This is a genomic window from Streptomyces sp. NPDC048370 (assembly GCF_043200825.1).
Taxonomy (GTDB): Bacteria; Actinomycetota; Actinomycetes; order Streptomycetales; family Streptomycetaceae; genus Streptomyces.
On the sequence record NZ_JBICYI010000021.1, the window covers coordinates 55,805 to 108,337 of the forward strand.

69 protein-coding genes (2 of these 69 only partly in view) are annotated in these 52,533 nt (G+C 69.1%); 50 read left to right on the forward strand and 19 right to left on the reverse strand.

Annotated features, from left to right (window positions below; all coding sequences use genetic code 11):
* From ACGFYP_RS32405 to ACGFYP_RS32415, 3 genes are all read right to left on the reverse strand, one after another.
* Positions 1-838, reverse strand: the 5' portion of a protein-coding gene (locus tag ACGFYP_RS32405; protein WP_393501272.1) for a phage tail protein. Its footprint begins 365 nt before the window's first position; the window shows 838 of its 1,203 coding nt (coding positions 1-838); the start codon lies at positions 836-838; its stop codon lies beyond the left edge, outside the window.
* A gap of 63 nt (positions 839-901) precedes the next feature.
* A complete protein-coding gene (locus ACGFYP_RS32410; RefSeq protein WP_393501275.1) occupies positions 902-1,678 on the reverse strand; it encodes a hypothetical protein in 777 nt (258 codons plus the stop codon).
* A gap of 143 nt (positions 1,679-1,821) precedes the next feature.
* Positions 1,822-2,013 carry a hypothetical protein gene (locus ACGFYP_RS32415; protein WP_361761353.1) on the reverse strand — a complete coding sequence of 64 codons (192 nt, stop codon included), beginning with the start codon at positions 2,011-2,013 and terminating at the stop codon, positions 1,822-1,824.
* A gap of 249 nt (positions 2,014-2,262) precedes the next feature.
* Between ACGFYP_RS32415 and ACGFYP_RS32420 the strand changes: the two genes are divergently transcribed.
* Positions 2,263-3,081 carry a hypothetical protein gene (locus ACGFYP_RS32420; RefSeq protein WP_393501278.1) on the forward strand — a complete coding sequence of 273 codons (819 nt, stop codon included), beginning with the start codon at positions 2,263-2,265 and terminating at the stop codon, positions 3,079-3,081.
* 140 nt (positions 3,082-3,221) lie between these two features.
* Here the strand turns inward: ACGFYP_RS32420 and ACGFYP_RS32425 are convergent, their stop codons facing one another.
* The 8 genes from ACGFYP_RS32425 to ACGFYP_RS32460 all read right to left on the reverse strand — a co-directional run bounded on the left by ACGFYP_RS32425 (position 3,222) and on the right by ACGFYP_RS32460 (position 7,342).
* The gene (locus ACGFYP_RS32425; RefSeq protein WP_361761474.1) at positions 3,222-3,578 is read right to left on the reverse strand and encodes a hypothetical protein; all 357 of its coding nucleotides are present in this window, start codon (positions 3,576-3,578) and stop codon (positions 3,222-3,224) included.
* A gap of 74 nt (positions 3,579-3,652) precedes the next feature.
* Positions 3,653-3,943: a hypothetical protein gene (locus ACGFYP_RS32430; RefSeq protein ID WP_361761348.1), complete on the reverse strand. Its 291-nt coding sequence runs from the start codon at positions 3,941-3,943 to the stop codon at positions 3,653-3,655.
* Between the two features lie 88 nt (positions 3,944-4,031).
* A complete protein-coding gene (locus tag ACGFYP_RS32435) occupies positions 4,032-4,634 on the reverse strand; it encodes a phage tail protein (RefSeq protein ID WP_361965499.1) in 603 nt (200 codons plus the stop codon).
* 130 nt (positions 4,635-4,764) lie between these two features.
* Complete coding sequence (locus ACGFYP_RS32440; protein ID WP_361761342.1) at positions 4,765-5,172, reverse strand: hypothetical protein; 408 nt, start codon at positions 5,170-5,172, stop codon at positions 4,765-4,767.
* A gap of 285 nt (positions 5,173-5,457) precedes the next feature.
* Positions 5,458-5,802, reverse strand: a complete 345-nt coding sequence (locus tag ACGFYP_RS32445; RefSeq protein WP_393501283.1) for a hypothetical protein — start codon at positions 5,800-5,802, stop codon at positions 5,458-5,460.
* 181 nt (positions 5,803-5,983) lie between these two features.
* Positions 5,984-6,187 (reverse strand): hypothetical protein, encoded by a 204-nt coding sequence (locus ACGFYP_RS32450; RefSeq protein WP_385145114.1) that lies wholly within the window; start codon positions 6,185-6,187, stop codon positions 5,984-5,986.
* Positions 6,181-7,071, reverse strand: coding sequence for a hypothetical protein (locus ACGFYP_RS32455; RefSeq protein WP_393501287.1), 891 nt, complete (start codon positions 7,069-7,071; stop codon positions 6,181-6,183). Before ACGFYP_RS32455 ends, ACGFYP_RS32450 begins: the two co-directional genes overlap by 7 nt.
* A complete protein-coding gene (locus ACGFYP_RS32460) occupies positions 7,064-7,342 on the reverse strand; it encodes a WhiB family transcriptional regulator (protein WP_361761334.1) in 279 nt (92 codons plus the stop codon). The genes ACGFYP_RS32455 and ACGFYP_RS32460 overlap by 8 nt, the downstream gene beginning before the upstream one ends.
* 248 nt (positions 7,343-7,590) lie before the next feature.
* Here ACGFYP_RS32460 and ACGFYP_RS32465 point away from each other — a divergent pair, with 248 nt between their 5' ends.
* The 5 genes from ACGFYP_RS32465 to tuf all read left to right on the forward strand — a co-directional run bounded on the left by ACGFYP_RS32465 (position 7,591) and on the right by tuf (position 12,761).
* Positions 7,591-8,040: a helix-turn-helix transcriptional regulator gene (locus ACGFYP_RS32465; protein WP_361965491.1), complete on the forward strand. Its 450-nt coding sequence runs from the start codon at positions 7,591-7,593 to the stop codon at positions 8,038-8,040.
* Positions 8,041-8,403: 363 nt separating this feature from the next.
* Positions 8,404-8,775, forward strand: a complete 372-nt coding sequence (gene rpsL, locus ACGFYP_RS32470) for a 30S ribosomal protein S12 (RefSeq protein WP_003948652.1) — start codon at positions 8,404-8,406, stop codon at positions 8,773-8,775.
* 2 nt (positions 8,776-8,777) lie between these two features.
* Positions 8,778-9,248, forward strand: coding sequence for a 30S ribosomal protein S7 (rpsG, locus tag ACGFYP_RS32475; RefSeq protein WP_003966970.1), 471 nt, complete (start codon positions 8,778-8,780; stop codon positions 9,246-9,248).
* 39 nt (positions 9,249-9,287) lie between these two features.
* Complete coding sequence (gene fusA, locus ACGFYP_RS32480; RefSeq protein ID WP_361965489.1) at positions 9,288-11,417, forward strand: elongation factor G; 2,130 nt, start codon at positions 9,288-9,290, stop codon at positions 11,415-11,417.
* Positions 11,418-11,567: 150 nt separating this feature from the next.
* Positions 11,568-12,761, forward strand: a complete 1,194-nt coding sequence (gene tuf, locus ACGFYP_RS32485; protein WP_361965487.1) for an elongation factor Tu — start codon at positions 11,568-11,570, stop codon at positions 12,759-12,761.
* A 132-nt stretch (positions 12,762-12,893) separates the two neighbouring features.
* Here the strand turns inward: tuf and ACGFYP_RS32490 are convergent, their stop codons facing one another.
* Positions 12,894-14,960 carry a PIG-L family deacetylase gene (locus ACGFYP_RS32490; protein WP_393501294.1) on the reverse strand — a complete coding sequence of 689 codons (2,067 nt, stop codon included), beginning with the start codon at positions 14,958-14,960 and terminating at the stop codon, positions 12,894-12,896.
* Between the two features lie 249 nt (positions 14,961-15,209).
* On the opposite strand from ACGFYP_RS32490, the gene ACGFYP_RS32495 reads away from it, so the two are divergent.
* Positions 15,210-16,352, forward strand: a complete 1,143-nt coding sequence (locus ACGFYP_RS32495) for a hypothetical protein (RefSeq protein WP_393501297.1) — start codon at positions 15,210-15,212, stop codon at positions 16,350-16,352.
* A 1-nt stretch (position 16,353) separates the two neighbouring features.
* Here ACGFYP_RS32495 and ACGFYP_RS32500 read toward each other — a convergent pair whose 3' ends face one another.
* Complete coding sequence (locus tag ACGFYP_RS32500) at positions 16,354-17,178, reverse strand: RNA repair domain-containing protein (protein WP_393501300.1); 825 nt, start codon at positions 17,176-17,178, stop codon at positions 16,354-16,356.
* 96 nt (positions 17,179-17,274) lie between these two features.
* On the opposite strand from ACGFYP_RS32500, the gene ACGFYP_RS32505 reads away from it, so the two are divergent.
* The 22 genes from ACGFYP_RS32505 to rplO all read left to right on the forward strand — a co-directional run bounded on the left by ACGFYP_RS32505 (position 17,275) and on the right by rplO (position 28,064).
* A complete protein-coding gene (locus ACGFYP_RS32505; RefSeq protein ID WP_393501303.1) occupies positions 17,275-17,991 on the forward strand; it encodes a YoaK family protein in 717 nt (238 codons plus the stop codon).
* Positions 17,992-18,405: 414 nt separating this feature from the next.
* Positions 18,406-18,714, forward strand: coding sequence for a 30S ribosomal protein S10 (gene rpsJ, locus ACGFYP_RS32510; RefSeq protein WP_003948644.1), 309 nt, complete (start codon positions 18,406-18,408; stop codon positions 18,712-18,714).
* Positions 18,715-18,727: 13 nt separating this feature from the next.
* Positions 18,728-19,372, forward strand: coding sequence for a 50S ribosomal protein L3 (gene rplC, locus ACGFYP_RS32515; protein WP_260229398.1), 645 nt, complete (start codon positions 18,728-18,730; stop codon positions 19,370-19,372).
* Between the two features lie 4 nt (positions 19,373-19,376).
* Complete coding sequence (gene rplD, locus ACGFYP_RS32520) at positions 19,377-20,027, forward strand: 50S ribosomal protein L4 (protein WP_315891595.1); 651 nt, start codon at positions 19,377-19,379, stop codon at positions 20,025-20,027.
* Positions 20,027-20,350: a 50S ribosomal protein L23 gene (gene rplW, locus ACGFYP_RS32525; protein WP_352188385.1), complete on the forward strand. Its 324-nt coding sequence runs from the start codon at positions 20,027-20,029 to the stop codon at positions 20,348-20,350. The genes rplD and rplW overlap by 1 nt, the downstream gene beginning before the upstream one ends.
* 39 nt (positions 20,351-20,389) lie before the next feature.
* On the forward strand, positions 20,390-21,226 hold the full coding sequence (rplB, locus tag ACGFYP_RS32530; protein WP_383223104.1) for a 50S ribosomal protein L2: 837 nt from the start codon (positions 20,390-20,392) through the stop codon (positions 21,224-21,226).
* A 12-nt stretch (positions 21,227-21,238) separates the two neighbouring features.
* Positions 21,239-21,520 carry a 30S ribosomal protein S19 gene (gene rpsS / locus ACGFYP_RS32535; protein WP_361965477.1) on the forward strand — a complete coding sequence of 94 codons (282 nt, stop codon included), beginning with the start codon at positions 21,239-21,241 and terminating at the stop codon, positions 21,518-21,520.
* Positions 21,521-21,562: 42 nt separating this feature from the next.
* Positions 21,563-21,910, forward strand: coding sequence for a 50S ribosomal protein L22 (gene rplV, locus ACGFYP_RS32540; RefSeq protein WP_135332555.1), 348 nt, complete (start codon positions 21,563-21,565; stop codon positions 21,908-21,910).
* Complete coding sequence (rpsC, locus tag ACGFYP_RS32545; protein WP_017239578.1) at positions 21,910-22,758, forward strand: 30S ribosomal protein S3; 849 nt, start codon at positions 21,910-21,912, stop codon at positions 22,756-22,758. Before rplV ends, rpsC begins: the two co-directional genes overlap by 1 nt.
* A gap of 5 nt (positions 22,759-22,763) precedes the next feature.
* Complete coding sequence (gene rplP, locus ACGFYP_RS32550) at positions 22,764-23,183, forward strand: 50S ribosomal protein L16 (RefSeq protein WP_015035580.1); 420 nt, start codon at positions 22,764-22,766, stop codon at positions 23,181-23,183.
* On the forward strand, positions 23,183-23,407 hold the full coding sequence (gene rpmC, locus ACGFYP_RS32555) for a 50S ribosomal protein L29 (protein ID WP_028797851.1): 225 nt from the start codon (positions 23,183-23,185) through the stop codon (positions 23,405-23,407). The genes rplP and rpmC overlap by 1 nt, the downstream gene beginning before the upstream one ends.
* On the forward strand, positions 23,407-23,691 hold the full coding sequence (gene rpsQ / locus ACGFYP_RS32560; protein WP_361761317.1) for a 30S ribosomal protein S17: 285 nt from the start codon (positions 23,407-23,409) through the stop codon (positions 23,689-23,691). The genes rpmC and rpsQ overlap by 1 nt, the downstream gene beginning before the upstream one ends.
* A gap of 97 nt (positions 23,692-23,788) precedes the next feature.
* A complete protein-coding gene (gene rplN, locus ACGFYP_RS32565) occupies positions 23,789-24,157 on the forward strand; it encodes a 50S ribosomal protein L14 (protein WP_003956455.1) in 369 nt (122 codons plus the stop codon).
* 2 nt (positions 24,158-24,159) lie between these two features.
* A complete protein-coding gene (gene rplX / locus ACGFYP_RS32570) occupies positions 24,160-24,471 on the forward strand; it encodes a 50S ribosomal protein L24 (RefSeq protein ID WP_015035583.1) in 312 nt (103 codons plus the stop codon).
* Positions 24,471-25,028 (forward strand): 50S ribosomal protein L5, encoded by a 558-nt coding sequence (rplE, locus tag ACGFYP_RS32575; RefSeq protein ID WP_260229393.1) that lies wholly within the window; start codon positions 24,471-24,473, stop codon positions 25,026-25,028. Before rplX ends, rplE begins: the two co-directional genes overlap by 1 nt.
* A 5-nt stretch (positions 25,029-25,033) precedes the next feature.
* On the forward strand, positions 25,034-25,219 hold the full coding sequence (locus tag ACGFYP_RS32580) for a type Z 30S ribosomal protein S14 (RefSeq protein WP_003948630.1): 186 nt from the start codon (positions 25,034-25,036) through the stop codon (positions 25,217-25,219).
* A 211-nt stretch (positions 25,220-25,430) separates the two neighbouring features.
* Positions 25,431-25,829 carry a 30S ribosomal protein S8 gene (gene rpsH, locus ACGFYP_RS32585; RefSeq protein WP_158989430.1) on the forward strand — a complete coding sequence of 133 codons (399 nt, stop codon included), beginning with the start codon at positions 25,431-25,433 and terminating at the stop codon, positions 25,827-25,829.
* A 21-nt stretch (positions 25,830-25,850) separates the two neighbouring features.
* Positions 25,851-26,390 (forward strand): 50S ribosomal protein L6, encoded by a 540-nt coding sequence (gene rplF / locus ACGFYP_RS32590; protein WP_361965471.1) that lies wholly within the window; start codon positions 25,851-25,853, stop codon positions 26,388-26,390.
* A 3-nt stretch (positions 26,391-26,393) separates the two neighbouring features.
* Entirely contained in the window at positions 26,394-26,777 is a 384-nt protein-coding gene (gene rplR, locus ACGFYP_RS32595; protein WP_361761314.1) for a 50S ribosomal protein L18, read from the forward strand.
* A 45-nt stretch (positions 26,778-26,822) separates the two neighbouring features.
* Entirely contained in the window at positions 26,823-27,425 is a 603-nt protein-coding gene (gene rpsE / locus ACGFYP_RS32600) for a 30S ribosomal protein S5 (protein WP_015035588.1), read from the forward strand.
* Entirely contained in the window at positions 27,425-27,607 is a 183-nt protein-coding gene (gene rpmD, locus ACGFYP_RS32605; RefSeq protein ID WP_005313525.1) for a 50S ribosomal protein L30, read from the forward strand. Before rpsE ends, rpmD begins: the two co-directional genes overlap by 1 nt.
* A gap of 1 nt (position 27,608) precedes the next feature.
* Positions 27,609-28,064 carry a 50S ribosomal protein L15 gene (rplO, locus tag ACGFYP_RS32610; protein WP_361965469.1) on the forward strand — a complete coding sequence of 152 codons (456 nt, stop codon included), beginning with the start codon at positions 27,609-27,611 and terminating at the stop codon, positions 28,062-28,064.
* A 78-nt stretch (positions 28,065-28,142) separates the two neighbouring features.
* Here the strand turns inward: rplO and ACGFYP_RS32615 are convergent, their stop codons facing one another.
* The 3 genes from ACGFYP_RS32615 to ACGFYP_RS32625 form a co-directional block, all read right to left on the reverse strand.
* The gene (locus ACGFYP_RS32615; protein WP_393501325.1) at positions 28,143-28,775 is read right to left on the reverse strand and encodes a LuxR C-terminal-related transcriptional regulator; all 633 of its coding nucleotides are present in this window, start codon (positions 28,773-28,775) and stop codon (positions 28,143-28,145) included.
* Positions 28,776-28,905: 130 nt separating this feature from the next.
* Positions 28,906-29,559, reverse strand: coding sequence for a hypothetical protein (locus ACGFYP_RS32620; RefSeq protein ID WP_393501328.1), 654 nt, complete (start codon positions 29,557-29,559; stop codon positions 28,906-28,908).
* 1 nt (position 29,560) lies between these two features.
* Positions 29,561-30,037, reverse strand: coding sequence for a hypothetical protein (locus tag ACGFYP_RS32625; protein ID WP_361965463.1), 477 nt, complete (start codon positions 30,035-30,037; stop codon positions 29,561-29,563).
* A gap of 347 nt (positions 30,038-30,384) precedes the next feature.
* On the opposite strand from ACGFYP_RS32625, the gene secY reads away from it, so the two are divergent.
* From secY to truA, 10 genes are all read left to right on the forward strand, one after another.
* The gene (gene secY, locus ACGFYP_RS32630; protein ID WP_260229390.1) at positions 30,385-31,704 is read left to right on the forward strand and encodes a preprotein translocase subunit SecY; all 1,320 of its coding nucleotides are present in this window, start codon (positions 30,385-30,387) and stop codon (positions 31,702-31,704) included.
* Complete coding sequence (locus tag ACGFYP_RS32635) at positions 31,704-32,351, forward strand: adenylate kinase (RefSeq protein WP_393501333.1); 648 nt, start codon at positions 31,704-31,706, stop codon at positions 32,349-32,351. Before secY ends, ACGFYP_RS32635 begins: the two co-directional genes overlap by 1 nt.
* Before the next feature lie 96 nt (positions 32,352-32,447).
* Positions 32,448-33,284 (forward strand): type I methionyl aminopeptidase, encoded by an 837-nt coding sequence (gene map / locus ACGFYP_RS32640; protein WP_361965457.1) that lies wholly within the window; start codon positions 32,448-32,450, stop codon positions 33,282-33,284.
* A gap of 198 nt (positions 33,285-33,482) precedes the next feature.
* Complete coding sequence (gene infA / locus ACGFYP_RS32645; protein WP_003956442.1) at positions 33,483-33,704, forward strand: translation initiation factor IF-1; 222 nt, start codon at positions 33,483-33,485, stop codon at positions 33,702-33,704.
* A 62-nt stretch (positions 33,705-33,766) separates the two neighbouring features.
* Positions 33,767-33,880, forward strand: coding sequence for a 50S ribosomal protein L36 (rpmJ, locus tag ACGFYP_RS32650; protein WP_003956441.1), 114 nt, complete (start codon positions 33,767-33,769; stop codon positions 33,878-33,880).
* Between the two features lie 186 nt (positions 33,881-34,066).
* Entirely contained in the window at positions 34,067-34,447 is a 381-nt protein-coding gene (rpsM, locus tag ACGFYP_RS32655) for a 30S ribosomal protein S13 (protein WP_005313488.1), read from the forward strand.
* A 66-nt stretch (positions 34,448-34,513) separates the two neighbouring features.
* On the forward strand, positions 34,514-34,918 hold the full coding sequence (rpsK, locus tag ACGFYP_RS32660; RefSeq protein WP_003956432.1) for a 30S ribosomal protein S11: 405 nt from the start codon (positions 34,514-34,516) through the stop codon (positions 34,916-34,918).
* A 147-nt stretch (positions 34,919-35,065) separates the two neighbouring features.
* Positions 35,066-36,088, forward strand: a complete 1,023-nt coding sequence (locus tag ACGFYP_RS32665) for a DNA-directed RNA polymerase subunit alpha (RefSeq protein WP_003966937.1) — start codon at positions 35,066-35,068, stop codon at positions 36,086-36,088.
* 205 nt (positions 36,089-36,293) lie between these two features.
* The gene (gene rplQ, locus ACGFYP_RS32670; protein ID WP_361965454.1) at positions 36,294-36,791 is read left to right on the forward strand and encodes a 50S ribosomal protein L17; all 498 of its coding nucleotides are present in this window, start codon (positions 36,294-36,296) and stop codon (positions 36,789-36,791) included.
* Positions 36,792-36,869: 78 nt separating this feature from the next.
* The gene (gene truA, locus ACGFYP_RS32675; protein ID WP_393501346.1) at positions 36,870-37,724 is read left to right on the forward strand and encodes a tRNA pseudouridine(38-40) synthase TruA; all 855 of its coding nucleotides are present in this window, start codon (positions 36,870-36,872) and stop codon (positions 37,722-37,724) included.
* Positions 37,725-37,749: 25 nt separating this feature from the next.
* Here truA and ACGFYP_RS32680 read toward each other — a convergent pair whose 3' ends face one another.
* The gene (locus ACGFYP_RS32680; protein ID WP_393501349.1) at positions 37,750-38,751 is read right to left on the reverse strand and encodes a hypothetical protein; all 1,002 of its coding nucleotides are present in this window, start codon (positions 38,749-38,751) and stop codon (positions 37,750-37,752) included.
* Positions 38,752-38,807: 56 nt separating this feature from the next.
* On the opposite strand from ACGFYP_RS32680, the gene ACGFYP_RS32685 reads away from it, so the two are divergent.
* The 4 genes from ACGFYP_RS32685 (at position 38,808) to glmM (ending at position 43,202) form a co-directional block, all read left to right on the forward strand.
* Positions 38,808-40,430, forward strand: a complete 1,623-nt coding sequence (locus tag ACGFYP_RS32685) for an ABC-F family ATP-binding cassette domain-containing protein (RefSeq protein ID WP_393501352.1) — start codon at positions 38,808-38,810, stop codon at positions 40,428-40,430.
* 233 nt (positions 40,431-40,663) lie between these two features.
* Positions 40,664-41,107: a 50S ribosomal protein L13 gene (rplM, locus tag ACGFYP_RS32690; RefSeq protein WP_361965446.1), complete on the forward strand. Its 444-nt coding sequence runs from the start codon at positions 40,664-40,666 to the stop codon at positions 41,105-41,107.
* Positions 41,108-41,151: 44 nt separating this feature from the next.
* The gene (rpsI, locus tag ACGFYP_RS32695; RefSeq protein WP_361965444.1) at positions 41,152-41,679 is read left to right on the forward strand and encodes a 30S ribosomal protein S9; all 528 of its coding nucleotides are present in this window, start codon (positions 41,152-41,154) and stop codon (positions 41,677-41,679) included.
* A gap of 164 nt (positions 41,680-41,843) precedes the next feature.
* Entirely contained in the window at positions 41,844-43,202 is a 1,359-nt protein-coding gene (gene glmM, locus ACGFYP_RS32700) for a phosphoglucosamine mutase (protein WP_393501357.1), read from the forward strand.
* Between the two features lie 48 nt (positions 43,203-43,250).
* Here glmM and ACGFYP_RS32705 read toward each other — a convergent pair whose 3' ends face one another.
* Together ACGFYP_RS32705 and coaA are read right to left on the reverse strand one after the other, a co-directional pair.
* Positions 43,251-44,210 (reverse strand): DUF389 domain-containing protein, encoded by a 960-nt coding sequence (locus ACGFYP_RS32705; protein ID WP_393501360.1) that lies wholly within the window; start codon positions 44,208-44,210, stop codon positions 43,251-43,253.
* 87 nt (positions 44,211-44,297) lie between these two features.
* Positions 44,298-45,275, reverse strand: a complete 978-nt coding sequence (gene coaA / locus ACGFYP_RS32710; protein WP_361965438.1) for a type I pantothenate kinase — start codon at positions 45,273-45,275, stop codon at positions 44,298-44,300.
* A 198-nt stretch (positions 45,276-45,473) separates the two neighbouring features.
* On the opposite strand from coaA, the gene glmS reads away from it, so the two are divergent.
* From glmS to alr, 7 genes are all read left to right on the forward strand, one after another.
* Complete coding sequence (glmS, locus tag ACGFYP_RS32715; RefSeq protein WP_393501364.1) at positions 45,474-47,321, forward strand: glutamine--fructose-6-phosphate transaminase (isomerizing); 1,848 nt, start codon at positions 45,474-45,476, stop codon at positions 47,319-47,321.
* Positions 47,322-47,325: 4 nt separating this feature from the next.
* Positions 47,326-47,694: a holo-ACP synthase gene (locus tag ACGFYP_RS32720; protein WP_361965434.1), complete on the forward strand. Its 369-nt coding sequence runs from the start codon at positions 47,326-47,328 to the stop codon at positions 47,692-47,694.
* A gap of 250 nt (positions 47,695-47,944) precedes the next feature.
* Positions 47,945-48,643 carry a hypothetical protein gene (locus ACGFYP_RS32725; RefSeq protein WP_393501367.1) on the forward strand — a complete coding sequence of 233 codons (699 nt, stop codon included), beginning with the start codon at positions 47,945-47,947 and terminating at the stop codon, positions 48,641-48,643.
* Between the two features lie 2 nt (positions 48,644-48,645).
* On the forward strand, positions 48,646-49,332 hold the full coding sequence (locus tag ACGFYP_RS32730; protein ID WP_393501370.1) for a TetR/AcrR family transcriptional regulator: 687 nt from the start codon (positions 48,646-48,648) through the stop codon (positions 49,330-49,332).
* Between the two features lie 229 nt (positions 49,333-49,561).
* The gene (locus ACGFYP_RS32735) at positions 49,562-51,004 is read left to right on the forward strand and encodes an NAD(P)H-hydrate dehydratase (RefSeq protein WP_393501373.1); all 1,443 of its coding nucleotides are present in this window, start codon (positions 49,562-49,564) and stop codon (positions 51,002-51,004) included.
* Positions 51,005-51,291: 287 nt separating this feature from the next.
* The gene (locus ACGFYP_RS32740; RefSeq protein ID WP_393501375.1) at positions 51,292-52,320 is read left to right on the forward strand and encodes a L,D-transpeptidase family protein; all 1,029 of its coding nucleotides are present in this window, start codon (positions 51,292-51,294) and stop codon (positions 52,318-52,320) included.
* Between the two features lie 20 nt (positions 52,321-52,340).
* A protein-coding gene (gene alr / locus ACGFYP_RS32745) for an alanine racemase (RefSeq protein ID WP_393501377.1) crosses the window boundary here: on the forward strand, positions 52,341-52,533 show its 5' portion. It continues 956 nt past the right edge of the window; 193 of the gene's 1,149 nt are visible here — the first part of the coding sequence; the start codon lies at positions 52,341-52,343; its stop codon lies beyond the right edge, outside the window.

Consider the following 52,533-nt stretch of genomic DNA (forward strand, 5'->3'; position numbering starts at 1 on the left):
TCCGGTTGATCAGCCCGATCACGGAGTTGATCGGGCCCGAGACACCGCTCTTGATGCCGTTGAACGCCCGGGACGCGATGTCCTTGAGGCCGTTCCAGATGGACGACATCTTGTCCTTGACGGCCCGGAAGGCGTTCGGGATCGCGGTCTTGATCCAGTTGACGACCGGGCTGATGACGGCCTTGATGCCGTTCCAGACGGTGCGGATGACCGTCCGGATCGCGTTCATGACCGTCGTGATGACCGTCTTCCAGATCTTCACGTAGGTCTTGATGACGGTGGCGACCGCCTTGACCACCGTGGAGATGGCCGACTTGATGCCGTTCCAGACCGTCTTGATCAGCTGGCCGGCCTTCTTCATGATCGGGCCGATGGCCTTCATGACCGAGCTGATCACGGTCTTGATGGCGGCGAAGGCCTTCTTCATGATCGTCTGCATCGTCTTCGAGCGCGTCGCCATCTCGACGACCTTCTCGATGAGCGGCATGAACAGCTCGATCAGGCGGGCGAGGAAGTTGCCCTTCATGGACTTGTTGAGCTTGTCCTGACCCTTGGCGGCCTTGCCGGCGCCGGACTCGTACTTGCCGAGCTTGGTTCCGGCGGACTGACCGGTCTGGCCGGCCTTGGCCATGGAACGCTCGGCCTGATCCGAGGCGGTCTTGAGGCTCTTGAGCTGGGAGGACGATGACTGTGCGGAGGATTTGAGCTGCTTGACCTTGCTCGATGCGGAGTTCGAGCCGTTGCCGACGCGGGTGACGGCCTGGGCGCTCTGTTCGGCGTTGGTCTTGAGGTTCCTGAGGGCCGACGAGGTGCCGGCCAGTGCTCTGCTGAGGGACATGGTCACCTGATTTCAGTGTGGGGACGGGAGGCGAGGGGGCCGCCGGCCGGAACGCGTGGGCGGTCAGGCCTGGATCGCGGCCTCACCGAGTGCTGTCCTCAGGCGGTTGAGGTCGTCCGTCACGGCCTTGGCGCCGGCCTTCGCCCACGCCTTCTTCGCCTCGTCTTCCGCCGCGATGAACCGCTTGGCGTCGGCGAAGCGTTGCGCGGCGCTGTCGGAGAGCTTCTTCGCCTTCCGGCCGGCCCGGTCGAGTTCCTTCTCGGCCTTGTCGGCTGCCTTCTTGGCCTTCTGGTAGTTCTTCTCCGCCTCGAGGAAGGCTTGGAGCGAAGCCGCGGTGCCCTCGGTGCGGTATCGGCGCCGCGCGTCGTCGCGGGTCGTCCCGGCCCGGGCCAGCTCATCGCGCCTGTCGGTCGCGCGGTCCTGTGCGGCGGTGAGCCGGCGCAGCTGTTCCTTGATGTCCTTCTGCTCGGCGACGAGCTTGCGGTTCTGCTGCTCGGCCTTGACGTTGAAGTGCTTGGCCTGGTCGGCCCACGGCCATCCGTACCGCTGGCGGCCGTTGATGGTTACACCCTTTTCGTCCATTTTGAACCAGGTGTAATCGAACTTGAAGATGCTGGCGCCGAGCGAGAAGACGGCGAGGCCGGAGATCTCCGCCTTGATGAGGGTGATGTCGGCCTTGACGGCGGTGACCGTACTCGTCCAGCCGAAGGCCGCTTCCTTGGTGCTCTTGTAGTCGGCCTCGTTGATCCAGGGGGCGTACCAGAGCGAACCGGATTGCTGGGGGGCGCCGGGGGCGTTGGGGGCGTTGGGGTTCGGCGGGGGTGGCGTGGGAGCTGCCATTGCAGTCCTCGATTCGAGATGTCGTGCCGAAGCGCAGCCGGAAACGCCGAAGCCGCCCTGCCCTCGAGGGGCGCAGGCGGCTCATGTGCGTGGCCGGCGGGCGTTCCCGCGCGGCGAGGCGTGGCGTGTGGGGCGTACGGATGTCAGCGGCGGCGTAGTTCGGCGAGGGCGTCGTTCCACCCCGCCGTGTACGCGCGGATCTCGCGAGCCGCGACCTCTGCGTCGAGGGTGGCGAGCAGTGCGCGCTTGTCGAGGGGACCGGGGCCCTGGAGCAACGCGTTGAGGCGATCGTGGAGCGTGCTCCCGGTACGGCTTCCCCCGGTCTGAGACGTCATGGTGCCCTGCCTTCCGGCGATCGAACGTGCGTACGAAGCATTGTCGAACAGAGGTTCGAGCTTGTCGAGTCTGAAACCTCTGACGGCGTGTCTTCCGGCCAGGATTCCCGGGGGTTTGGTCCTCGATCGGAGCTTGTGTTCGACCGGGGTACTCTGGTGGGCGCGTTCCCCGGAACTGACACACCCGGGGGGCGAAGGGGCGCGAGGGGCGCGTGGGGACCCCGGGGGGTTGGAAGGCAGTGCGGACGCATGGACACGGAGCCGGGCGCTAACCGGCGGGAGCGGGTCAACGACTGGCTCGAGTCCCACCCGGATCTGCCGCACCTCTTCGCACGGCTCTCCGAACTGGTCCACGTCCACGGGTACGCACCGGAGGACCTGGTCGTGATGCCGCGGTCCGTGGTCGACCGCCGCGAGGCCGCCGCGTTCACCGCCGGCTGGGGCGAGGCGATGGCGGAGGAACTCCCGCGCATACGACGCGAGTACGAGAAGCGCGTGGCCGACGCCTACGCGCAGGGTCAGAGTGACGCGCGTGGAATCCGCCGCCCCCAGCGACGCATGGACGTCGGTGAGGGGAACGGTGCCCGCGTCATCCCGCTGCCTTTCGCGCGGCTGCTCGAACCGCCCGCCGTCGTCCTCCAGACCGAGGCGCGGATGCGCACGGAGCGCGAACTCCTCGACCGCAGACCGGAGCAGGACCTTCCGCAGGACGACGAGCCGCAGCACGCGAACGCGGGCCCCCCGCAGCACGACGAGGACACCCGTCCGCACGCGGAGGAACCGGCCACCGAACCCGACGTCCTGCTGACCGCCCAGGAGAGCCGTACCCGCAGGACCGCGCAGTCGGTTCGGAAGGTCGTACGCGGCAAGGGCGGCCGCCCGATAGTGCCGCCGCTCGCAGGGGTCCCCGGACAGACGGGATCCGGGAGCGACCGCGCGGCCTCCGAGTCTGCGGAACCGGACGGACGCGCCCGCAAGGGGCGCAGGCTGTCGGAGCGGGCCAGGGCCCTGGAGCAGGAGCTGACCGCCGAGCGAGCACAGGAAGCGCCCCCGGACCCCGCTCCCTGACGGGAACGGGCTCCGGGGGCCGGGGGATGCGGCATCGCGGAATGCGGCATCGGGCTGTGGCATCAGGGCGCGGGGCCAGGATGCGGGGCCAGGGCGAGGTGCCAGGGCGAGGTGCCAGGACGCGGGCTCAGGACGCCGGATCAGCCGAAGAACCGGGCGAGCGCTCCGGGGGAGACCGCCTCGCGGTTGCTCGCCTCCGTGGAGCCCTCGTCCCGTTCCCCGTACTCATCCTCATCGTCCTCGTACTCGTCCTGGACGTCCGGACGCGGGACGGGCGTCGGGTACTCGGGCTGATCGCCGTCCTCGCCGGTGTTGACGGCTTGGAACATCCAGTTGGCGACGGCCAGATGGTCCACCACCGCCGCGAGGAGATGGTCCGTGACCGACCACTCCGCGGCCTCGCCGTGCAGCTCTTGCTGTACGGCGCTGTCCCGCGGCAGATGCGTGATCAGCGTCCTGAGCCGCCGGCTGGACAGCTCGCCCCGGTGCCAGTCCAGGAGATCGGTGCCGTAGTAGCGGAGGAGATCCGCCTCAAGGGCCTCGGCGTGTTCGTCTACGAACTCGACGAGGCTCAGTCTTCCCCCAGGCCGAGCCCGGTCTCCTTGCCGTAGGCCTCCAGGATGGCGGCGATGTCCTGCATGGTGATGTCGTGCTGCTCGAAGCGGCTGAACTGCTTCTCACCCATCAGGAGCGCGAGCAGGCCGTCCACGTCGTTGTCGTCGAGCTTGCGCAGTGCCTTGGCGGTCGCGCGGGAGAGCTCGGTGGGGAGTGTGTAGGGCTCGCCGTCCAGCTCGAAGGACCAGCTGTGGCCGGCGACCTCCAGGCGCTGGGCGCGAGCGGCGTTGACGTCGAAACGGGCCATGGTGTGCGTACTCCTTGTTCGAGTGGGTGAAAGAGGAGAGGGGTGGGGCGAGGCGGCCGTGGACCGCCCCGCCCCGGGTGGAGCGGGATCAGACGGTCGCGCTGTACTGACTGTCCTTCATGAGGAAGGAGGCCAGCGGCTTGCCGTTGCCGTTCGACATGGCCGTGAAGGTGATGCCCAGCTGCGACGCCGCCTTGCGGGCCAGCTTGATGTCGTCGGACGCGGTGACCTGGCCGCGCGGGATGATGAAGCGGTACGTGACCGCGGTGGTGCCACCGGCCTTGACGTCGGTGAACTCCAGGCCGAGGGCGCGCACGTCCGCGAACGGACGCTCGGCGATCTCGTACTTGTAGGTGTCGGTCGCCGGGGCGCCCACCGCCTCGACCTTGCCGCCGCCCATGAAGAACGGCAGCGTGGACTCGTTGAACTGGAGCATGGAGAACTTCAGCGAGAGGTCACGGGCCGAGTAGACGTAGTGCACCGGGGAGACCGACTGCCACGAGTCGATGGCCTCCAGCTTGTCCTTCTTCGAGAAGGTGACGCCGTCACCGGTGGTGAAGCCGAGGTCCGTCCAGGACGCCCAGTCGGTGGCGGAGTCGGCGCCGAAGGCCGGGATGTCGGTGCCGGCATTGGCCACGTAGAGCTTGCCGACGCCTGCGACGCGGATCTCGGCGGAGTTGTTTCCAGCCATGGTGGGTTTCTCCTTGTGTAGAGAGGGGTGGGGGCGCCGCACCGGGCGGAGTGCCCGGGTACGACAAAGGCCCCGCCGGACGGCGAGGCCTGGTCTGTGGGGTGGGCGTCGGTCAGGGAGCCGTACGGGCTCAGAAGACGCTCAGGGAGAGCTGGATCACGCAGAGGTAGCGGTTGGCGCCCCGGTAGAGGTAGTCGGGCAGCCAGCGCGGCCCGTCCATCTCCTCCACGTCGTGGACGAAGTTGACGCCGATCTGCTTGCCGATGGTGGCGAGCAGCGCGCGCCGGGCGCCGTTGGCGAGCACGTGGGCCGCGTTCTTGGTCGGCCCGTACACCTCGAACTCGATCAGCGGCTTGTCGACGTGCAGGTCGCCGATCCAGGCGCCGCCGCGGCGGTTGACCAGGACGGCGCTCTGCGTGCCGTCGAAGCCGGCCGGCGCCTGGACGGCGATCGTGGCGCCGGCCAGGGCCGGGTCGGCCTTGAGGACGTCGACGACCAGCTTCTCGACGTCCGGGAACGCACTCGGGGGAGTGGTCATGACGGTTCTCCTCGGTGGAAGGGGAGGCGGGACGGGGCGGTGCGGGGCGGTGCGGGGGCCGTCCGGGGCGCTCGACGCGGGGAAGGGGGCGGGGGCGCGGAGCGCTCCCGGACGGCGAACGGCGAAGCCGTCACCCGTTGTTCGGGCACAGCTCCGCCGCTGCACCAACTGTGACAGAGAGCGTGCGCGCACGCAACTAATTCGTCGATCGGGTGGAATCTCCCGGCCGGGAGGGCCGGTGAAGGCCGTCGAGGCCCCTCACCGGCCCGATCGGGCCACCGGCGGCTACCGCCGCAGCCAGCCCTTCTTCGGGGGATCGAGGGGAGCCGGCTCCCGCGCCATCACCAACTCGGCGACGCAGATGCGCATGTGCTCGGTGATCGTCTGCGGGTCGGCGGAGCGCTCGATCTGCATCAAGCGGGACTGCTCCACGAGCCAGCTCGTCGGGGACGTGCGGAACACGAGGCGGCCCTGCTGATCGGGGAAGGCGCCGCGCGCATAGGTCCGGCTCATCTCCTCGGCGCGGGCGACGGCCGCTTCCCTCCCGCCTTCGACGGGGACCTTCGCCACCAGTTCCCATCTGCTGTCGCCGTACGAATCGTTGGCCTCCACCAGCACGTACCAGCTCATGACCCCGTACCCCCTGGGTTTCCGTGTGCGCGTATCCGGCTGTCCGACCCCGCACCGGACTGTAGGTGACGCTCGACGACCGGGACCGGTGAATCCCGGCGCACACGACGAAGCGCCCCGTGTCTCTCAGGGAGACAGGGGGCGCTTCGTCATGCGGTGCTTATGGGCTACGGGCTACGGGCTATGCGGTACGAGGACGCCGGCGGGCGGTCCGTTCCGCGGCGAAGACGTCCTCCAGGCGGAACAGTTGGGCCCTGCCCGCCTTGCCGGCCGCTCGCAGGTGGCCCAGTTGGACCCACTTGCGGATCGTCGCCGGGGCGACCCCGGCCTCCTCGGCGGCCAACGGGCCGGGGATCAGGGCCGGCAGGGGCAGGGGCTTCAGCACGGGCTCTCCTCGGTGTCCTCGGAATCGGGTGTCGTCGCGGACGTGGTGCCGCTCGTGGTGTTCGACGCGGTGCTGCTCGTCGTGTTCGACGCCGTGGTGCTCGTCGTGTTCGACGCCGTGGTGCTCGCCGCGATCCTGGTCGCGGACGCGGTGGTGCTCGCGGTGGTGTCCAGCGCCGCTTCGAGCTCCTCCGTACGGGCGCCCGACGCGTCGGCCAGTTCGCCCCAGCGCTCCTCCGGCCAGAGGTGCCGGTACGCCGGGTCGTCCTGGCAGCCGCACACCTCGTCCGTGCAGACGCACGCCGGGTTCACGCACAGCACCGCCCGCCGGTCCGGGAAGACCCGCAGCGAGACCGAGTCGCACCACGGGCAGCGGCCCGCCACGCGGACGACCGTCTCCGTGTCCCCCAGCGTGCGCGCGCAGCGCCGTGCCATCCGGCGTATCTCGTCGCGCACGTGCCGGGCCAGGTCCGGGTGGGGCGCCAGGTCGTCGAGCAGGCCGACGACGCGCCGGAGCCGTTCGATCACCCCGGCCCGGCGGGGGCGCGGCAGGCCGAGGCGGGCGCAGACGGCCTCCTCCAGCTCCACCACGCCGTCGCTGATGTCCCGGATGGCGTCGGAGACGTGCAAGCGGATCGGGGCGGCCCCGTGGCCCGGCACGGCGAGCCCGTGCCGCTGCTGGAGGAGCAGGGCCTCGCGGCGCTCCTCGCGGATGAGTTCGTCGCGGCCGGGGTGCGGCGCGGTGGGCGGGGTCCCCGCGGGGGAGCGGCGGCCGGGCGCCAGCTCCTCGGCGAGCTCGGGGAACTGCCGTACCAGGGAGGCGGCCCAGAGCGCGATGTCCCGTACGACCCGGTCGGCGGAGTGGACGGTGTCGTCGTCAGCCACGCGGACCTCCGGAGTGCGCGACGCCCGCCGAACTCCGGCCGCGGCGTGGGACGACGGGGCGGCCGTTGCGCCAGAGGCGGCCCGCGCAGACGCCGTCGAACCAGCTCTCGGCGGGGGCCACGGCCGCCTCGCACTCGCGGCGGACGGGACAGGAGGCGCAGGCGCGCAGCGCCGGGGCCGCCTGCTGGGGGCGGCGGGCGAAGACGACGGACGGGGAGAGGCCGGCGCACGCGGCGGCGGCCTGCCATGAGGACGAGTCGGGCAGGAGCATGGTTCTTCTCCACGGTCCGGGCCACCGAGCCCTGGGGCCGGTGCGACTCCTGGGACTCATGAGGCCGACGAGTGCGACGGCGAGTCAGAGAGTGACATGTTGCGTGCGGGCGCGCAACAAGTTTGTGGAGCGGCGTGGAGCGGCCTTCACCGATTCGACACGATTGCGTGCTCAAAAGCACGTAATTCTTTGCGCGCAAGCACGCTAGAGTGTGGTCCCCGGAGGGTGGGGGAGTTAGGGAGCGGTACATGAGCACTCAAGGGCTCGACGAGTTCGCAGGCTGGGTGGAAGGCCTGATGAGAGCGCGCGGCTACGACATCGACAGTCCGCGCGGTGGAGGAAAGTCCCGGATCGCCGACGAGGCCGGCGTGCACCGCGCTGCCGTGACCCGGCTGCTGCAGCGGCAGAGCATGCCCGACCTGGAGACCATGCGCAGGATCGCCCCCCTCCTCGGGGTCTCCGTACGCGACATGCTGATCCGGTCCGGCCGGGTCACCCCGGACGAGCTGCCCCTGGCTGCGGATCTGCTGCCGCCGGGCGACTGGCAGCCCACCATGGAGGACTTCGCCCGCTGGCTCGGCGTACCCGACGAGCGGATGGGCGTGTTCGTCAAGGTCGTCAACCAGTTCCTGGAGCCCGGCGAGGAGGAGAGCGAGCCGCGAACCCCTGGTGAGCAGCGCCGCGCCACCCGGGAATGACCCCCGCGCGCACCCGGCCCGCGGGCCCGTCGGGAGGAGGACTCCGACGGGTCGGCGGGCTCTGGGTCACGGCCCACGCACCGACCGTCCCCGGATTCGTCGTCCCACGTCCGGCGGGCCCTGGTACGCGTGGGCATTTGTTTTGACCGGAGTGCATGCGATAGGTACGCTCAGACCTTGTGCCTGGGGTGTGCCTGGGCTCGCGTGCGTGTCCTCAACCGCATGGCGAGTCCGTCAACGGCCACCGCAATCTGCGCCTTTTCCGCCCTCGGCGGAGGTCCGCAGTATTCGACACACCCGACCGCGTGGGTCGGACAGTGTTCCAGGTTAGTTTTACGACGGCACACAGAAACCGGAGAAGTAGTGCCTACGATCCAGCAGCTGGTCCGGAAGGGCCGGCAGGACAAGGTCGAGAAGAACAAGACGCCCGCACTCGAGGGTTCCCCTCAGCGTCGCGGCGTCTGCACGCGTGTGTTCACGACCACCCCGAAGAAGCCGAACTCGGCCCTCCGTAAGGTCGCGCGTGTGCGTCTGACCTCGGGCATCGAGGTCACGGCCTACATCCCGGGTGAGGGTCACAACCTGCAGGAGCACTCCATCGTGCTCGTGCGTGGTGGCCGTGTGAAGGACCTGCCGGGTGTTCGTTACAAGATCATCCGCGGTTCCCTCGACACGCAGGGCGTCAAGAACCGTAAGCAGGCTCGCAGCCGCTACGGCGCCAAGAAGGAGAAGTAAGAATGCCTCGTAAGGGCCCCGCCCCGAAGCGCCCGGTCATCATCGACCCGGTCTACAGCTCTCCTCTTGTCACCTCGCTGATCAACAAGATCCTGCTGGACGGCAAGCGTTCCACCGCCGAGCGCATCGTCTACGGCGCCATGGAAGGCCTCCGCGAGAAGACCGGCAACGACCCGGTCATCACGCTGAAGCGCGCCCTCGAGAACGTGAAGCCGTCCCTCGAGGTCAAGTCCCGCCGTGTCGGTGGCGCCACCTACCAGGTGCCGATCGAGGTCAAGCCCGGTCGCGCCTCCACCCTCGCTCTGCGCTGGCTCGTGGGCTACTCCCGCGCCCGCCGCGAGAAGACCATGACCGAGCGCCTCATGAACGAGCTCCTCGACGCCTCCAACGGCCTCGGTGCTTCGGTCAAGAAGCGTGAGGACACGCACAAGATGGCCGAGTCCAACAAGGCCTTCGCGCACTACCGCTGGTAGTCGCAACCCACATCGAGACCGAGAGAAGACTGAGCCGATATGGCTACCACTTCGCTTGACCTTGCCAAGGTGCGCAACATCGGCATCATGGCTCACATCGACGCGGGCAAGACGACCACCACCGAGCGGATCCTGTTCTACACCGGCGTTTCGTACAAGATCGGTGAAGTCCACGACGGCGCTGCCACGATGGACTGGATGGAGCAGGAGCAGGAGCGCGGCATCACGATCACGTCCGCCGCGACGACCTGCCACTGGCCGCTCGAGGACGTCGACCACACCATCAACATCATCGACACCCCGGGCCACGTCGACTTCACCGTCGAGGTGGAGCGTTCGCTGCGCGTGCTCGACGGTGCCGTGACGGTGTTCGACGGCGTCGCCGGTGTCGAGCCCCAGTCCGAGACTGTCTGGCGTCAGGCGGACCGCTACGGCGTTCCGCGTATCTGCTTCGTCAACAAGCTCGACCGTACGGGTGCCGAGTTCCACCGCTGCGTCGACATGATCGTGGAGCGCCTCGGCGCCGTCCCGATCGTCATGCAGCTCCCCATCGGTTCCGAGATGGACTTCCAGGGTGTTGTGGACCTCGTCCGCATGAAGGCTCTGGTCTGGTCCGCCGAGGCGACCAAGGGCGAGATGTACGACGTCGTCGACATCCCGGCCACGCACACCGAGGCTGCTGAAGAGTGGCGCGGCAAGCTGGTCGAGACCGTCGCCGAGAACGACGAAGAGATCATGGAGCTCTTCCTCGAGGGCCAGGAGCCCACCGAGGAGCAGCTGTACGCCGCGATCCGTCGTATCACCATTGCCTCCGGCAAGGGTGGCGGCGAGAAGACGATCACCCCCGTCTTCTGTGGCACCGCGTTCAAGAACAAGGGTGTTCAGCCCCTGCTCGACGCGGTCGTCCGCTACCTCCCCTCCCCCCTGGACGTCGAGGCCATCGAGGGCCACGACGTCAAGGACGCCGAGGTTGTCGTCAAGCGCAAGCCTTCCGAGGACGAGCCGCTCTCCGCGCTCGCCTTCAAGATCGCGAGCGACCCGCACCTCGGCAAGCTCACCTTCGTCCGGATCTACTCCGGTCGCCTTGAGGCCGGCACCTCGGTGCTGAACTCCGTCAAGGGCAAGCGTGAGCGCATCGGCAAGATCTACCGCATGCACGCGAACAAGCGTGAGGAGATCGACTCGGTGGGCGCCGGCGACATCGTCGCCGTCATGGGCCTGAAGCAGACCACCACCGGTGAGACGCTGTGCGACGAGAAGAACCCGGTCATCCTGGAGTCCATGGACTTCCCGGCGCCGGTCATTCAGGTCGCGATCGAGCCCAAGTCCAAGGGTGACCAGGAGAAGCTGGGTGTCGCCATCCAGCGTCTCGCGGAGGAGGACCCCTCCTTCCAGGTCCACTCGGACGAGGAGACCGGCCAGACCATCATCGGTGGTATGGGCGAGCTTCACCTCGACATCCTCGTCGACCGTATGCGTCGCGAGTTCAAGGTCGAGGCGAACGTCGGCAAGCCGCAGGTCGCGTACCGCGAGACGATCCGCAAGGCCGTCGAGCGCGTGGACTTCACCCACAAGAAGCAGACCGGTGGTACCGGTCAGTTCGCCAAGGTGCAGATCGCGATCGAGCCCATCGAGGGCGGCGACGCCTCGTACGAGTTCGTGAACAAGGTCACCGGTGGCCGCATCCCGAAGGAGTACATCCCTTCGGTCGACGCCGGTGCGCAGGAGGCCATGCAGTTCGGCATCCTGGCCGGCTACGAGATGACTGGCGTCCGCGTCATCCTTCTCGACGGTGGCTACCACGAGGTCGACTCCTCCGAACTCGCGTTCAAGATCGCCGGTTCGCAGGCCTTCAAGGAGGCCGCGCGCAAGGCTTCGCCGGTCATCCTCGAGCCGATGATGTCCGTCGAGGTCACCACGCCCGAGGACTACATGGGCGAGGTCATCGGTGACATCAACTCCCGCCGTGGTCAGATTCAGGCCATGGAGGAGCGCAGCGGCGCTCGCGTCGTGAAGGGCCTCGTGCCCCTCTCGGAGATGTTCGGCTACGTCGGAGACCTCCGCAGCAAGACCTCGGGTCGCGCAAGCTACTCGATGCAGTTCGACTCCTACGCCGAGGTTCCCCGGAACGTCGCCGAGGAGATCATCGCGAAGGCCAAGGGCGAGTAACTCACCCGAGTGCACGCTTTAGGCTTGACACCAGTCGCCGGGGTTCAGACCCCGAAACCCGAGGAACGGGCCCCGGCGGATGGCATCCCAGCAAAGATCACCTGGCGCCGATGAGTAAGGCGTACAGAACCACTCTCCAGGAGGACCCCCGTGGCGAAGGCGAAGTTCGAGCGGACTAAGCCGCACGTCAACATCGGCACCATCGGTCACATCGACCACGGTAAGACGACCCTCACGGCCGCCATTACCAAGGTGCTGCACGACGCGTACCCGGACCTGAACGAGGCCTCGGCCTTCGACCAGATCGACAAGGCTCCTGAGGAGCGCCAGCGCGGTATCACCATCTCCATCGCGCACGTCGAGTACCAGACGGAGTCGCGTCACTACGCGCACGTCGACTGCCCCGGTCACGCTGACTACATCAAGAACATGATCACGGGTGCGGCGCAGATGGACGGCGCCATCCTCGTGGTCGCCGCCACCGACGGCCCGATGCCGCAGACCAAGGAGCACGTGCTCCTGGCCCGCCAGGTCGGCGTTCCGTACATCGTCGTCGCCCTGAACAAGGCCGACATGGTGGACGACGAGGAGATCCTGGAGCTCGTCGAGCTCGAGGTCCGTGAGCTCCTCTCCGAGTACGAGTTCCCGGGCGACGACCTGCCGGTCGTCAAGGTCTCGGCGCTCAAGGCGCTCGAGGGCGACAAGGAGTGGGGCCAGTCGGTCCTGAACCTGATGGCCGCCGTCGACGAGGCGATCCCGCAGCCCGAGCGTGACGTCGACAAGCCGTTCCTGATGCCGATCGAGGACGTCTTCACGATCACCGGTCGTGGCACCGTCGTCACCGGCCGTATCGAGCGTGGTGTCCTCAAGGTCAACGAGACCGTCGACATCGTCGGTATCAAGACCGAGAAGGTCACCACCACGGTCACCGGCATCGAGATGTTCCGCAAGCTGCTCGACGAGGGCCAGGCCGGTGAGAACGTCGGTCTGCTCCTCCGTGGCATCAAGCGCGAGGATGTCGAGCGCGGCCAGGTCATCATCAAGCCCGGTTCGGTCACGCCGCACACCGAGTTCGAGGCCCAGGCCTACATCCTGTCGAAGGACGAGGGTGGCCGTCACACCCCGTTCTTCAACAACTACCGCCCGCAGTTCTACTTCCGTACCACGGACGTGACCGGCGTCGTGACCCTCCCCGAGGGCACCGAGATGGTCATGCCGGGCGACAACACCTCCATGACCGTCGAGCTGATCCAGCCCGTCGCCATGGAGGAGGGCCTGAAGTTCGCCATCCGTGAGGGTGGCCGGACCGTGGGCGCCGGCCAGGTCGTCAAGATCAACAAGTAATTGTTGACCGTCTGACCTGTGCCGCTCCTGACGGAGCGTCATGAGAGGGCCCCCGGCCCGCCGTTCGCGGCGGTCCGGGGGCCCTCTTCTTTGTGTCGTACGGGGTTGTCCTGCGGGTCGTCCCGCGCGGTCCTACGAGTGCGAGGTCGCCCCGGACCGGTTCACCGGCCGCCACACCCACGGGTGGGCGTCCGCGCCCAGGCCGACGGCGACCGGGCCGCCCGGGGCCAGCCGCAGGGTCGGGGCCTGCACGGCCGCCGCCCCCTGCGTACGGGTCCAGAGCCGGCCGCCCTTGCGCAGCTGGATGCGGCCGCGCAGGTCCCGGCCGAGCAGAACCGTTCCGCCTCCGTCGGCGGCCGCGGCCACGGAGCCGTACCCGTCGAAGGACGCGTTCCCGCGCCGCGACAGCAGCTCCTTGGCGGCCGGCTTGCGGTAGTACACGTCGACCCCGGCGCGGCCCTGGGCCGGTACGGCGGCGACCGGGTCGCCCGCGAGGGGGAGCGGGGCGGCGGGGACGGAGTCGATCCAGTGCTGTACGGCCGTCCGGCCGGCGGCGAGGACGTGGACGCGTCCTTCGGCGTCGACCACGGCGTCCAGACCGTCCTGGATCTCCTGGGTTCGGGGGAGGTCCCGCCACGGGGACCAGGTGCCGCCGGTGGACCGCACCCGCGTCGACACGCCCTTGTCCGCGTTGCGTATGAAGAGGTGGACCCGGCCGTCGGGGGTGGTGACCGCCACCGGGACGCCTATGCGGCGGCCCCGGTCGTCCTTGCGCTCGGGATTGCCCAGGCCCCGCCAGGCGAGGAACGGGCCGTCGGGGGAGCGCTGCTCAAGCAGGACGACCTCCCGCTTGTTGGCGCCGCCGCGGCCTGCGAGGGCGGCGATGCGCACCCCGAAGAGCAGGACCCGGCCGTCGGGCAGGGTGGCCGAGCCGAGCGCGGGCGCGAGCGGCCCGCCGCCCAGGTCCTTGGGGTCGCCCCACTGCCCGGAGCCCCGCTCGGTCTCCCGCCAGTGGACCGCGCGCAGTCCGAGCACGCCGTAGGCGTCGAGCCGCCCGTCGGGCCGGGCGACGACGGCCGGGCCCGCGCCGGGCCAGCGGTGGTGGGTGGCCCGTACCCAGCCCTTGCTGTTCTTGAGGGGGCGGCCGCCGCCGACGCCGTAGTCGCCGCAGCCGGAGGGGTTGCCGCACTCCCAGGAGGGGTCGCCGCCGTACGGGAGGAGGTGGCCGGCCTTCTCCTTGAGGACCTGCGGCGGGAGGTTCTTGGGCCAGTGCCGGTTGTAGTACCCGCGGAAGGCTGTCGCCACGAACGCGGGTATCTGCCCGGGGCCCTTCTGGTCCTCGGCGACCCAGCGTATGAGCGCGGCCCAGGAGAAGCAGGCGACGGCGGTGTGGGCGCCGTGATCGGAGTAGCCGGGCTGCTCTGCGTCCCGCTTGCGGGTCGCCGCGTTGCTGATCTGGATGTCCGGGTCGGGGTCGAGGGTCTGGACGACGGTCGGCCGGTAGCGGTCGAGGAGCCCGACGAGGACGTCGATCAGCTGGTCGTGGTCGTAGGTGTCGGAGCGGTCGACGGGGGAGTCGGCGGATATGTGCGTGCGCAGTTCGAGCGCGCGGTCGCTCCAGAGGTCGGGCAGGGCCATGTAGCGCCGGGGGGCGTGCTCGGGCAGGTTGAGGAAGATCAGCTCGACCCGGCGGCCGCGGTGCACCAGCGTGTTGATCTCGGCGCGCCGCCCGCCGTGCAGGGTGACGACGCCCTTCTGCCAGGGGGTGAACTTGTCGAGCCCGAGGAGCGTCGCGTACGCCTGGCGCAGGCCCTGGTGCCGTGACGAGGAGTAGGCGGCCCGGTCGGGCTTGGCGGGGGCCATGCCCTTGATCTGGTTCATGCCCTCGTGCTCGCCCGCGGTGACGTACACGGAGACCAGCGGGACACCGGCGTCGAGCATGCGCTGGGTGTCCGGGTTCATGAAGTACAGGTCGTCGTCCGGGTGCGCGGCTATCTGCATGAGCTGCTCGCGGCGGGTGCTGACGATCGGGACCCCGGGCGCGGGGTCGGCGGCCGGCTGGGCCCGTCGGGGGGCGGCGGGTACGGAACACCCGGCGAGGGCCGTCGTACCGAGAGCGGCGGCGCCCAGGGCGGCGGTGGCGGCGAGAACACCGCGTCGTCTGGGCTGACCCGTCTTGAGCAGCTCGGACCTGTCCACTGTTGCTTCCCCCCGTACCGCACGCACGTTCGCTGGATCCGCGGAGGGCCTGTCGGGGCCTGCTTCCGCGACTGGCTAGACGGGATTAAGCGGGTGGGGGTTGCCCGCGAATTCGCTCATGTGCTCGCACTGTGTGCGAGGGGTGAACGGCCAGGTCACAGGAAGATCAAAAGGCCCTCCCCGCGCGCGTCCGTCGAAGGGGGCCGTGGCACGCTCCGATCCGCACGCGTGATCAGGGGTGGGGGAAGCATGAGCGAGAAGGACCGGTCGGTCTCCGACGAGGAGTGGGCGGCGTTCGTCGAGGCGGCGAAGAGGGACGGGGTCGGTACGGGCCCGGTCCCGAAGGCCCGTAAGGGCAGGTCGTCGGGGCGAGGGGACGCCAGGCCCGGCCGGGCGGAGCAGCCGCAGCCGGAGGGCTGGCGCACCGGCCCGGCCTGGGGGGAGACGAACCGGCGGAGCGGACGGGGGCGCCGGGTGAAGGGGGTCGTGGGGATCGCCGTGGCCGCAGGCGTCCTGCTGGTCGCCCTGCGCCCGCAGCTGGTCACCGACCACCTGCCCGAGGGGCTCGGGGGCCCGGGGGAGACCACGCCGCTCGCGGCCGAGAGCGCGCGTCCCACGGCGGCGCCGTCCGAGGAGGCCTTCCCCGACGGGCCGACGCTGCGCGAGCCGTTCCGGGGCTCCCCGGCGCTGCGGTGGGCCGACGGGGCCGCCGGGATCGAGACTCCGCAGGCCAGGGCCGTCGACTGGATGTCGAAGGACGAGGTCGCGGCCGCGCTCAAGACGGCGAAGGACTTCCTCGTCGCGGCCAATCTCGACCCGGCCGTGATCAACGGCGGCAGGCCGACCCAGGCGCTGGCCCTGCTCGACCCGCACCAGCCCGACGTCCGCTCGGGCATGGAGAAGGGCCTGGCCAGGGCCACCGAGAAGAACGACCCCACACTGCTGTTCAGCCGGTTCGCCCCGGCGGAGGCGAAGCTCGTGGGGCCCGTGGTGAAGACCCGGGGGCGGATGACGCTGGAGGCCGGCACGGGCGCGTACGCGGACCACGTCGTGATCCACACGGACTACACCTTCGTCTACCCCGTCGTGAAGGTACGGCCGGGCGCCGACGAGGTCGCGCGGACGGTCGTACGGCGCCAGATCACCTTCGCGCTCCCCGACCCGGGCCGATACCGGGCGACCCAGGGCAAGTTGTCGCTGAGCCGCATGAATTCGAGCGCCGGCAACGACGACTGCGACCGGCCGAAGGACGGGTTCTTCCACCCGCTGTTCGCCGAGGACCTGGCGGCGTCGCCCGGCACCGAGGCGTCGGGCCCGGCCTCGGACCCGTACGACCGCAGCAAGGACCTCACCGACCTCCCGCAGGAGTGCGGCAGGCTCACGCGCAGCTGAGCTACGGGAGGTCCTCCGCCACGGTCACCTCGCCGCTCCCGAGCGCCACCGTCGCCCGTACGCGCATCGGACCGTCCTCGCGACGGGACAGCAGCACCACGTCCCTGACGCGGGCCGTCGCGCTGCCGAGGAGGGCCTCGGCCGTGGTGGCGAGGGTGTGGGGGTCGCGGCTGCGGCCCAGGGAGAGGTGCGGGGTGAAGCCCCTCGCGCGGTCCCCGCACAGCGGGAATCGGGCCTCCAGGCCCTCCCGCAGGCGGGCCCACGGCTCCTCGCCGTCCGCGCAGGGGTCGAGCCATACGGTGGCGTACTCGCGGTGGCCGAACCAGTGCACGCCCTCCAGGCGGGCCTGGAAGGGCGGGGTCTGCCGCGCCGCCGCCGCGACGAGCGGGGCCGCCCGCTCGAACTCCGCCTCCGGTACGAAGCCGAAGAGGACGTTCACGTGCGGCGGCCAGCGGTGGATCTGGCGGTCATGCGCGCGGCGGACGTGCTGGATCGGGGGCCACAGCCGCTGCGGCGGGAGCCAGGCCACCGCCGTACGGCTCGTCGGCGGCACGGCGAGCACCTCCCCGGGCGGGACGGGTTCCTCGGCCCTGGGCGCAAGCACGGCATCGAGCCGGTCGACCCCCGTGGCCCGGTCCCAGACGACCCGCCCGTCGACCTCGAAGAACACCACCCGGTGCCAGGGGATCTCCCCGCCGGGCTCGAAGTCGGCCAGCGGCATCCGCTGCGGGTCCGCACCGCGCTCGGTGATTCCCATCACGAACCGCTCCGGGTCGAAGCGGGGGTCCCACAGCACCCGGTGGTAGATCTCGTCACTCGTGTGCACACCGGGCGTCTGCCCCGGAAGCCGTCTCCCAGTCGGCCACGGGCCCCGGCGTGCCGTCGGCGGGCGGGGTGATCGTTCGCGTCCTACGCTCCGGGTATGAAGCCCAGGGCAGGGCGCGCGCTCACCTCGATCATGATCGTGCTCACGCTCACGACCGGCATGATCGAGGCCGTCAGCTTCCTCGCGCTGGGGCCGGTCTTCACCGCCATGCAGACCGGGAACCTGCTGCTGCTCGCCTTCGCGCTCACGGGCGCCGCGGGGCTCTCGCCGGCCGCGGCCGGAGTCTCCTGCGCCGGGTTCGTGGTCGGCGCGGTGCTCGGCTCACTCCTGGAGTCGAGCGCGGATTCCCACGGCCGACGGTGGTTCCCCCGCGCGCTGCTCGGCGAGGGGGTGCTGCTGGGGCTCGCGGCGCTGATCGCGTGGCGGACCGGTGTCGACGGGCCGGGCGGGACCGTGACCGGTCACCACTTCGCCGTGATCGCGCTGCTCGCCGCCGCCATGGGCGCCCGCAACATCACGACGCTGCGGGTGCGGGTCCCGGACGTGCCGACGACGCTGTCCACGCGGGCCCTGACCGCGTTCCTCGGCGGTCTGCCGCACGTCGCGGACCCCCGCATCGGCTCGGGTGCCCGCCACGAGGGTCGCCGGTTCGCGTCGATCGCGGCGATGTTCGCGGGGGGCGTGCTCGGCGCCTGGCTGCTGCGCGAGGGGGTGAGTCCGGCGGCGGTCCTGGCCGTTCCCTGCGCGCTGGTTCTCTTCATGGGCGCGACGTTCTGGATGGTGCCCGAGCGGCGTACGTCCGAGCCCGGGTGACCGTCGCCCCCGGAGGGTCGGCGTTTGACTTGGATCACGTCCGGGGTATTCTCTCCGGCTCGATTGGCCAGCCCAGCGCCCCGTATGGCAGACTGTCGGGGTTGCTCGGTTGAGTGCCGATGCTGCGCGCCTCCCGTCGGGAGGACCGGAAGCGAGTCCCACAGTACTCGTCGACCCCTCGGGTCGGACGTACGGGAATCTTCCGGGAAGCGTCAGCGGGGTGCCGACCAGGCACTCGGTGGGTGTTCTGCCCCCGGAACCGCGGTCATGGTGACCGCACCCCCTTGGTTGGGAGATCCCTAGGGATTTCTGCGTAGAGGGAGTGCGACACGCCCGACCGCGTGGGTCGGAGACAGAGTCAAGAGAACCCCCGAGTCCAGAGCGTTAACCAAGACAAAGGACTACTGAGTAGCCATGGCGGGACAGAAGATCCGCATCCGGCTCAAGGCCTACGACCACGAGGTCATCGACTCCTCGGCGAAGAAGATCGTCGAGACGGTGACGCGAACTGGTGCGTCGGTCGCGGGCCCGGTGCCGCTGCCCACTGAGAAGAACGTGTACTGCGTCATCAAGTCGCCGCACAAGTACAAGGACTCGCGCGAGCACTTCGAGATGCGCACGCACAAGCGCCTCATCGACATCCTCGACCCCACGCCGAAGACGGTTGACTCGCTCATGCGCCTCGACCTCCCGGCGGGCGTCGACATCGAGATCAAGCTCTGAGGTGACGCGCGAGATGGCTAAGAACATCAAGGGCATCCTGGGCGAGAAGCTCGGCATGACGCAGGTCTGGGACGAGAACAACCGGGTTGTCCCGGTGACCGTCGTCAAGGCCGGCCCCAATGTCGTGACCCAGGTGCGTACGAACGACATCGACGGCTACGAGTCGGTCCAGATCGCCTTCGGCGAGATCGACCCGCGCAAGGTGAACAAGCCCCTCAAGGGCCACTTCGCCAAGGCCGACGTCACCCCGCGCCGTCACCTTGTGGAGCTCCGCACCGCTGACGCCTCCGAGTACACGCTCGGCCAGGAAATCACCGCCGAGCTCTTCGAGGCCGGTGTGAAGGTCGACGTCACCGGTAAGAGCAAGGGCAAGGGCTTCGCCGGTGTCATGAAGCGCCACAACTTCCGTGGTGGCAAGGCCTCCCACGGTGCCCACCGCGTGCACCGCAAGCCCGGTTCGATCGGTGGCTGCGCCACCCCGGGCCGTGTCTTCAAGGGCATGCGCATGGCCGGTCGCATGGGTAACGAGCGTGTGACCACCCAGAACCTGACCGTTCACGCCGTTGACGCGGAGAAGGGCCTGCTCCTGATCAAGGGTGCGGTTCCTGGTCCGAACGGCGGCCTCGTCCTGGTCCGCACCGCGGCCAAGGGGGCCTGAGGATATGAGCACCATTGACATTCTGTCGCCCTCCGGCGACAAGACCGGGACCGTCGAGCTCCCGGCCGAGATCTTCGAGGCCAAGATCAGCATCCCGCTGATCCACCAGGTCGTCGTCGCGCAGCTGGCCGCCGCCCGTCAGGGCACGCACAAGGTCAAGCGTCGTGGCGAGGTCCGTGGTGGTGGCAAGAAGCCGTACCGCCAGAAGGGCACCGGCCGCGCCCGTCAGGGTTCGACCCGCGCCCCGCAGTTCGCCGGTGGTGGCGTCGTGCACGGTCCCGTGCCGCGTGACTACTCGCAGCGGACCCCCAAGAAGATGAAGGTCGCCGCTCTCCGCGGTGCCCTCACCGACCGGGCGACCCACTCCCGCATCCACGTCGTCTCCGGCGTGGTCGAGGGTGGCATCTCCACCAAGGCCGCCAAGACGCTGTTCGGCAAGATCTCGGAGCGCAAGAACCTGCTCCTGGTCGTCGAGCGCGCCGACGAGGCCGCGTGGCTGTCCGCCCGCAACCTGCCCCAGGTGCACATCCTGGAGCCGGGCCAGCTGAACACGTACGACGTGATGCGATCCGACGACGTGGTCTTCACCCAGGCCGCCCTCGAGTCCTTCGTGTCTGGCCCCAAGGCCGCTGACAACGAAGGGAGCGAGGCCTGATGTCCGAGGCCACGATCACCAGCAAGACCTTCACGGACCCGCGTGACATCCTCGTCAAGCCGGTTGTTTCCGAGAAGAGCTACGCGCTGCTCGACGAGAACAAGTACACGTTCATCGTTGCGCCCGGCGCCAACAAGACCCAGATCAAGCAGGCCGTCGAGGCGGTCTTCTCGGTCAAGGTCACCGGGGTCAACACGATCAACCGCCAGGGCAAGCGCAAGCGCACCCGCACCGGTTTCGGCAAGCGCGCCAACACCAAGCGCGCCATCGTGACCCTTGCCGAGGGCAACCGTATCGACATCTTCGGCGGCCCGACCGCCTGACGGCGGTCGAGTCGTCCGGAATCGGACGAGGACTGAGAAATGGGAATCCGCAAGTACAAGCCGACTACGCCGGGCCGTCGTGGCTCCTCCGTAGCCGACTTCGTCGAGATCACGCGGTCCACGCCGGAGAAGTCGCTGGTTCGCCCGCTGCACAGCAAGGGCGGCCGTAACAACACCGGCCGGATCACCGTGCGCCACCAGGGCGGTGGCCACAAGCGCGCCTACCGAGTGATCGACTTCCGTCGTCACGACAAGGACGGCGTGCCGGCGAAGGTCGCTCACATCGAGTACGACCCCAACCGCACCGCTCGCATCGCGCTGCTCCACTACGCGGACGGCGAGAAGCGCTACATCATCGCCCCGCGTGGTCTCGCGCAGGGCGACCGGGTTGAGAACGGCCCCACGGCCGACATCAAGCCCGGCAACAACCTGGCCCTCCGCAACATCCCGGTCGGTACCACGATCCACGCGATCGAGCTCCGTCCCGGCGGTGGCGCCAAGTTCGCCCGTTCCGCGGGTGCCTCCGTGCAGCTGCTGGCGAAGGAGGGCACGATGGCCCACCTTCGTATGCCGTCCGGCGAGATCCGTCTCGTCGACGCCCGTTGCCGCGCCACCATTGGTGAGGTCGGCAACGCCGAGCAGTCGAACATCAACTGGGGCAAGGCCGGCCGCAAGCGCTGGCTGGGCGTTCGCCCGACCGTTCGCGGTGTGGCGATGAACCCGGTCGACCACCCGCACGGTGGTGGTGAGGGCAAGACCTCCGGTGGTCGCCACCCGGTCTCCCCGTGGGGTCAGAAGGAGGGTCGTACTCGCTCGCCGAAGAAGGCTTCGAGCAAGTACATCGTCCGCCGCCGCAAGACGAACAAGAAGCGCTAGGAGCGGGTTTAGATGCCGCGCAGTCTCAAGAAGGGGCCCTTCGTCGACGACCACCTCGTAAAGAAGGTGGACGCCCAGAACGAAGCCGGCACCAAGAACGTCATCAAGACCTGGTCCCGTCGCTCGATGATCATCCCGGCCTTCCTCGGCCACACGATCGCGGTGCACAACGGCAAGACCCACATTCCGGTGTTTGTCACCGAGTCGATGGTCGGCCACAAGCTCGGCGAGTTCTCGCCGACGCGCACCTTCCGGGGTCACGTGAAGGACGACCGGAAGTCGAAGCGCCGCTAGTAGCGGGGTGGAATGACCATGACAGACACTGGAAGGACAACCATGGAAGCCAGGGCCCAGGCGCGGTACATCCGCGTTACGCCCATGAAGGCCCGCCGCGTGGTGGACCTTATCCGTGGCATGGATGCCACGGAGGCTCAGGCGGTCCTGCGTTTCGCCCCGCAGGCCGCGAGCGTGCCGGTCGGCAAGGTGCTTGACAGCGCCATCGCCAACGCCGCGCACAACTACGACCACAGTGACGCCTCTTCGCTGTTCATCAGCGAGGCGTTCGTGGATGAGGGCCCGACCCTGAAGCGGTTCCGTCCGCGTGCTCAGGGCCGTGCCTACCGGATCCGTAAGCGGACCAGCCACATCACCGTGGTCGTCAGCAGCAAGGAAGGAACCCGGTAATGGGCCAGAAGGTTAACCCGCATGGGTTCCGGCTCGGCATCACCACGGACTTCAAGTCCCGTTGGTACGCCGACAAGCTGTACAAGGACTACGTCAAGGAAGACGTCGCCATCCGTCGGATGATGACGTCCGGCATGGAGCGCGCCGGCATCTCGAAGGTTGAGATCGAGCGCACCCGTGACCGCGTGCGGGTGGACATCCACACCGCGCGTCCCGGCATCGTCATCGGCCGCCGTGGCGCCGAGGCCGACCGCATCCGCGGCGACCTCGAGAAGCTCACGGGCAAGCAGGTCCAGCTGAACATCCTCGAGGTCAAGAACCCCGAGATGGACGCTCAGCTGGTTGCTCAGGCCGTTGCCGAGCAGCTCTCCTCCCGCGTCTCCTTCCGTCGCGCCATGCGTAAGAGCATGCAGGGCACGATGAAGGCCGGCGCCAAGGGCATCAAGATCCAGTGCGGCGGTCGCCTCGGCGGCGCCGAGATGTCCCGCTCGGAGTTCTACCGCGAGGGCCGCGTGCCCCTGCACACGCTCCGCGCGAACGTCGACTACGGCTTCTTCGAGGCCAAGACGACCTTCGGTCGCATCGGCGTGAAGGTCTGGATCTACAAGGGCGACGTCAAGAACATCGCCGAGGTCCGCGCCGAGAACGCTGCGGCCCGTGCGGGTAACCGCCCGGCCCGTGGTGCAGGCGCTGGCGACCGTCCCGCCGGCCGTGGTGGCCGCGGTGGCGAGCGTGGCGGCCGCGGCCGCAAGCCGCAGCAGCAGTCCGCGCCGGCTGCCGAGGCCCCCAAGGCCGACGCTCCCGCCGCCGCTGCCGCTCCGGCTGAGAGCACCGGAACGGAGGCCTGACCGAAATGCTGATCCCCCGTAGGGTCAAGCACCGCAAGCAGCACCACCCCAAGCGCTCGGGCATGAGCAAGGGTGGTACGCAGGTTGCGTTCGGCGAGTACGGCATTCAGGCCCTCACGCCGGCGTACGTGACCAACCGCCAGATCGAGGCGGCTCGTATCGCGATGACCCGCCACATCAAGCGTGGCGGCAAGGTCTGGATCAACATCTACCCGGACCGCCCGCTGACCAAGAAGCCTGCCGAGACCCGCATGGGTTCCGGTAAGGGTTCGCCGGAGTGGTGGATCGCGAACGTCAAGCCCGGTCGGGTGATGTTCGAGCTGTCCTACCCGAACGAGAAGATCGCGCGCGAGGCCCTGACCCGTGCGGCCCACAAGCTGCCGATGAAGTGCAAGATCGTTAAGCGCGAAGCAGGTGAGCTGTGATGACCGCCGGTACCAAGGCGTCCGAGCTGCGCGAGCTGGGCAACGAGGAGCTTGTCGCCAAGCTCCGCGAGGCCAAGGAAGAGCTGTTCAACCTCCGCTTCCAGGCGGCGACGGGCCAGCTCGAGAACCACGGACGGCTCAAGTCCGTCCGCAAGGACATCGCGCGGATCTACACCCTCATGCGTGAGCGCGAGCTGGGCATCGAGACGGTGGAGAGCGCCTGATGAGCGAGAACAATGTGACTGAGCAGAAGACCGCGCGCAACGCCCGCAAGGTCCGCGAGGGCCTGGTCGTCAGCGACAAGATGGACAAGACCGTCGTCGTCGCCGTTGAGGACCGCGTCAAGCACGCGCTGTACGGCAAGGTCATCCGCCGTACCAACAAGCTCAAGGCTCACGACGAGCAGAATGCTGCCGGCATCGGCGACCGCGTCCTCCTGATGGAGACCCGGAAGCTGTCCGCCACGAAGCACTGGCGCGTCATCGAGATCCTCGAGAAGGCCAAGTAATCACTTGAAGGGGTAACCCTTCGAGTTCGTTCCGCCAGGCTCGGCAGGGGCACTTCGGTGCCCCTGCCGGGAACCGGCAGACAATCAGGAGATAGACGTGATCCAGCAGGAGTCGCGACTGCGTGTCGCCGACAACACTGGTGCCAAGGAGATCCTTTGCATCCGTGTTCTCGGTGGTTCCGGTCGCCGCTACGCGGGCATCGGTGACGTCATCGTCGCCACCGTCAAGGACGCGATCCCCGGTGGCAACGTGAAGAAGGGTGACGTCGTCAAGGCGGTCATCGTTCGCACCGTCAAGGAGCGCCGCCGCCAGGACGGCTCGTACATCCGCTTCGACGAGAACGCCGCTGTCATTCTCAAGAACGACGGCGACCCTCGCGGCACCCGTATCTTCGGCCCGGTGGGCCGTGAGCTGCGCGAGAAGAAGTTCATGAAGATCATCTCGCTCGCGCCGGAGGTGCTGTAAGCATGAAGATCAAGAAGGGCGACCTGGTCCAGGTCATCACCGGTAAGGACAAGGGCAAGCAGGGCAAGGTCATCACGGCCTTCCCGCGCGAGAACCGTGTCCTGGTCGAGGGTGTCAACCGGGTCAAGAAGCACACCAAGGCCGGCCCGTCGCAGGCCGGTGGCATCGTCACGACCGAGGCGCCCGTCCACGTCTCCAACGTCCAGCTGGTCGTTGAGAAGGACGGCAAGAAGGTCGTCACGCGCGTCGGTTACCGCTTCGACGACGAGGGCAACAAGATCCGCGTTGCCAAGCGGACGGGTGAGGACATCTGATGGCTACCACCACCACTCCGCGTCTCAAGACGAAGTACCGCGAGGAGATCGCGGGCAAGCTGCGTGAGGAGTTCTCGTACGAGAACGTCATGCAGATCCCCGGCCTCGTCAAGGTCGTGGTCAACATGGGTGTGGGCGACGCCGCCCGCGACTCCAAGCTGATCGAGGGCGCCATCCGCGACCTCACCACGATCACCGGTCAGAAGCCGGCCGTCACCAAGGCTCGCAAGTCCATCGCGCAGTTCAAGCTGCGTGAGGGCCAGCCGATCGGTGCGCACGTCACCCTCCGTGGCGACCGCATGTGGGAGTTCCTGGACCGCACCCTGTCGCTCGCGCTTCCGCGCATCCGCGACTTCCGTGGTCTGTCCCCCAAGCAGTTCGACGGGCGTGGCAACTACACCTTCGGTCTCACGGAGCAGGTCATGTTCCACGAGATCGACCAGGACAAGATCGACCGTGTCCGGGGTATGGACATCACCGTGGTGACCACGGCGACCAACGACGCTGAGGGCCGTGCCCTTCTCCGTCACCTCGGCTTCCCGTTCAAGGAGGCGTAAGCGAGATGGCGAAGAAGGCTCTCATCGCGAAGGCTGCCCGCAAGCCCAAGTTCGGCGTGCGCGGCTACACGCGCTGCCAGCGCTGTGGTCGTCCCCACTCCGTGTACCGCAAGTTCGGCCTGTGCCGCGTGTGCCTTCGTGAGATGGCTCACCGTGGCGAGCTGCCGGGCGTGACCAAGAGCTCCTGGTAATCCCCGCTTTTCAGGGATAACCGGAGTCTCTCGGTAAGCAGAGGGTTGGCGGAGGCCCACCCCTCCATGGCTTAGGCTAGGAGGGTTGGGCGTCCGCCGCCCGTACGACTTACTACGCCGTAGGTCCCCGCGCCGCACCCGTCCCGCCCCTGTGTGGGGAGAGGGATGGCGCATACAGGAAACCCCGGCGAGAGAGGCCGAAGGCCAATTCATGACCATGACTGATCCGATCGCAGACATGCTCACGCGTCTGCGTAACGCGAACTCGGCGTACCACGACTCCGTGTCGATGCCGCACAGCAAGATCAAGTCTCACATCGCGGAAATCCTCCAGCAGGAGGGCTTCATCACGGGCTGGAAGGTCGAGGACGCCGAGGTCGGCAAGAACCTCGTCCTCGAGCTCAAGTTCGGTCCGAACCGTGAGCGCTCCATCGCGGGCATCAAGCGGATCTCGAAGCCGGGCCTCCGGGTTTACGCGAAGTCCACCAACCTGCCGAAGGTTCTCGGCGGCCTGGGCGTGGCGATCATCTCCACGTCCCACGGCCTCCTGACCGGCCAGCAGGCAGGCAAGAAGGGCGTAGGTGGGGAAGTCCTCGCCTACGTCTGGTAGTCGGGAACGGAGGAATAGCTAATGTCGCGTATTGGCAAGCTGCCTATCCAGGTTCCCGCCGGCGTGGACGTCACCATCGAGGGCCGCTCGGTCACGGTGAAGGGTTCCAAGGGCACCCTGACCCACACCGTTGCCGCGCCGATCGACATCGTTAAGGGTGAGGACGGCGTTCTCAACGTCACCCGCCCGAACGACGAGCGTCAGAACAAGGCCCTTCACGGCCTGTCCCGCACGCTGGTGGCCAACATGATCACCGGTGTGACCCAGGGTTACGTGAAGGCGCTCGAGATCAGCGGTGTCGGTTACCGCGTTGCCGCGAAGGGCTCCAACCTGGAGTTCCAGCTCGGCTACAGCCACCCGATCCTGGTGGAGGCGCCCGAGGGCATCTCCTTCAAGGTCGAGTCGCCGACCAAGTTCTCGGTCGAGGGCATCGACAAGCAGAAGGTCGGCGAGGTCGCGGCGAACATCCGCAAGCTGCGGAAGCCCGACCCGTACAAGGCCAAGGGCGTCAAGTACGCCGGCGAGGTCATCCGCCGCAAGGTCGGAAAGGCTGGTAAGTAAGCCATGGCATACGGTGTGAAGATCGCCAAGGGCGACGCTTACAAGCGTGCGGCCAAGGCTCGCCGCCACATCCGCATCCGCAAGAACGTGTCGGGTACGGCGGAGCGTCCGCGCCTCGTCGTGACGCGTTCCAACCGGGGCATCACCGCTCAGGTCATCGACGACCTCAAGGGTCACACCCTTGCGTCCGCGTCGAACCTGGACGCGTCGATCCGCGGTGGCGAGGGTGACAAGTCGACGCAGGCCAAGCAGGTCGGCGCTCTTGTCGCCGAGCGCGCCAAGGCCGCTGGTGTCGAGACTGTCGTGTTCGACCGTGGTGGCAACAGGTACGCCGGGCGCATTGCCGCTCTGGCTGACGCCGCCCGCGAAGCCGGGCTGAAGTTCTAAGCCCCGGTTCCGGGACTAACGGACGTAACAGAGAGAGGTAATCCAATGGCTGGACCCCAGCGCCGCGGAAGCGGTGCCGGTGGCGGCGAGCGGCGGGACCGGAAGGGCCGCGACGGTGGCGCTGCCGCCGAGAAGACCGCGTACGTTGAGCGCGTTGTCGCGATCAACCGCGTCGCCAAGGTTGTCAAGGGTGGTCGTCGCTTCAGCTTCACCGCGCTGGTCGTGGTGGGCGACGGTGACGGCACCGTAGGTGTCGGTTACGGCAAGGCCAAGGAAGTTCCCGCGGCCATCGCCAAGGGTGTCGAGGAAGCCAAGAAGAACTTCTTCAAGGTTCCCCGCATCCAGGGCACCATCCCGCACCCGATCCAGGGCGAGAAGGCGGCCGGCGTTGTCCTGCTGAAGCCTGCTTCCCCCGGTACCGGTGTTATCGCCGGTGGCCCGGTGCGCGCCGTTCTGGAGTGCGCCGGCGTTCACGACATCCTGTCGAAGTCGCTCGGCTCCGACAACGCGATCAACATCGTGCACGCGACCGTGGAGGCCCTGAAGGGCCTGCAGCGTCCCGAGGAGATCGCGGCTCGCCGTGGTCTGCCCCTCGAGGACGTCGCCCCCGCGGCTCTGCTTCGTGCACGTGCGGGAGCGGGTGCGTAATGGCTCGCCTCAAGATCACGCAGACGAAGTCGTACATCGGCAGCAAGCAGAACCACCGCGACACTCTGCGTTCGCTCGGGCTCAAGCGCCTGAACGACGTGGTCGTCAAGGAGGACCGCCCCGAGTTCCGCGGAATGGTGCACACCGTCCGCCACCTCGTGACGGTCGAGGAGGTCGACTGACATGGCGGAGAACAACCCGCTGAAGGTCCACAACCTCCGTCCCGCCCCGGGCGCCAAGACCGCCAAGACCCGTGTGGGTCGTGGTGAGGCGTCGAAGGGTAAGACGGCCGGTCGTGGTACGAAGGGCACCAAGGCCCGTTACCAGGTTCCGCAGCGCTTCGAGGGTGGGCAGATGCCCCTCCACATGCGTCTGCCGAAGCTCAAGGGCTTCAAGAACCCGTTCCGCACCGAGTACCAGGTCGTGAACCTGGACAAGCTCGGCGCTCTCTACCCCGAGGGTGGAGAGGTCACGGTGGCCGACCTGGTCGCCAAGGGCGCGGTGCGCAAGAACAGCCTCGTCAAGGTGCTCGGCACCGGCGAGATCACCGTGGCGCTGCAGGTTTCGGTTGACGCCGTCTCCGGCTCCGCCAAGGAGAAGATCGCCGCCGCTGGTGGCACCGTCACCGAGCTCGTCTGAGTCTCGGCCTGACAGCACTGAGCCTGGCCGGTTCCCCCTCGGGGGAGCCGGCCAGGCTTCTTTGTGTCTGCGGAACGATCAGGCCGCCGAGGCGAGCCCCCGGGCCTTCAGGCAGGCCTGGAGACGGCTTTCGACCTTGAGCTTGGCCAGCACCTGGGTCACGTACATCTTCACCGTGGCCTCCTTGATGCCCAGGCGGCTCGCGATGCGGTGGTTGCTCATCCCCTCGGAGAGGAGATCGAGCACCTGCTGTTCCCTGGGGGTCAGCTGAGGGAACCGCATACGGTATTCGGCCAGCCCCTCCGTCATGCAGCGGGGGAAGTACGTGAATCCCGCGAGGGCGGCCGACAGGGCGCGGTTGAAGTCCTCCGGCGTCGCGGTGCTGGGCAGGAATCCGTGCAGACCGGCCGAGACGTTGGACGGAGTGATACGGGTCCTGGCCGGGTGGCCGAAGGAGATGAAGCGGACCGCGCGGGTCCCTGCCTGCGGCCGGACGACGGTGGTCAGGTCGCAGTCGGGCCAGTCGGACGCGCCGAGCAGGACGAGGTCGGGGGCGGTGCGGCCGACCGCCTCGGCCAGGCCGCCGAAGGTGCAGGTGCTGACCGTCTTCACGTACGAGAACTCTTTGACGATCTGGATGATGCCGAGGGTGCGGGTCGGGCTGTCGTCGGCGACAAGGACATGGGCATGTGCGTGGTGCTGCGTGCTCATTTCCCCCACTTCGCGATCGCTGCCGAGGGCGGTCGCACGTTCCCCCGGCTCCCGCCCCCCTGGGTGATCACGACTGTATCGACGCCGGTTGCACGTTCACAGCAAATTGAGCAGTACCTGATCTTCCGGTTCAGGACGCCCCGGTGGAGGGGCGACAGGCCGGCCATCCCGCCCGCCACTCCGGGAGGGCGGAGTGCTCACTCACGCGGGTGCCGCTGATCGTGGAGCCGATCGAGCCGTCCGGCCCCTTGATCTCGACGATCCGGTCCGGATAGGGGCCGCCCAGGTCGGTGTAGGCCATGATCATCATCCCCGTGGGGGTCTCCCAGCGACTCCCGCCGCCGGCGACCTTCTTCGCGTCACGGGGGACGTCACGGGGGCCGAAGTATCCCCGCAGGATCACGTCCAGGCTGTCCGGCCTCGGTGCGGGGGTGGGCTCCTCCGCGGTCGTGCAGGACTGCCAGTTCCGGGCGGTGATGGACCCGGGCCGGTCGGCGCGCCAGAGGCGCTCCTCCGCCACGCGTCCGTCGAGGGTGATGACGAAGTGGAGCCTGCTCACCGCGTCGCCCCGGTGCTCGGCGAACATCTCCACCTTGCGGCTCGACATCACGGACTGGTCGGCGTCGAGCGGTACCGCCTCCGTGAACTCGATACGGGCGACGGACGCCTCGGTCGGGCGGTCGTCGCCGGCGCTCCCCTCCGCGTAGGACGCGCCGACGGTGACGGCCACGATCGTGGCCGTCACCGCGACACAGCCCGCGAGGGCCGTCCATGCGGGCTTCACGTCAGCAGGTGAAGCGGCGTTCCTGGCTGGTGGCCCAGCCGACACGGGCCGGGCTGCCACCGCGGACGGAGCCCTTCGTGCGGTACGTGAAGGTGCCCTTGCCCTGGCACTTCCACTGGAGGTAGCTGGTGCCGCGGTTGCCGACCCACTCCGTACCGGCGATGCGGTTCCAGCCGTCCCAGCGGTGGTACTGCAGGAGCGCGGTGTTGTACCAGCCGCTGCAGTTGTTCACGGTCGCGTACTTGCCGCGGGCGTGGTCGCTCCTGCCGGTGGACGCCATGTTCTCCTTCCACGGCGTGTAGACGGCGAGGTAGCAGCCCGCGGCGACGGCCTGCGGTGCGGCCTGCGGTGCGGCGGATTCCGGTGCGGCGGCCGGTCGAACGGGCGTCGGCGCGGTGGCGGTCTGGGCCGTTGCGGTGGCCGTGCCCATCAGGAGTGCGGCGCACGCGGCGCCCGCGACGGTCAGTGACTTCTTCACAGGTGGGATCCCCCAGAGCGATGGTCGGTGCGACGAGCGGTTACCGGCCGGTCGGTCCGGAACCGCTCGAACAGTCTTCTGAGGGTGGGATGCCGTGTCATCACGGCTCTTGGTCGGGATCCGCACCCGACGAAAGTCGGATGTGCGCCAACCGGAGGGTCACCCGCGAGCGGTGCGGCGTTGACGTGCCTGTGAGACGTTTCCCGCTGGCTGTGGGGGCGGGTATGGTAGCGGCTGTTAGCTTCCCCGGCAGTCTGCGCTTGTTGCGTGAGGCTGCCGTGTTCTGTAATTGCTCACATACAAACCGTCACCCTCACGCGCGTAACGCGGGGGTCGCAGGAGGCACCGTGCTCACCGCGTTCGCCCGGGCGTTCAAGACGCCCGACCTGCGCAAGAAGCTGCTCTTCACACTCGGCATCATCGTGCTGTACCGGCTCGGGGCACACATCCCCGTCCCCGGTGTCAGTTACCAGGCCGTCCAGCAGTGTGTGGACCAGGCGAGCCAGGGCAACAACTCCCTGTTCGGCCTGGTGAACATGTTCTCCGGCGGGGCGCTGCTGCAGATCACCATCTTCGCGCTCGGCATCATGCCGTACATCACGGCGAGCATCATCCTGCAGCTGCTGACCGTGGTGATCCCCCGCCTCGAGGCCCTCAAGAAGGAGGGACAGTCGGGCACCGCCAAGATCACGCAGTACACGCGTTATCTGACGATCGCCCTCGCCGTCCTCCAGGGCACCGGCCTCGTCGCCACGGCCAAGAGCGGTGCGCTGTTCAGCGGCTGCACGGTCGCCAACCAGGTCGTTCCGGACCCGTCGATCTTCACCATCGCCACGATGGTCATCACGATGACCGCCGGTACGGCCGTCGTCATGTGGCTCGGTGAGCTCATCACCGACCGCGGCATCGGCAACGGCATGTCGATCCTGATGTTCATCTCGATCGCCGCCGGCTTCCCGGGCGCGCTGTGGAAGATCAAGGTCGAGGGTGACCTGGCCGACGGCTGGATCGAGTTCGGCACCGTGATCCTCGTCGGGTTCGCGATGGTCGGTCTCGTGGTCTTCGTCGAGCAGGCCCAGCGCCGGATCCCCGTGCAGTACGCGAAGCGGATGATCGGCCGCAGGTCCTACGGCGGAACGTCCACTTATATCCCTCTCAAGGTGAACCAGGCAGGTGTGATTCCTGTCATCTTCGCCTCGTCGCTGCTATACATCCCGGCCTTGATCGCCCAGTTCTCGAGCTCCACCGCGGGGTGGAAGACCTGGATCGAAGCCCACTTCGTCAAGGGTGACCACCCCTACTACATCGCTACGTACTTCCTTCTGATCGTGTTCTTCGCCTTCTTCTATGTGGCGATCTCGTTCAACCCCGAGGAAGTCGCGGACAACATGAAGAAGTATGGTGGCTTCATCCCGGGTATCCGGGCTGGTCGACCTACTGCCGAGTACCTGAGCTACGTGCTCAACAGGATCACTTGGCCGGGCTCGCTGTATCTGGGTCTGATCGCTCTTGTGCCGACGATGGCGTTGGCAGGCTTCGGCGGTGCCAATGCCAACTTCCCGTTCGGCGGGACGAGCATCCTCATCATCGTGGGTGTCGGGCTGGAGACCGTGAAGCAGATCGAGAGCCAGCTCCAGCAGCGCAATTACGAAGGGTTCCTCCGCTGATGCGAATCGTCCTCGTCGGACCGCCCGGGGCCGGCAAGGGTACGCAGGCCGCGTTCCTTGCCAAGAACCTGGACATTCCGCACATCTCCACCGGTGACCTGTTCCGTGCCAACATCTCGCAGGGCACGGAGCTGGGCATGAAGGCCAAGGCGTACATGGACGCCGGCGACCTCGTGCCCGACGAGGTGACCATCGGGATGGCCAAGGACCGCATGGAGCAGCCCGACGCCGTCAACGGCTTCCTGCTCGACGGTTTCCCGCGGAACGTGGCCCAGGCCGAGGCGCTGGATGTGGTCCTCAAGGCCGAGGACATGCAGCTGGACGCGGTCCTGGACCTGGAGGTCCCCGAGGACGAGGTCGTGAAGCGGATCGCGGGTCGCCGCATCTGCCGCAACGACAGCGCGCACGTGTTCCACCTGACGTACAACGCTCCGAAGACCGAGGGCGTCTGTGACGTCTGCGGCGGCGAGCTCTTCCAGCGCGACGACGACTCCGAGGAGACGGTCCGCCGGCGCCTGGAGGTCTACCACACGCAGACCGAGCCGATCATCGACTACTACCGGGCGCAGAACCTGGTCGTGACGATCTCGGCGCTCGGCAAGGTGGAAGAGGTCACCGCGAAGGCGATGGCCGCGCTCAAGAAGTAACCCTGGTTCGTTCGATACGGCCGCGGTGCCCCTGGGGGCGCCGCGGCCGTATCGTTGTTCTGTCCCGTGTACTCGTAAGGAAAGGCCCCCGCCACGATGGTGCAGATCAAGACCCCCGAGCAGATCGCGAAGATGCGTGAGGCGGGGCTGGTCGTGGCCGCCATCCACGCGGCGACCCGCGAGGCCGCCGTGCCGGGCGCCACGACGAAGGACCTGGACGAGGTCGCCCGCAAGGTGATCGCCGACCACGGCGCGAAGTCGAACTTCCTCGGGTACGGGGGCTTCCCCGCGACGATCTGCACCTCGGTGAACGAGGTCGTCGTCCATGGCATCCCGGACGAGAAGACCGTCCTCAAGGACGGCGACATCATCTCCATCGACGCCGGCGCGATCGTCGACGGCTGGCACGGCGACGCCGCGTACACGGCGTTCGTCGGCTCGGGCCACGCCCCGGAGCTGATCGAGCTCTCCCGGGTGACCGAGGAGTCGATGTGGGCCGGCATCGCCGCGATGAAGCTCGGCAACCGGCTGGTCGACATCTCGCGTGCGATCGAGACGTACATCCGCCGCCAGCCGAAGCCCGGCGGCGGCAAGTACGGCATCGTCGAGGACTATGGCGGCCACGGCATCGGCACCGAGATGCACATGGACCCCCACCTGCTGAACTACGTCTCCCGCAAGCGTGGCAAGGGCCCGAAGCTGGTCCCCGGCTTCTGCCTGGCGATCGAGCCGATGGTCGCGCTCGGCACCCCGCACACGGAGGTCCTCGCGGACGACTGGACGGTCGTCTCCACCGACGGCACCTGGTCCTCCCACTGGGAGCACTCGGTCGCCCTCACGGAGGAGGGCCCGCTGGTCCTGACGGCCCCCGACGGCGGTAAGGCGAAGCTCGCGGAGCTGGGTGTCGTGGCGGCGCCGGACCCGCTGGCGTAGCCGGGGCGTACTGCGGCGTGGCTCCTTGCGTAAGGCCCGCCGCGGTAGCGGCTGATTAGACGCTGCTCGGGGTGGGCAAACTTTCCGGATTCGTCTTTTCCAGGGGCCTGACGTAGACTGATGCGTCGGCTCTCGTGTACCCGTGTGCCCGCACACGGATCGAGAGTCGATCAAGGTAGCCGATTCGAAAGGCGAAGCGTGGCCAAGAAGCAAGGTGCCATCGAAATCGAGGGCACCGTGATCGAGTCCCTCCCGAACGCCATGTTCAAGGTGGAACTCCAGAACGGTCACAAGGTCCTCGCGCACATCTCCGGCAAGATGCGGATGCACTACATCCGTATCCTTCCGGACGACCGGGTCGTGGTGGAGCTTTCTCCGTACGACCTGACGCGTGGCCGGATCGTCTACCGGTACAAGTAGATCTTGCCCGCACCCCGGCTCCGCCGCGGGTGGTGGCACTGACCCGGAGAACCTCACATCCCATGAAGGTCAAGCCGAGCGTCAAGAAGATCTGCGACAAGTGCAAGGTGATCCGCCGTCACGGCCGGGTCATGGTCATCTGCGACAACCTGCGCCACAAGCAGCGCCAGGGCTGACGCACGCCGACCGACCTGCACCCCGCAGTTCTTCGCGCGACGCAAGCAAAACGTACATACGCAGAGCCCGCCCAGCCCGCAAGGGTCGGCGGCACCTCCGGCGGGGGCCGGAGACCCGATTCGTACCTCATACGGCGAATGGGGAGCGGTTCTGCGGAAGACCCCCGAACACACAGGAGCCATTGAATGGCACGCGTTTCCGGTGTTGACATCCCGCGCGAAAAGCGTGTGGAGATCGCACTCACCTACGTCTTCGGTATCGGGCGTACCCGGTCCAAGGAGATCCTCGCCTCGACCGGCGTGAACCCGAACACCCGCGTTCGTGACCTGGCCGAAGAGGACCTCGTCAAGATCCGCGAGTACGTGGACGCCAACCTCCAGACCGAGGGTGACCTCCGCCGCGAGATCCAGGGCGACATCCGCCGCAAGATCGAGATCCAGTGCTACCAGGGCATCCGCCACCGTCGTGGCCTGCCCGTGCACGGTCAGCGCACCAGCACGAACGCCCGTACCCGCAAGGGCCCGCGTCGCGCCATCGCCGGTAAGAAGAAGCCGGGCAAGAAGTAGTCCTCAGCGGACGCTTGACCAAGCGGTCTTCGCTGTAGGACCGACCACCTCCCGTAGGAGTAATAGATGCCCCCCAAGGGTCGTCAGGGCGCTGCCAAGAAGGTGCGCCGCAAGGAAAAGAAGAACGTCGCTCACGGCCACGCGCACATCAAGAGCACGTTCAACAACACGATCGTCTCGATCACGGACCCCTCGGGCAACGTGATCTCCTGGGCCTCCGCCGGCCACGTCGGCTTCAAGGGCTCGCGCAAGTCCACCCCGTTCGCCGCGCAGATGGCCGCCGAGTCGGCCGCTCGCCGCGCGCAGGAGCACGGCATGCGCAAGGTCGACGTCTTCGTCAAGGGTCCCGGCTCCGGCCGTGAGACCGCGATCCGCTCCCTCCAGGCCACCGGCCTCGAGGTCGGCTCGATCCAGGACGTCACCCCCACGCCGCACAACGGCTGCCGTCCGCCGAAGCGTCGTCGCGTCTGACGCTCTCGCGTCAGAGGTACGACCGGCAACGGTTGGTTTGAGGGTTGGGCGGTACGGCTCTTCGGAGGCGTGCCGCCCGTACCCTTGCAAGAGGTAGTACCCGTCGGGCGTCAAATAGTGGGCGTCCACGACTGAAGGATTCACACCATGCTGATCGCTCAGCGTCCCTCGCTGACCGAAGAGGTCGTCGACGAGTTCCGCTCGCGGTTCGTCATCGAGCCCCTGGAGCCGGGCTTCGGCTACACGCTCGGCAACAGCCTCCGCCGTACGCTCCTCTCCTCGATCCCGGGCGCGGCTGTCACGTCCATCCGGATCGACGGTGTCCTGCACGAGTTCACCACCGTGCCGGGCGTCAAGGAGGACGTCACCGACCTCATCCTGAACATCAAGCAGCTGGTCGTCTCCTCGGAGCACGACGAGCCGGTCGTGATGTACCTGCGCAAGCAGGGTCCCGGCCTGGTCACCGCTGCTGACATCGCCCCGCCGGCCGGTGTCGAGGTGCACAACCCCGACCTGGTGCTCGCCACGCTCAACGGCAAGGGCAAGCTGGAGATGGAGCTGACCGTCGAGCGCGGTCGCGGCTACGTCTCCGCCGTGCAGAACAAGCAGGTGGGCCAGGAGATCGGCCGTATCCCGGTCGACTCCATCTACTCGCCGGTGCTCAAGGTCACGTACAAGGTCGAGGCGACCCGTGTCGAGCAGCGCACCGACTTCGACAAGCTGATCGTCGACGTCGAGACCAAGCAGGCCATGCGGCCGCGCGACGCCATGGCGTCCGCCGGTAAGACGCTGGTCGAGCTGTTCGGTCTGGCGCGCGAGCTCAACATCGACGCCGAGGGCATCGACATGGGCCCGTCCCCCACGGACGCCGCCCTCGCCGCCGACCTGGCGCTGCCGATCGAGGAGCTCGAGCTCACCGTTCGTTCGTACAACTGCCTCAAGCGTGAGGGCATCCACTCCGTGGGTGAGCTCGTGGCGCGCTCCGAGGCCGACCTGCTCGACATCCGCAACTTCGGTGCGAAGTCGATCGACGAGGTCAAGGCGAAGCTGGCCGGCATGGGCCTGGCCCTCAAGGACAGCCCGCCCGGATTCGACCCGACCGCCGCCGCCGACGCCTTCGGCGCCGACGACGACGCGGACGCGGGCTTCGTCGAGACCGAGCAGTACTAAGAGCTCGGGCCTTCCTGGTCCGTACTCGGGTGCGGGTGCGCTGTGCTTGATCGCGCCGCGCGGCGGAGCCGCACATTGACTCCGCCCCCGCGCCCCTTCCGGGCGCCCCCTACGGGGGCAGCCCGGATCTCCGACGGGCGACCGCCCGCTCGGACACTGACACCGGTACCTCATACGGCCGGTGCAGATCACAAGGAGAAACACCATGCCGCGTCCCGCCAAGGGTGCCCGCCTCGGTGGCAGTGCCGCTCACGAGCGTCTGCTGCTCGCCAACCTGGCGAAGTCCCTCTTCGAGCACGGCCGCATCACCACGACCGAGGCCAAGGCTCGCCGCCTGCGTCCGGTCGCCGAGCGCCTGATCACCAAGGCGAAGAAGGGCGACATCCACAACCGTCGCCTGGTGCTGCAGACGATCACGGACAAGGGCGTCGTCCACACGCTCTTCACCGAGATCGCCCCGCGCTACTCCGAGCGCCCGGGTGGCTACACCCGTATCACCAAGATCGGCAACCGTCGTGGCGACAACGCCCCGATGGCTGTGATCGAGCTGGTCGAGGGCGAGATCGCCAAGAAGGCGACCGTCGCCGAGGCCGAGGCCGCCGCGAAGCGCGCCGTCAAGGAGGCCGACGAGGCCGCCAAGGTCGAGGACACCAAGGTCGAGGACGCCGCCGAGGCGCCGGCCGAGGAGTCGAAGGACGCGTAAGCGTTCTGACGATCTCGTGGGCGGGCCCGCACCCTCAGGGGTGCGGGCCCGTTCCCGTGTCTTGAGAGGATTTACCGCGTGAGTGACGACGTGCAGCCCGGATTCGTACGGGTACGGCTTGACCTTTCCTACGACGGCAAGGACTTCTCCGGCTGGGCCAAGCAGGCCCACGGGCGGCGGACCGTGCAGGGCGACATCGAGGACGCCCTGAAGACGGTGACCCGCTCCACGGAGACGTACGAGCTGACCGTCGCAGGCCGCACGGACGCCGGTGTGCACGCCCGCGGCCAGGTCGCGCACGTCGACCTGCCCGTGGAGCTGTGGGCCGAGCACCGCGACAAGCTGCTGCGGCGGCTCGCCGGGCGGCTCTCGCACGACGTACGGGTATGGCGGCTTACCGAGGCCCCCAGCGGCTTCAACGCGCGTTTCTCGGCCATCTGGCGCCGCTACGCCTACCGCGTCACCGACAACCCCGGCGGGGTCGACCCGCTGCTGCGCGGCCACGTCCTGTGGCACGACTGGGCGCTCGACATGGACGCCATGAACGCGGCCGCCGAGCGGCTCGTCGGCGAGCACGACTTCGCGGCGTACTGCAAGAAGCGCGAGGGCGCCACCACCATCCGTACGCTCCAGGAGCTGCGGTGGGAGCGGCGGCCCGGCGGCGTCCTCGAAGCGACCGTGAAGGCCGACGCCTTCTGCCACAACATGGTCCGCTCGCTCGTCGGCGCGCTGCTCTTCGTCGGCGACGGCCACCGCCCGGTGGACTGGCCCGCGAAGGTCCTGGCGGCGGGTGTGCGGGACTCGGCGGTGCACGTCGTACGTCCGCACGGTCTGACCCTCGAAGAGGTCGGCTACCCGGCCGACGAGCTCCTGGCCGCCCGGAACCGGGAGGCCAGGAACAGGCGCACGCTGCCGGGCGCCGGCTGCTGCTGATCAGGCGCCGTCCGGGCGCCTCCGGTCACTCCCCGGGGGCCCCGGCCGCGGCGGAGGCCTGGGACTTGCCGCGGGCGTAGATCTGGTTGAAGGCGAAGGTGCCCAGGTCGTCGCTGGCCCGGAAGACGGCCTGGTCGGACGTGGTGACCTTCTTGCCGTCGAGGAATCCGGCCTGGGTGAAGTACGCGTACCGGCCGATCGAGTTCGCCCGGCGCAGACAGACGGTCGCGCGGCAGAAGTCCTTCACGCCCGCCCCCGCCAGCGGGGCGATACCGCCGGTGGCCTGGTTCTTCGCCTTCAGCGCCGCCGCCTCGTTCGGGAACACGGCCACGCCGACCGTGATGGCGACCCCGTCCTTCACGTAGGTGGCGCGGATGACGCGGTCGCAGCCGTTCTTCGTCAGGACCGCGCCGAGTCCGCCCTGCGCGACGCTCGCGCAGTTCGTCGTGGAGGACGTGGCGCCCTTGGTGTAGGCGCGGCTGTTCATCGTCAGCTTCTTGCCGGGGAAGAGTCCCTCGGCGCTGAGCGGCGCCTTGTCCTTCTTCTCGTCCGAGATGAAGTCCTTGGGGTTGGGCGGGGGCGGCGGCGCGACGGAGGAGAACGACGGGCCGGGGGTGGGGGCGTCGGTGGGGGCGGCGGAGCCGGTGGGGGTGACCGTGCCGTTCTTCGCCGGGTCGTCGGTCTTGTTGCTCTTCACGACCGCCGTGGCGACGATCGCGCCGACGACGAGGGCGGCGAGCGCCCCGCCGCCGATCACCAGCCAGCGCTTACGCCGACGGCCGGCCGCGGAGGCGTCCGCGAGGGCACCCCAGTCGGGTGTCCCGTCCGTCGTGGCCCCCGGGAAGGGGCTGGGCTGCCCGCCGAACGGCGGGCCCTGCTGCTGATTCGGCTGCTGTCCCTGCTGTCCCTGCCGGCCGTACCCCTGCCCGTACTGCTGCTGTGCCGGCTGCCCGCCGGGCTGCTGTCCGAAAGGCTGCTGACCCGGCTGCTGCGGCTCCTGCGGCCACTGCGGTCCCCCAAAGCTCATGCCGCGCATCCTAAACCGGTTGGGGCCGAGCGGTGCGGGCGGCGACAATGCCCCTCATGGGACATGTCGAGGCCGCGCATCTGGAGTACTACCTTCCCGACGGGAGGGTCCTGCTCGCCGACGCCTCCTTCCGGGTCGGGGAGGGCGCCGTCGTCGCCCTGGTCGGGGCCAACGGCGCCGGGAAGACCACACTGCTCCGGATGATCTCCGGCGAGCTCCAGCCGCACGGCGGCTCGGTCACGGTGAGCGGCGGGCTCGGCGTGATGCCGCAGTTCGTCGGCTCGGTCCGGGACGAGCGTACGGTCCGTGACCTGCTGGTCTCGGTCGCCCAGCCGCGCATCCGGGAGGCCGCGAAGGCCGTGGACGCGGCCGAGCACCGGATCATGACGGTCGACGACGAGGCCGCGCAGATGGCGTACGCGCAGGCGCTCAGCGACTGGGCCGAGGTCCAGGGGTACGAGGCCGAGACCGTCTGGGACATGTGCACGACGGCCGCCCTGGGCGTCCCGTACGACAAGGCGCAGTTCCGTGAGGTCCGCACGCTCAGTGGCGGCGAGCAGAAGCGGCTCGTCCTGGAGTCGCTGCTGCGCGGCACGGACGAGGTGCTGCTCCTCGACGAGCCGGACAACTATCTCGACGTCCCCGGCAAGCGGTGGCTGGAGGAGCGGCTGCGGGAGACCCGTAAGACCGTGCTCTTCATCTCGCACGACCGGGAGCTGCTCGCCCGGGCCGCGCAGAAGATCATCGCGGTGGAGCCGGGCCCGGCCGGTTCTGACGTCTGGGTGCACGGCGGCGGCTTCGAGACCTTCCACGACGCGCGGCGGGAGCGGTTCGCCCGCTTCGAGGAGCTGAAGCGGCGCTGGGAGGAGAAGCACGCCCAGCTGAAGAAGCTGGTGGTCAACCTGCGGCAGGCGGCCGCGGTCAGCCACGAGATGGCGTCCCGGTACGCGGCGGCCCAGACCCGGCTGCGGAAGTTCGAGGAGGCAGGACCGCCGCCGGAGCCGCCGCGCGAGCAGGACATCCGGATGCGGCTGCGCGGTGGCCGGACCGGCGTACGGGCCGTGACCTGCGAGAACCTTGAGCTGACCGGTCTGATGAAGCCGTTCTTGCTGGAGATCTTCTACGGGGAGCGGGTCGCCGTCCTCGGCTCGAACGGGTCGGGCAAGTCCCACTTCCTGCGGCTGCTCGCCGGGGATCCGTCGGTGGCGCACACGGGCGACTGGAAGCTGGGCGCGCGGGTCGTCGCGGGCCACTTCGCCCAGACCCACGCGCACCCGGAGCTCCAGGGGCGCTCCCTCGTGGACATCCTCTGGACGGAGCACGCCAAGGACCGGGGCGGGGCGATGTCGGTCCTGCGGCGGTACGAGCTGGAGGGGCAGGGGGACCAGCCCTTCGAGAAGCTCTCCGGCGGGCAGCAGGCCCGTTTCCAGATCCTGCTCCTGGAGCTCTCCGGCACGACGGCGCTGCTGCTCGACGAGCCGACGGACAACCTGGACCTGGAGTCGGCGGAGGCGCTGCAGGACGGTCTCGAGTCGTACGACGGCACGGTGCTGGCCGTGACGCACGACCGGTGGTTCGCGAAGACCTTCGACCGGTATCTGGTCTTCGGCTCGGACGGGGTCGTCCGGGAGACGAGCGAGCCGGTCTGGGACGAGCGGCGGGTGGAGCGGGCGCGGTAGGGGCAGCGCGGTGGCGTCGGCGCGTTTTGACCCGTCCGGGGTGGCGCGGGTAGTGTTGCGGTTTGTTATGCGTATTGGCTTCGTCGTGCTCGCACGAAGGGCCCTTGCGCAGGTTCCCTGGAGCAGTTACCAGTGGCTCGCATACGGGCGGTGTCCCGGCAGTGCAGGCCCCAGCTGCATGATCGCTTCAGGTGTGTCTGGACTCCATCCACTGAAGAAGCGAAGGCTACGAAGTGCGTACGTACAGCCCCAAGCCCGGCGATGTTTCGCGCCAGTGGCACATCATCGACGCGCAGGACATTGTCCTGGGCCGTCTGGCGACGACGGCTGCGAACCTCCTCCGAGGCAAGCACAAGCCCGTCTACGCCCCCCACATGGACATGGGCGACTTCGTCATCATCATCAATGCTGACAAGGTCCACCTGTCCGGCAACAAGAAGACCCAGAAGCTGGCTTACCGCCACTCCGGCTTCCCGGGTGGTCTGCGCTCCGTCCGTTACGACGAGCTGCTGGACAAGAACCCCGAGAAGGCCGTCGAGAAGGCCATCAAGGGCATGATCCCCAAGAACACCCTGGGCCGTCAGATGCTCTCGAAGCTGAAGGTCTACGCGGGCGAGAACCACCCGCACGCTGCTCAGCAGCCGGTCCCGTTCGAGATCACCCAGGTCGCGCAGTAGTTCCGGCCACACCCCCTAAGAACGAAAGAAATCTGAGGAGAATCGTGGCCGAGACCACTGTTGAGAACCCCGTCGAGGGCGTCGAGGGCGAGGAGACCTACGCGGAGGTCACCACCTTCGAGTCCGAGGTTCCCGTCGAGGGCGAGTACACCACCGAGTCCCTGGCGTCCCGCTTCGGTGACCCGCAGCCGGCCGCCGGCCTGGGTCGTCGCAAGAACGCCATCGCCCGCGTCCGGATCGTCCCGGGCACCGGCAAGTGGAAGATCAACGGGCGTACGCTCGAGGACTACTTCCCGAACAAGGTCCACCAGCAGGAAGTCAACGAGCCCTTCAAGGTGCTCGAGCTCGACAACCGCTACGACGTCATCGCCCGCATCGCGGGTGGCGGTGTCTCCGGCCAGGCCGGCGCCCTGCGTCTCGGTGTGGCCCGTGCGCTGAACGAGGCGGATGTCGAGAACAACCGCCCGGCGCTGAAGAAGGCCGGCTTCCTCTCCCGCGACGACCGTGCGGTCGAGCGCAAGAAGGCCGGTCTCAAGAAGGCCCGTAAGGCCCCGCAGTACAGCAAGCGTTAATCGCCTGCTCGGTCTGCTTTGCACGTACGCCCCGGCGGCACTGCCCGTGCTGCCGGGGCGTACGTCTTTTCCTCCCCCTGGGCCCTTTCGGGCAGCTCTGACGTGAAAACGGGCATCAGGCGTTCAGGGGATCGCACTTTTCGGAGCAGTTTCGGAGGACAGCTGTGGGACGACTCTTCGGCACGGACGGTGTGCGCGGTGTGGCGAACGCGGATCTGACGGCGGAGCTCGCGCTCGGCCTGTCGGTCGCGGCGGCGCACGTGCTCGCCGAGGCGGGGACCTTCGAGGGCCATCGGCCGACCGCGGTGGTCGGGCGTGACCCCCGTGCGTCGGGAGAGTTCCTGGAGGCCGCCGTCGTGGCGGGCCTCGCGAGCGCGGGTGTCGACGTCCTGCGCGTCGGTGTCCTGCCCACCCCCGCCGTGGCGTACCTCACCGGAGCGCTCGGCGCGGACCTCGGTGTGATGCTCTCGGCCAGCCACAACGCGATGCCCGACAACGGCATCAAGTTCTTCGCCCGCGGCGGCCACAAGCTCGCCGACGAGCTGGAGGACCGGATCGAGTCCGTCTACGAGGAGCACCGCACCGGCGCCCCGTGGGAGCGGCCGACCGGCTCCGGCGTCGGCCGGGTCCGTGACTACGACGAGGGCTTCGACAAGTACGTCGCCCACCTCATCGCCGTCCTTCCCAACCGGCTCGACGGGCTCAAGGTCGTCCTCGACGAGGCGCACGGCGCGGCCTCGCGCGTGTCGCCCGAGGCGTTCGCCCGGGCCGGCGCCGAGGTCGTCACGATCGGCGCGGACCCCGACGGCCTCAACATCAACGACGGCTGCGGCTCCACCCACCTCGGCCTGCTCAAGGCCGCCGTCGTCGAGCACGGCGCCCACCTCGGCATCGCCCACGACGGTGACGCCGACCGCTGCCTCGCCGTGGACGCGTCCGGCGAGGAGATCGACGGCGACCAGATCCTCGCCGTCCTGGCGCTCGCCATGCGCGAGGCCGGGACGCTGCGCGGCGACACCGTCGTCGCGACCGTGATGTCCAACCTCGGCTTCAAGCTCGCCATGGAGCGGGAGGGGCTGCAGATGGTGCAGACGGCGGTCGGCGACCGGTACGTCCTGGAGTCCATGAAGGAGCACGGCTACGCGCTCGGCGGCGAGCAGTCCGGGCACGTCATCGTGCTCGACCACGCCACCACCGGCGACGGCACCCTCACCGGTCTGATGCTGGCGGCGCGGGTCGCGGCCACCGGCAAGTCCCTCGCGGAGCTGGCCGGCGTCATGGAGCGGCTGCCGCAGGTCCTCATCAACGTGCCCGACGTCGACAAGTCCCGGGTGAAGACCTCGGCCGAGCTGGCGACCGCGGTCGGCGACGCCGAGCGTGAGCTGGGCACCACCGGCCGCGTGCTGCTCCGCCCCTCGGGCACCGAGCCGCTCGTCCGCGTGATGGTCGAGGCCGCCGACATCGAGCAGGCGCGGTCAGTGGCGGGCCGCCTGGCCGACGTGGTGAAGTCGGCGCTCGGCTAGTCGACAGGCAACCTTGGTGCTTCAGCAGCTCCTGAGCTCCTGAGCTGCTTAGAACTTCCGTGGCGCACCCGGCGGGCGGGTCATCCGACCCCGCTGGGTGCGCCACACCAGTTTCCAGGCGATGAGCGTGAGGACGCCGGCGACGATGATGCCGCCCAGGTTGAGCAGCAACTGCTCGGCGGAGCCCCACATCTGGTTCAGATCGCCGTAGCTGAGGGCCACGGCGGCGTTCGCGGCCGCGGGGACGGTCGTCACCGAGATCGCCACGCCGACAAGGACCCCCGCCTTCGACGACGTCAGCGAGACCACGCCGGCCACGCCCGCGAGGAGCGCCACGACGAAAGAGAACGGGTCGGGCTGGAAGATGAAGCCGGTGTTCGGGCGCGGTGCGTCGAGCATGCTCTTCTCGAACTGGCCGATGGCGTCCATCACCAGGCTGAACAGGGTCGTCGCCACGATCGCCGCGGCGAACCCGACCAACAGGGCGACCAGCGAGCGGAAGGCGCCCCTCGGGTCGCGCCGCACCAGACCCGTACTGATCCCGGCGAGCGGGCCGAACTCGGGGCCGACGGCCATGGCCCCCACGATCAGGATCGCGTTGTCCAGGACCACACCGCAGGCCGCGATCATCGTCGCCACGATCATCAGGGCCGCATAGGTGATCGTGAGGGTCGACTCCTCCTGGGCGGTCTCGCTGACCTGCTCCCAGATAACGGCGTCGGCCGCCTCGCCCGGCGCCTCCTCCTCCGCCTTCTCGGCGCGGTCGGAGATCGAGAGGTCGATGTGCCCGACGGCGATCGAACCGACCTTGTCGATGTCCAACTCGCGTAGCCCGCGCAGGAGTTCGTCACCGGCCTCGCGGGCCACGTCGACCATGACGATGTCGCCCGCGGGCTCGCGCGCGACGTCCTTGAGCACCGCGAGGTGGGTGGTGCCGACGGTCCGGTCGATCAGGGCGAGCACGGCGTCCGTGCGGACGGACGGGGTGATGATCCGCAGATGCAGCATCCTCAGAGCTTACGGAGACTCGGAGCTGACGGAGGCTCAGGCCTTGACGAGGCTCAGAGTTCACGGAGGCTCAGACCTTGACGAGGCTCAGAGCTTACGGAGGCTCAGGCGCTGCACCTTGTGATCAGGACCCTTGCGTACGACGAGAGTCGCCCGGCCGCGTGTCGGCGCCACGTTCTCCAGCAGGTTCACCTTGTTGATGGTCCGCCACATCGTGCGGGCGTAGTCCAGGGCCTCCTCCTCGGAGACCTGGGTGTAGCGCTGGAAGTACGAGAAGGGGTTCTGGAACGCCGTCTCGCGCAGCTTGCGGAAGCGGTTGAGGTACCAGCGCTCGATGTCCTCGGGCCGGGCGTCCACGTAGACCGAGAAGTCGAAGTAGTCGGCGAGACCCACCCGCGTCCGGCCGTCCTTGCCGGGCAGCGCCGGCTGCAGGACGTTGAGCCCCTCCACGATCAGGATGTCGGGGCGGCGCACCACGAGCCGCTCGCCCGGCACGATGTCGTAGATGAGGTGGGAGTAGACCGGTGCGGTGACCTCGTCCTTGCCCGCCTTGATGTCGGCGACGAACCGGGTCAGGGCCCGGCGGTCGTACGACTCCGGGAAGCCCTTACGGGACATCAGGCCGCGCGCCCTCAGCTCCTCCATCGGATAGAGGAAGCCGTCGGTGGTGACCAGCTCCACGCGCGGGTGCTCGGGCCAGCGGGCGAGCAGCGCCTGGAGGAGACGGGCCACGGTGGACTTGCCGACGGCGACGGAGCCGGCGACTCCTATGACGAAGGGCGTACCGCGCTGCTCCGCCCGTTCGCCGAGGAAGGTGTTGAGCGCCCCGCGCAGCCCGCTGGTGGCCTGCACGTACAGATTGAGCAGCCGGGACAGCGGCAGATAGACGTCCCGGACCTCGTCCAGGTCGATGACGTCACCGAGACCGCGCAGCCGCTCGACCTCCTCGGCGGAGAGCGGCAGCGGCGTCTTGTCGCGCAGCGCGCTCCACTCGTCCCGGGTGAGGTCGACGTAGGGCGTGGCCTCGGGTGGCCGGCGCTGGCTTCGTGGCGGCGAAGTGATCACCCCGCCATTGTCGGGGTTGTGGGGTCGTTGTGGGTCGTGGGCTCGGTCACGTGGCGGCAGCGGTGGAACGGCGGCCGTGGAGCCGTCGTCGTGAGCAGCCCCGCGGGCGAGGAGCCGCGGACGGCTGTCATCGACGCGCAGGCCGTGAAGCTTGGCCGAGTCCGGCCCTCCGCCCGCTTTCGGTCGTAGGCTGCCGCCATGTGCGGAATCGTGGGATACGTCGGCGGGCAGTCGGCGCTTGATGTGGTGATCGCGGGCCTGAAGCGGCTCGAGTACCGGGGCTACGACTCGGCCGGCGTCGCGGTGCTCTCCGACGGGGGACTGGCCGCGGCGAAGAAGGCGGGCAAGCTCGTCAACCTGGAGAAGGAGCTGGTGGACCGGCCGCTGCCGAGCGGCTCCACCGGCATCGGACACACCCGCTGGGCCACCCACGGCGGGCCGACCGACACCAACGCGCACCCGCATCTCGACAACGCGGGGCGGGTGGCCGTCGTCCACAACGGGATCATCGAGAACTTCGCCGCCCTGCGGGCCGAGCTGGAGGAGCGCGGCCACGATCTCGCGTCCGAGACGGACACCGAGGTCGTGGCCCATCTGCTCGCCGAGGAGTTCTCCTCCTGCGGGGACCTGGCGGAGGCGATGCGGCTGGTCTGCCGGCGGCTCGACGGGGCGTTCACCCTGGTCGCCGTGCACGCGGACGAGCCGGACGTCGTCGTCGGGGCCCGCCGGAACTCGCCGCTCGTGGTGGGCGTCGGCGAGGGGGAGTTCTTCCTCGCCTCCGACGTGGCCGCGTTCATCGCGCACACCCGCGCGGCGATCGAGCTGGGCCAGGACCAGGTCGTGAAGCTGTCCCGGGAGGGCGTCGAGGTCACCGACTTCGCCGGTGCCCCCGCCGACGTACGGGCGTACCACGTGGACTGGGACGCCTCGGCCGCCGAGAAGGGCGGCTACGACTACTTCATGCTCAAGGAGATCGCCGAGCAGCCGAAGGCCGTCGCCGACACGCTCCTCGGCCGCATCGACGCGGAGGGACGGCTCCGGCTCGACGAGGTGCGCATCCCCGACGCGGTGCTGCGCGAGGCCGACAAGATCGTGATCATCGCGTGCGGTACGGCCTTCCACGCCGGGATGATCGCGAAGTACGCCATCGAGCACTGGACCAGGATCCCCTGCGAGGTCGAGCTCGCCAGCGAGTTCCGCTACCGCGATCCGATCCTCGGCCAGCGGACGCTGGTCATCGCGATCTCGCAGTCGGGCGAGACGATGGACACGCTGATGGCGCTGCGGCACGCGCGCGAGCAGGGTGCGAAGGTGCTGGCCGTGTGCAATACGAACGGGTCGACCATTCCGCGCGAGTCCGATGCCGTTCTCTACACGCACGCGGGGCCGGAGGTCGCCGTCGCGTCCACGAAGGCCTTCCTGACGCAGCTGGTGGCCTGCTATCTGCTCGCGCTGTACCTCGGGCAGGTGCGGGGGACGAAGTGGGGCGACGAGATCCACGCCGTGATCCGTGAGCTCGCCCGGATCGCCGACGAGGTCGAGCGGGTCCTGGAGACGATGGAGCCGGTAAGGGCCCTGGCCCGCTCGCTCGCCCACAAGGACACCGTGCTCTTCCTCGGCCGGCACGTCGGCTACCCGGTGGCCCTGGAGGGCGCGCTGAAGCTGAAGGAGCTCGCGTACATGCACGCCGAGGGCTTCGCGGCGGGCGAGCTGAAGCACGGGCCGATCGCGCTCATCGAGGAGGACCTGCCGGTGGTGGTCGTCGTACCGTCGCCGCGCGGGCGGTCGGTCCTGCACGACAAGATCGTCTCCAACATCCAGGAGATCCGGGCGCGGGGGGCGCGGACGATCGTGATCGCGGAGGAGGGCGACGAGACGGTCGTTCCGTACGCCGATCATCTGATCCGCATCCCGGCAACGCCTACGCTGCTTCAGCCGCTGGTCTCCACCGTGCCGCTGCAGGTCTTCGCCTGCGAACTCGCGACCGCGCGGGGCAACGAGGTGGACCAGCCGCGGAACCTGGCGAAATCTGTGACCGTGGAGTGAGCAAATGATCATCGGGGTGGGCATCGACGTGGCGGAGATCGACCGCTTCGCCGCGTCGATCGAACGGACGCCGGGGCTGCTCCGGCGTCTCTTCGTCGAGCGGGAGCTGCTGCTGCCCAGCGGCGAGCGGCGCGGCACCGCCTCCCTCGCGGTGCGCTTCGCGGCGAAGGAGGCGGTGGCGAAGGCGCTCGGCGCGCCCGGCGGCCTGCACTGGACGGACGCGGAGGTCTACGTCGAGGACACCGGCCAGCCCCGGCTCCGGGTGCGGGGCACGGTGGCGGCGCGGGCGGCGGAGCTGGGCGTCCGGCACTGGCACGTCTCGCTGAGCCATGACGCGGGGGTGGCGTCGGCGGTGGTGATCGCGGAGGGGTAGGGCGCGGGCCTCCGGCCTCAAGGCTGAGGGCGCGGGCCCTCCGGCCTCAAGGCTGAGTGCGCGGGCCCTCCGGCCTCAAGGCTGAGTGCGCGAGCCCTCCGGCCTCAAGGCTGCCGGCCTTCCGCCGGTCTTCTTCCGGACTCTGCCGGCCTTCCGCCGGTCTTCTTCTGAACCCTGCTGGTCTGCCGCCGGTCTCCTGCTGATCGGCGGCACCCTGTCGGCTATTCGTATATGGCATATACTTTTGCTTATGACGTATACAGCTCTGCGTTCGGACGGCATCGCGCTGCGCGGGTTCACCGGAGCGACCGGTGTGGCGTTCACGGTCCTGCAGGTCATCGAGGTGCCGCTCTACTTCGTCCACGACGGAGCGCCGCCCGACTCCAACGTCCTGACCCGCATCCTGCTCAGCCTCGTCGTTCTCGTCCTGTTCCTCGGCTTCGTCGCAGGGGTTCGCGAACTCGTCCGCCGGGCCGACCCGGCCTGCGGCTGGGTCGCGGACCTCGCCCACGGCGCGGCACTGGCCTACATCGCGGTCACCTTCGTCGCCCACTCCCTGCAGGCCGGGGAGGTCATAGCCGCCGAGGAGCCGGTCGATCCGACCATCACCGCCGAGGGCTCCTATCTGCTGTACGGCTCGATCGGCCGCATCCTCACGGCGGTCTTCCTGGTGGCCGCCGGGTACGCCGCCGTACGGTGCGGACTGCTGGGCCGGTGGGCCGCGCGGTCGGCCTACGCCATCGCCCTGATCAATCTCGCGTTCGTCCCGTCGCTGTACTTCGGCAACGACACCGGACAGTTCTTCAGCTCCAACGGCTGGGGCACCACGGCGACCATCGCCAGCCTCTACGCCTACTGGGTCCTCGCGGTCGGCATCGCTCTGCTCCGACGGCCGAACGCCCGCCACTATGCTGGGCGACCGGGAGTGACCTCGGAGATTCGGCGGTAGAAGTGTCAGCGGACAAGAGCGCGGCGACTACCTTCCGGCTTCTGTGGGAGGCGAACGAGCGCTCTCGGTCCTCCCTCAGCGTCGACGGCATCGTCGAGGCCGCCATCGCGCTGGCCGACGCCGAGGGCCTGGGCGCGGTGTCGATGCAGCGGGTCGCCGGCGAACTCGGCTACAGCGCGATGGCCCTCTACCGGCACGTCCCCGGGAAGGATCAGCTGGTCGCCCTGATGGCCGACAAGGCCATGGGCAACCCGCCCGCGCCTTCGGGGGACGAGTGGCGCGCCGAGATCCTGAACTGGGCCGACGCGGCATGGGACTTCTACCTCGCGCATCCCTGGACGCTGCGGGTCACCACCACGGGGGCCCCGACCGGCCCGAACGAGCTGACCTGGTTCGAGGCCCTTCTGCGGCCTCTGGCCCGCTCCGGCCTCGCGGCCGAGAACCTGGTCGCCACCGCCGTGTTCGTCTCCAGCGCCGTCCGCGACCTGGCCCGGATCGCCACCGAGATCGTCCCGTCCGGCTCCGACTACGGAGACCTGTTGGCCCAGGTCGTCCGCCCTGATCGTTTTCCCACCCTCTCCTCCCTGATGGCCAAGGGCGCTGTGGAGGACGACGGTGATGTCCGTCCCGCCCTCGACTTCGGCCTCAACCTCATCCTTGAGGGGCTCAAGACCCAGACGTCGTCGTGACGTAGCCGAGCCGAGTTGCCTGGGGGTGCCGGTCGGTGCGGCGGCGGAGGAGGAGGCGGGGTACCGGTCGGCTCCGTGGGTGCCGGGGCGGGCGTCGGTGTGGCCTCCGGTGGGGGCCGAGACCGTCTCGGTCGGTGTGGGGTCGGGATGGGGTCCCTAAGTAGAATCTTGAGGGGGCGTCAACCCTGGCCTCCGGGACGGCGCTTGGCATGTGCGGCAGACTGCGGGCATGCGTACCGCTTACCGCGTGGAGACCGTACGGGCCGCCGAGGCCGAGCTGATGGCGGCGCTGCCCGAGGGCGCGCTCATGCAACGGGCGGCGGCGGGGCTCGCCGCCGCGTGCCTCTCGCTGCTCGGCCGGGGCCATGTGTACGGGGCGAGGGTCGTCCTGCTCGTCGGCAGCGGGGACAACGGGGGCGACGCCCTCTACGCGGGGGTGCGGCTCGCGCGGCGCGGGGCGGGTGTGACGGCCGTCCTGCTCGGCGCGCGGGCCCACGAGGGAGGGCTCGCCGCGCTGCTCCGCGCCGGGGGGCGGGTGACGGAGGACCCCTTCGAGGCGCTCGCCGTCGCCGATCTCGTCGTCGACGGGATCACCGGCATCGGCGGGCAGGGCGGACTGCGGCCGGACGCGGTCCCGGTCGCGCGGGCGGCGCGCGGCTCGGACGCGGTGGTGGTCGCCGTCGACCTGCCGAGCGGGGTGGACGCGGACTCCGGGCAGGTCGCGGGGGAGGCGCTGCGGGCGGACGCGACGGTGACCTTCGGGACGTACAAGCCGGGGCTCCTGATCGACCCGGCGCGGGAGTACGCGGGGGCGCTGCGGCTCGTGGACATCGGCCTGGGAGAGGTCCTGCCGTCGGTGCCGGACATCGAGGCGCTGCAACACGAGGACGTGGCACGGCTGTTGCCCGTGCCGGGCGCGGAGAGCGACAAGTACCGGCGGGGTGTGGTCGGTGTCGTGGCCGGTTCCGCGCGGTACCCGGGCGCGGCGGTGCTCGCGGTGACGGGCGCGCTGCGGGGCGGGGCGGGGGCGGTGCGGTACGTGGGGCCGGCGGGGGCGGCGGTGATCGCGCGCCACCCGGAGACGCTGGTGCACACGGGGTCGCCGGAGGCGCCGAGGAAGGCGGGGCGGGTCCAGGCGTGGGTCGTCGGGCCCGGCCTCGGCGACGAGCGGTCGGGGGTGGCGGAGGTCCTCGCCTCGGACGTACCGGTCCTGGTGGACGCGGACGGGCTGCGGGACCTCGACGCGACGGCGGTACGGGAGCGCACGGCGCCGACCCTGCTCACCCCGCACGCGGGCGAGGCGGCGGCGCTGCTGGGCGTCTCGCGGGAGTCGGTGGAGGCGGAGCGGCTCGCGGCGGTACGGGAGTTGGCGGGGCGGTTCGGGGCGACGGTGCTCTTGAAGGGCTCGACGACGCTGGTGGCGGAGGCGACGGGTCCGGTACGGGTGAACCCGACGGGCACGTCGTGGCTGGCGACGGCGGGGAGCGGGGACGTGCTGTCCGGCCTCGCGGGCTCGCTCCTTGCGGCGGGCCTCGGGGCGCGGGACGCGGGCTCGGCCGCCGCGTACCTCCACGGCCTCGCGGCCCGGCGCGCGTCGGGCGGCGCGCCGATCGTGGCGGGCGACGTGGCGGAGGCGCTGCCGGGGGCGTGGCAGGACGTGGTGACGGGGTAGTTCCCCCCACCCCACCCCTTCCCGAAACCCTGCCGGGGCCGGGGGGACACGCTGATCCAGGGGCCTGCGGCCCCCGGACCCCCGCGGGGACGCGGCAGCTTCGCGCCGCGCGCGGGAGGAAGGTGGGTGCCCCTGCCCCGGCTTCGTTCGGCCCGCCGGCGCAGGCCCGGCAGCATTCGCGCCGCAGGCGTGGTGTCGGGTGCCGTCGACCCCCGGTTGGCGGAACCCGTTGGACCAGGCGTGGGGTTGGGCGGGCGGGCGGCGCAGGGGGCGGGTTGGGTGGAGGGGTGATCAGATGGACCGCGCCCTCCCGTGCCGTGACGTTGCTGCTCGTCGCCGCAGCCGCCCTTCCGCTGACGCCGACCGCATCGGCCTCCGCCCCCGCGCTCGCCGCCCGTACCCCCGCCGAACCGGCGCGCTCCGAACCCGCGCCCGCCGAACCCGCGACAGCGCCCGCCCCCGGCGACCCTGTACCCCCCGTCCCCAGCGACGCCGCGCCCGCCCCCGCCGCCCACCCCGTCCCCTCCGAACCCGCCCCCGCCGCCGAACCCGTCCCCTCCGAGCCCCTCGTCCCCGGTGTCGAAGGGGGTGGGCGGGCCGAGTACCCCATGGATACGCCCGATCAGGTGTTGCCGCCCGTTCCTCAGGACGGGGTCGTCGTGCCCGTGCCTGAGCCTGAGGAGGTGGTCGACGAGCTGGTCGAGTACATGCCGCGCAGTGCGCTCGCCGCCGCCTGCACCGCGCTCGCCGGGCCCCACCAGCGTCGCGTCGAGCAGCTGCTGAAGCTCAAGGTCGACGGCAAGCAGTCCGCCGCCGACTGCAAGGCCATCCGCGCCTTCCAGGTCAAGGAGAAGATCAAGCCCGCCGCCGGCTACGCCGGGCCCGTCACCTGGGCCCGCGCCGAGCTGCTCGCCGCGCGCAAGAACCCCAACGCCGCCGGGAAGTGCCCGGTCAAGACGTACACCGTCGTCTGCGTCGACCTCGACCGCGAGCTCATGTGGGTGCAGAAGAAGCAGAAGGTCACCTTCCCCGTGGTGAACATGCGTAGCGGGCGGCCCGGGTACCGCACCCGTACCGGCTGGAAGACGATCTACTGGCGCAACAAGGACCACTGGTCGTCCCTCTACAACACCCCCATGCCCTACTCCCAGTTCTTCGACGGCGGCCAGGCCTTCCACGCCGTCTACGGCCAGCTCGCCACGCCCACCGGCAGCCGCGGCTGCGTCAATCTGAGCCACGCCAACGCCAAGAAACTCTGGGACGTGCTGCGCAAGGGTGACCGGGTCTACATCTGGGGAAAGCGGCCCGAACGCTGACACCTGAGAGACTGGGCGCGATGACTGAGACACCGCCGCCCCGCAGAGCCCGCGCCGAGATCGACCTCGGTGCGCTGCGTGCGAACGTCCGCACGCTGCGTGCCCGTGTCGCCCCCCGCGTCCAGCTGATGGCCGTGGTCAAGGCCGACGCGTACGGCCACGGCGCCGTCCGCTGCGCCCGCGCCGCGCTCGAAGCGGGCGCCGAATGGCTCG

Bases quoted from the DNA above. Each gene is read 5' to 3' on its own strand.
- ACGFYP_RS32410 (WP_393501275.1), bottom strand. From the start codon at position 1,678: ATGGCAGCTCCCACGCCACCCCCGCCGAACCCCAACGCCCCCAACGCC.
- ACGFYP_RS32415 (WP_361761353.1), bottom strand. From the start codon at position 2,013: ATGACGTCTCAGACCGGGGGAAGCCGTACCGGGAGCACGCTCCACGAT.
- ACGFYP_RS32420 (WP_393501278.1), top strand. From the start codon at position 2,263: ATGGACACGGAGCCGGGCGCTAACCGGCGGGAGCGGGTCAACGACTGG.
- ACGFYP_RS32430 (WP_361761348.1), bottom strand. From the start codon at position 3,943: ATGGCCCGTTTCGACGTCAACGCCGCTCGCGCCCAGCGCCTGGAGGTC.
- ACGFYP_RS32435 (WP_361965499.1), bottom strand. From the start codon at position 4,634: ATGGCTGGAAACAACTCCGCCGAGATCCGCGTCGCAGGCGTCGGCAAG.
- ACGFYP_RS32440 (WP_361761342.1), bottom strand. From the start codon at position 5,172: ATGACCACTCCCCCGAGTGCGTTCCCGGACGTCGAGAAGCTGGTCGTC.
- ACGFYP_RS32445 (WP_393501283.1), bottom strand. From the start codon at position 5,802: ATGAGCTGGTACGTGCTGGTGGAGGCCAACGATTCGTACGGCGACAGC.
- ACGFYP_RS32460 (WP_361761334.1), bottom strand. From the start codon at position 7,342: ATGCTCCTGCCCGACTCGTCCTCATGGCAGGCCGCCGCCGCGTGCGCC.
- ACGFYP_RS32465 (WP_361965491.1), top strand. From the start codon at position 7,591: ATGAGCACTCAAGGGCTCGACGAGTTCGCAGGCTGGGTGGAAGGCCTG.
- rpsG (WP_003966970.1), top strand. From the start codon at position 8,778: ATGCCTCGTAAGGGCCCCGCCCCGAAGCGCCCGGTCATCATCGACCCG.
- fusA (WP_361965489.1), top strand. From the start codon at position 9,288: ATGGCTACCACTTCGCTTGACCTTGCCAAGGTGCGCAACATCGGCATC.
- ACGFYP_RS32495 (WP_393501297.1), top strand. From the start codon at position 15,210: ATGAGCGAGAAGGACCGGTCGGTCTCCGACGAGGAGTGGGCGGCGTTC.
- ACGFYP_RS32505 (WP_393501303.1), top strand. From the start codon at position 17,275: ATGAAGCCCAGGGCAGGGCGCGCGCTCACCTCGATCATGATCGTGCTC.
- rpsJ (WP_003948644.1), top strand. From the start codon at position 18,406: ATGGCGGGACAGAAGATCCGCATCCGGCTCAAGGCCTACGACCACGAG.
- rplC (WP_260229398.1), top strand. From the start codon at position 18,728: ATGGCTAAGAACATCAAGGGCATCCTGGGCGAGAAGCTCGGCATGACG.
- rplD (WP_315891595.1), top strand. From the start codon at position 19,377: ATGAGCACCATTGACATTCTGTCGCCCTCCGGCGACAAGACCGGGACC.
- rplW (WP_352188385.1), top strand. From the start codon at position 20,027: ATGTCCGAGGCCACGATCACCAGCAAGACCTTCACGGACCCGCGTGAC.
- rplB (WP_383223104.1), top strand. From the start codon at position 20,390: ATGGGAATCCGCAAGTACAAGCCGACTACGCCGGGCCGTCGTGGCTCC.
- rpsS (WP_361965477.1), top strand. From the start codon at position 21,239: ATGCCGCGCAGTCTCAAGAAGGGGCCCTTCGTCGACGACCACCTCGTA.
- rplV (WP_135332555.1), top strand. From the start codon at position 21,563: ATGGAAGCCAGGGCCCAGGCGCGGTACATCCGCGTTACGCCCATGAAG.
- rpsC (WP_017239578.1), top strand. From the start codon at position 21,910: ATGGGCCAGAAGGTTAACCCGCATGGGTTCCGGCTCGGCATCACCACG.
- rplP (WP_015035580.1), top strand. From the start codon at position 22,764: ATGCTGATCCCCCGTAGGGTCAAGCACCGCAAGCAGCACCACCCCAAG.
- rpmC (WP_028797851.1), top strand. From the start codon at position 23,183: ATGACCGCCGGTACCAAGGCGTCCGAGCTGCGCGAGCTGGGCAACGAG.
- rpsQ (WP_361761317.1), top strand. From the start codon at position 23,407: ATGAGCGAGAACAATGTGACTGAGCAGAAGACCGCGCGCAACGCCCGC.
- rplX (WP_015035583.1), top strand. From the start codon at position 24,160: ATGAAGATCAAGAAGGGCGACCTGGTCCAGGTCATCACCGGTAAGGAC.
- rplE (WP_260229393.1), top strand. From the start codon at position 24,471: ATGGCTACCACCACCACTCCGCGTCTCAAGACGAAGTACCGCGAGGAG.
- ACGFYP_RS32580 (WP_003948630.1), top strand. From the start codon at position 25,034: ATGGCGAAGAAGGCTCTCATCGCGAAGGCTGCCCGCAAGCCCAAGTTC.
- rpsH (WP_158989430.1), top strand. From the start codon at position 25,431: ATGACCATGACTGATCCGATCGCAGACATGCTCACGCGTCTGCGTAAC.
- rplF (WP_361965471.1), top strand. From the start codon at position 25,851: ATGTCGCGTATTGGCAAGCTGCCTATCCAGGTTCCCGCCGGCGTGGAC.
- rplR (WP_361761314.1), top strand. From the start codon at position 26,394: ATGGCATACGGTGTGAAGATCGCCAAGGGCGACGCTTACAAGCGTGCG.
- rpsE (WP_015035588.1), top strand. From the start codon at position 26,823: ATGGCTGGACCCCAGCGCCGCGGAAGCGGTGCCGGTGGCGGCGAGCGG.
- rpmD (WP_005313525.1), top strand. From the start codon at position 27,425: ATGGCTCGCCTCAAGATCACGCAGACGAAGTCGTACATCGGCAGCAAG.
- rplO (WP_361965469.1), top strand. From the start codon at position 27,609: ATGGCGGAGAACAACCCGCTGAAGGTCCACAACCTCCGTCCCGCCCCG.
- ACGFYP_RS32615 (WP_393501325.1), bottom strand. From the start codon at position 28,775: ATGAGCACGCAGCACCACGCACATGCCCATGTCCTTGTCGCCGACGAC.
- ACGFYP_RS32635 (WP_393501333.1), top strand. From the start codon at position 31,704: ATGCGAATCGTCCTCGTCGGACCGCCCGGGGCCGGCAAGGGTACGCAG.
- map (WP_361965457.1), top strand. From the start codon at position 32,448: ATGGTGCAGATCAAGACCCCCGAGCAGATCGCGAAGATGCGTGAGGCG.
- rpmJ (WP_003956441.1), top strand. From the start codon at position 33,767: ATGAAGGTCAAGCCGAGCGTCAAGAAGATCTGCGACAAGTGCAAGGTG.
- rpsM (WP_005313488.1), top strand. From the start codon at position 34,067: ATGGCACGCGTTTCCGGTGTTGACATCCCGCGCGAAAAGCGTGTGGAG.
- rpsK (WP_003956432.1), top strand. From the start codon at position 34,514: ATGCCCCCCAAGGGTCGTCAGGGCGCTGCCAAGAAGGTGCGCCGCAAG.
- ACGFYP_RS32665 (WP_003966937.1), top strand. From the start codon at position 35,066: ATGCTGATCGCTCAGCGTCCCTCGCTGACCGAAGAGGTCGTCGACGAG.
- rplQ (WP_361965454.1), top strand. From the start codon at position 36,294: ATGCCGCGTCCCGCCAAGGGTGCCCGCCTCGGTGGCAGTGCCGCTCAC.
- ACGFYP_RS32680 (WP_393501349.1), bottom strand. From the start codon at position 38,751: ATGAGCTTTGGGGGACCGCAGTGGCCGCAGGAGCCGCAGCAGCCGGGT.
- ACGFYP_RS32685 (WP_393501352.1), top strand. From the start codon at position 38,808: ATGGGACATGTCGAGGCCGCGCATCTGGAGTACTACCTTCCCGACGGG.
- ACGFYP_RS32705 (WP_393501360.1), bottom strand. From the start codon at position 44,210: ATGCTGCATCTGCGGATCATCACCCCGTCCGTCCGCACGGACGCCGTG.
- glmS (WP_393501364.1), top strand. From the start codon at position 45,474: ATGTGCGGAATCGTGGGATACGTCGGCGGGCAGTCGGCGCTTGATGTG.
- ACGFYP_RS32720 (WP_361965434.1), top strand. From the start codon at position 47,326: ATGATCATCGGGGTGGGCATCGACGTGGCGGAGATCGACCGCTTCGCC.
- ACGFYP_RS32725 (WP_393501367.1), top strand. From the start codon at position 47,945: ATGACGTATACAGCTCTGCGTTCGGACGGCATCGCGCTGCGCGGGTTC.
- ACGFYP_RS32735 (WP_393501373.1), top strand. From the start codon at position 49,562: ATGCGTACCGCTTACCGCGTGGAGACCGTACGGGCCGCCGAGGCCGAG.